The sequence below is a fragment of the Sandaracinobacteroides saxicola genome (genome assembly GCF_014117445.1).
Taxonomy (GTDB): domain Bacteria; phylum Pseudomonadota; class Alphaproteobacteria; order Sphingomonadales; family Sphingomonadaceae; genus Sandaracinobacteroides_A; species Sandaracinobacteroides_A saxicola.
The window spans coordinates 1,168,760-1,223,835 of record NZ_CP059851.1; the positions used below are offsets into that span (position 1 = coordinate 1,168,760).

The following is a 55,076-nucleotide window of genomic DNA, read 5'->3' on the forward strand; positions in this document are numbered from 1 at the left end:
TGCTGCCGGATTTTTCGGCGCTGGAGAATGTGGTGCTGCCGCAGCTGGTGGCGGGGGCGCGGACCGACGCGGCGCGGGCGCGGGCGGCGGACCTGCTGGAGGCGCTGGGGCTGGGGCACCGGTTGACGCACCGGCCGAGCCAGCTTTCGGGCGGCGAGCAGCAGCGGGTGGCGGTGGCGCGCGCGCTGGCGACGCGGCCGGTGCTGGTGCTGGCGGACGAACCGACCGGCAACCTGGACGAGGGGACCGCCTCGCTGGTGCTGGACGCCTTTCTGGCGCAGGTGCGGGGCGAAGGCGCGGCGGCGCTGGTGGCGACGCACAATGAGGCGCTCGCCAGCCGCATGGACCGGGTGGTTCGGCTGCATGAGGGGCGGCTGGCCTGATCGGGCTGCCCCGCGTTGGGCCGGTTATCCACAAGGGAGTGAGCCGGCGGATGCACGCCGCTTGAGGCGAGGGCACCGCTGCGGTTAGACGGGGCGATGGCTGCCTTTGTCCCGCTGCGCGCGCAGAGTTGTTATTCGATGCTCGATTCGACGATCGAGCCGAAGGCGCTGGCGAAGGCGTGCGCGAAAATGGGCATGCCGGCGGTGGCGCTGTGCGACCGTGCCAATCTGTTCGCGGCGATGGAGTTTTCCGACGCCTGTTTGAAGGAGGGGGTACAGCCGATCATCGGGGTGGCGCTGCCGCTGTTGCGGGGTGGCGAGGCGCGGCCGGGGGCGCGGGCGGTCATCGACTGGCTGCCGCTGCTGGCGCAGGACGAGGCGGGCTATGCCAACCTGCTGGCGCTGGTGAGCGCCGCGCATCTGGCGGGCGAGGGCGAGGTGGCGCTGCCGCTGGGGGCGCTGGAGGGGCGGACGGCGGGGTTGATCGCGCTGACCGGGGGTGCCGACGGGGCGCTGGCGCGGTTGCTGGCGGAGGGGCAGGACGCGGCGGCGGCTGATTATGCCGATGCACTGGAGCGGCTTTTTCCGGGGCGGCTGTATGTGGAGATCAGCCGCAGCGGGGAGGCGTTGGAGTCCGCGAGCGAGGCGGGGTTGCTCGACCTGGCCTATGCCCGCGACCTGCCGCTGGTGGCCAGCAATGTGGCGCGGTTCCTGGAGCCGGCGGGGCATGAGGCGCATGATGTGATGCTGTGCATCGCCGACGGCGCCTATGTGGAGAGCGACGAGCGGCGGCGGTCCAACCCCGAGCATTGGTTGAAGCCGGCGGATGTGATGGCCCGGCTGTTCGCCGACCTGCCCGAGGCGCTGGCGAACACGCTGGTGGTGGCGCGGCGCTGCGCGGTGGCGGCGCCGGAGCGGAAACCGATCCTGCCGCGGCTGGTGCCGGATCGCGCCGCCGAGGATGCGCGGCTGGCGGAGGAGGCGCGCGCCGGGCTGGCGGCGCGGCTGGCGGTGGTGCGGCCGGCGGATGCGGCACCCTATGAGGAGCGGCTGGCGTTCGAGCTGGGCGTGATCGCGGGGATGGGCTTTTCCGGCTATTTCCTGATCGTGGCGGACTTCATCGGCTGGGCGAAAGCCAGGGGGATTCCGGTGGGGCCGGGGCGGGGTTCGGGCGCGGGCAGCGTGGTCGCCTGGGCGCTGCTGATCACCGACCTGGACCCGCTGGAACATGGCCTGATCTTCGAGCGGTTCCTGAATCCGGAGCGCGTGTCGATGCCGGATTTCGACATCGATTTCTGCGAAACGCGCCGCGGTGAGGTGATCGATTATGTCCAGGCGCGCTATGGCCGGGATCATGTGGCGCAGATCATCACCTTCGGGAAGCTGAAGGCGCGCGCGGTGCTGAAGGATGTGGGGCGGGTGATGCAGCTGCCCTATGGCCAGGTGGACCGGCTGGCGAAGCTGGTGCCGAACGTGCCGGCGGACCCGTGGAGTCTGGACCGGACGCTGGCGGGCGTGCCGGAGCTGCGCGCCGAGATGCGCGCCGATGCCAAGGTGGCGCGGCTGGTGGAGCTGGCGCGGTCTTTGGAAGGGTTGCCGCGACACAGCAGCACGCATGCGGCGGGCGTGGTGATCGGCGACCGGCCGCTCGACCAGCTGGTGCCGCTGTATCGCGACCCGCGGTCCGACATGCCGGTGAGCCAGTTCGACCTGAAATGGGTGGAGAAGGCGGGGCTGGTGAAGTTCGACTTCCTGGGCCTGAAGACGCTGTCGGTGCTGGCGCGGGCGAAGCTGTTGCTGGGGGCGGCGGCGCCCGATCTCGACCGGCTGCCCTGGGCGGATGACGGGGTGTTCGCGCTGATGACGCGGGGCGACACGGTGGGGGTGTTCCAGTTCGAAAGCGAGGGGATGCGGCGCGCGCTCAACCAGGTGCGGCCGACCTGTTTCGAGGACATCATCGCGCTGGGCGCGCTCTATCGGCCGGGGCCGATGGACAATATCCCGAGCTTCGCCGCGCGCAAATGGGGGCGGGAGGAGCCGGATTGCCTGCACCCGATGCTGGAGCCGATCCTGAAGCCGACCTATGGCGTCATCATCTACCAGGAACAGGTGATGCAGATCGCGCAGGTGCTGGCGGGATACTCGCTGGGCGAGGCGGACCTGTTGCGCCGGGCGATGGGGAAGAAGATCCAGGCGGAAATGGACGCGCAGCGGGCGCGGTTCGTGGACGGGGCGGTGAAGAATGGCGTGGCGGCGGACCGTGCGACCTTCATCTTCAACCTGGTGGACAAGTTCGCCGGCTATGGTTTCAACAAGAGCCATGCGGCGGCCTATGCGCTGGTGGCGTGGCAGACGGCGTGGCTGAAGGTCTATCATCCGGCGGCCTTCTTCGCGGCCTCGATGGCCTATGACATCAGCGTGACCGACAAGCTCGCCGTGCTGATGGACGATGCGCGGCGGATGAAGGTGCGGGTGCTGCCGCCGTGCCTCAACCGTTCCGGCAGTGATTTCACCGTGGAGGGGGACGCGGTTCGCTATGCGCTGGGGGCGTTGAAGGGTGTCGGCGAGGCGGCGATGGCGGCGCTGGTCGCGGAGCGGGAGGCGAACGGGCCGTTCCGCGACATCGCCGATTTCGTGGCGCGGATCGATGCGCGGGCGCTGAACCGGCGGCAACTGGAGGCGCTGGCGGGGGGCGGGGCGTTCGATGCGCTGGAGCCCGACCGGGCGCGCGTGTTCGCGGCGGCGGAAGCGATGCTGGCGGCGGCGGCGCGGGCGGCGGACGCGCGGGCAAGCGGGCAGGGCGGGTTGTTCGGCGGGCCGAGCGAGCCCGAGGCGTTCCCGCTGCCGGGCGCGGCGCCGTGGAAGGCGAGCGAGCGGCTGGCGCAGGAGCGGGCGGCGTTCGGATTCTATTTCAGCGGGCATCCGGTGGAGGCGCATGGCGCGGTGCTGGCGGCGCGCGGGGCGGAGCGCTGGGCGGAGGTGTCGCTGCGTCCGCCGCCGGTGCCGGACGAGCGCGGGCAGATGCGGACCGGGGCGACGATGGCCGGGCTGATCGAGGCGGTGCGCTGGCGGGTGCCGAACGGCAAGGGCGCGGACAAGCGCTATCTGGTGGTGGACCTGACCGATGCCGGGGGGGCATGGCAGGCGAGCTGTTTCGAGGCCGAGGTGCAGCCGGTGCTGGAAGCCGCGGCGGCGGCGGGGACGGCCCTGCTGTTCAGCGTCGAGCTGTCGTGGCGGCCGGGGGAGGAGACGCCGCGGGTGGCGATCCGGGGGGCGACGCCGCTCGACGGGTTGGCGCGGACGGTGCGGACGCGGCTGATCGTGAGCGCCACGGCGGCGCTGGCTGTGGCGGACCTGGCCGCGTGCCTGCCGAGGGGCGGACGAGGCGAGCTGATGCTTCGGCTGCCCCTGCCCTGTGGGGATGCGGTGGTGCGGCTGGGCCGCGATTTCGCCTTTGGCGAGGATATCATCGTGGCGCTGGGGGCGACGCCGGGCGTCCTTTCGGTCGAATCGGTCCCCGTCGATCCGCCGTTGCGCCTGGTGGCCTGAGCCGGGCGTGAGGGCGGCACAGCCCCGCGACTCCCGGAAGCATGGAAGTTGCGGCGCGATTGTGCCATCGACGAGCGCAGCTTGAGGGGTGTTCGGAACAATGCGGGCGTTGCTGATGCAAATCCTGTCGCTGGCGGCGTGGCTGGTGATCTTCGCGGCGGTGTTCATTCCGCTGGAGCGCCTGTTCGCGGTGCGGCCGGCGCGGGTGTTCCGGGCGCAGTGGCTGACGGATCTGGGCTGGTATTTCATCAACGCGATCGTGCCGGCGCTGGTCCTTGCAGTGCCACTGGCGACGCTTGCCTCGCTGACGCAGCGGATCGACGGGCTGGCGGGCTGGTATGCGATGGTGGCGGCGCTGCCGCTGTGGGCCAAGCTGCCGCTGGCATTTCTGGTGAACGATATCGGCAGCTATTGGGCGCATCGCTGGAGCCACCGCAACGCCTTTCTGTGGCGCTTCCATGCGGTGCATCACAGCGCGGAGACAGTGGACTGGCTGGTCAACACGCGGGCGCACCCCGTTGACATGGTCGTGACGCGCTTTTCCGGGCTGCTGCTGGTGTATCTGCTGGGGCTGGCGAGCGTTTCGGGGAGCGGTGGCGGGGTTGATCCGATGCTGTTCGCCGTGACGGTGTGGGGCACCTTCTGGAGTTTCCTGATCCATGCCAATGTCCGCTGGCGGTTCGGGCCGCTGGAGCAGCTGATTTCGACGCCGGCGTTCCATCATTGGCATCACAGCAATGATGAGAACCGTGACCGCAATTTCGCGGCGATCTTCCCCTTCATCGACCGGCTGTTCGGCACGCTGTACCTGCCGAAGGGCTTTCCGACGGTTTATGGCATCGATGGCGAGGTGGCTTCCTCCCTGCCGGCGCAGCTGGTCGATCCGCTGCTGGGGCCGGTGCGGCCGAAACCGGTGCCGACGGCGTGATCGCGGCGCTGCGCGCCAGCCGGCTGCCGGGCGTGCTGGCGATGGCGGTGGTGGCGGGGCTGTCCTATCCGCTGAGCTTTGGTGGCGATTGGGCGCCGGCGCAGGCGATCGTCTGGAAGGGGCTGGGGGTGGGGTTGCTGGCGCTGTGGGCCGGGTTCAACGCGCGCGACCGGGACGGCTGGCTGCTGACGGCGGTGCTGGCGCTGTGGGCGACGGCGGACATGGTGCTGGAGGTGGCGTTCATGGCCGGCGCCGCGCTGTTCGCGGCGGGGCATGGCGTGGCGATCCTGCTGTTCCGGCGGCAGCGGGCGGAGCTGCCGGATGTCGCGCAGCTGGGGATGACCCTGTTCACGGTGGTGGCGGTGGCGGCGCTGGCGATGCTGCTGTCGGCGCCGGCGCTGAAGGGGCCGGCAAGCCTTTATGCCCTGGTGCTGGGGTGGATGCTGGCGAGTGCGCGGCAATCGCGGTTCCGCTGGGCGGGGTGGGGGGCGCTGCTGTTCACGGTGTCGGACCTGATGATTTTCGCCCGCACGGCGATGCCGGAACCGGCGCCGTGGCTGGGGTATGCGATCTGGTGGCTGTATTTCGGCGGCGTGTTGATGATCGCGTTCGGGCTGTGGCGGGGGCTTGCAAAATAGGCGTAGCCGCATAGATTACGCCCATGTTGAGCAGTACCCTGTCAAATTCTGTCGCCAATTCGTCGCAAGTTGTATTGTCCGCCGCGCGGCTTGCCGACATGCTCAAGATCGGCATGGTTGAGCTTGCCTCGCTCGCCGGGGTCTCGCGGGCCACGCTGTCGCGCAAGCCGACGACTCCATCCGCCGACCGCGCGCTGTCGCCCATTGCGCGGGTGCTGGCGATGGCCGCCGACATGAGCGGCTCGCCCGAGCGGGCCGCGCTGTGGTTCAAGCATCAGCCGCTGCCGGGCTGGGCCGGCAAGACCGCGCGCGACCTGATCGCCGAAGGTCGTGCACAGGACGTCATGGACTATCTGGAAGCGGTGCGCGCCGGGGTTCACGCCTGAGCGGGCGGAGCGACCTGATCCTGTGGCGTGTGTGGGTGCCGGCGTGGAGCTGGGCGCCCTTGTCGGGCGAGGGCGCGGCGCGGTTCGGCGGGCGGTGGAATGCGCGCGGGCAGGCGGCGATCTATGGCGCGCTGGAGCTGGCGACGGCCTGGTCGGAATATAATCAGGGGTTGTCGCAGCATCCGGGCCTGGTGGCGCGGCTGCATGTCAGGGGGGCGCGGCTGGCCGATGTTCGCGACGCGGATCTGCGGGTGGCGCATGGCGTGCCCGATGATCTGGGGGGCGACAGCTGGCGCGCGGCGATGACGGCGGCAGGCGTGGCACCCACGCAGGCGGCCGCGCTGCGGATGATGGCGGCGGGTTATGACGGGCTGCTGGCGCCGAGCTTCATGGCGCCAGGCGGAAAGACGGCGGTGTTGTGGCGCTGGAACCGGGATGGTGCGCCCGGGGTGATGGTGGAAGACCCGGAAGGGAGGCTGCCGCGGGATGGGGCGAGCTGGTCGGGTTGACGGCGCGGCGTTGAGCGACTAGGGCGCACCGCATTCCACATGCGGGGGGAAACCTTCCGGTGCGCTGACGCATCAGCGCTCACCCCCGCAGAGGTATAACCGGTTAGGAGAAACGCATGAGCACGCCCGTCGTGACCATGGCGCAGCTGCTTGAGGCAGGCGCCCATTTCGGTCACCAGACCCATCGCTGGAACCCGCGCATGAAGCCGTACATCTTCGGCGAGCGCAACGGCATCCATATTCTTGACCTGTCGCAATCGGTGCCGCTGTTCGCGCGCGCGCTGGATTTCGTGCGGCAGACCGCGGCGCACGGCGGCAAGGTGCTGTTCGTGGGCACCAAGCGCCAGGCGCAGGACCCCGTTGCCGAGGCGGCGCGGCGCAGCGGCCAGCATTATGTCAACCATCGCTGGCTGGGCGGCATGCTGACCAACTGGAAGACGATCAGCGCCAGCATCCGCAAGTTCAAGACGCTGGAAGAGCAGCTTTCCGGCGACACGCACGGCCTGACCAAGAAGGAAGTGCTGAAGATGACGCGCGAGCGCGACAAGTTCGAGGCCTCGCTGGGCGGTATCCGCGACATGGGCGGGCTGCCCGACGTGATGTTCGTGATCGACGTGAACAAGGAGGACCTGGCGATCAAGGAAGCCAATGTGCTGGGCATTCCGGTGATCGCGATCCTGGATTCGAACACCGATCCGTCCAACATCGCCTTCCCGGTGCCGGGCAATGACGATGCGGCGCGGGCGCTGCAACTCTATTGCAACGCCATCGCCGACGCGGTGCTGGCCGGCAAGACCGGGCGTGCGCGCGACGAAGGCGTCGATCTGGGCGCGATGGCGGAGCCGGAGGCCGAGCCCGCACTGGCCTGAGCGAAGGGCCGTAAATCGCCCATGCCGGGGCTGCAAATGTCGATTTGCTGTGCTCCGATGCTCACGCACCTTGAGTGCGCTGCGCTTCGGTGCTCCCAAATCACCATTTTCGCCGACGGCCTGAACGATTTCCGCCCCATCGCTGAAGCTTTCATGGAGTTGACATATGGCGGGTGCAGTCCAGCGCACCCGCCTCTAGACGAGGAGCCGTGAGATGGCCGAGATTTCTGCGAGCATTGTCAAGGAACTGCGCGAGCGCACCGGCGCCGGCATGATGGATTGCAAGAAGGCGCTGGTGGAGACCGGCGGCGATTATGAGAAGGCGACCGACTGGTTGCGCGCCAAAGGGCTTGCCGCCGCGGCGAAGAAGGCGAGCCGCACGGCGGCCGAGGGGCTGGTCGGCGTGGCCGGGTCGGGCACGCGCGCCGCTGTGGTGGAAATCAACAGCGAGACGGACTTTGTTGCCAAGAATGAGCAGTTCCAGGCCTTTGTAGCCGGCGTGAGCCAGGTGGCGCTGAACGTCGGCGATGACCGCGACACGATCCTGTCGGCCGCCTTCCCGGGCGGTGGCGGCAGCGTGCAGGATGTGCTGACGCACAATATCGCCACCATCGGCGAGCAGCAGGCCTATCGCCGGGCGGCGATCGTGGAGGTGAGCGAGGGCGCGGTCGCCAGCTATATCCACAATGCGGCGGCGCCCGACATGGGCAAGATCGGCGTGCTGGTCGGGCTGCAATCCTCGGCCGATGCTTCGGCGCTGGTCGAGCTGGGGCGCGGCATCGCCATGCATATCGCGGCGATGAATCCGCTGTCGCTGACGGCCGACGATGCCGATCCGGCGCAGCTGGAGCGCGAGCGGGCGATTGCCGAGGAAAAGGCCAAGGCGCAGGGCAAGCCGGCCGACATCACCGCCAAGATGGTGGACGGCGCGGTGCGCAAATATGCCATCGAAAACAGCCTGATGGGTCAGGTCTATGTGCGCGACGGCAAGGCCAAGGTGAGCGAGTTCGTCGCCGCCGAGGCGAAGCGGCTGGGCGCCGACATCAAGGTGACCAAGTTTGTCCGCTTCCAGCTGGGCGAGGGCATCGAGAAGGCGGAGAGCGATTTCGCCGCCGAAGTGGCCGCCGCCGCCGGCGTGTAAAGACCGGTACCGCATTTCCCGTCCGGGCAGGGTTCACAGCCTTGCGCCGGGCGGGTAAGGCTGAATGCCACAAGACAAGAAATGGGTGAGGGACATGTCGGGCCGCCGGTTCAAGCGCATCCTGCTGAAACTGTCGGGCGAGGCGGCGATGGGCGACCAGTCTTTTGGCATCGATCCCGCGACGGTGGCGCGCGTCGCCGGTGAGGTGAAGGCGGCAAAGGACGCCGGATTCGAGCTGTGCCTGGTGATCGGCGGCGGCAACATCTTCCGCGGCATGGCCGGCGCGGCGAAGGGCATGGACCGGACGGCGGCCGACTATATGGGCATGCTGGCGACCGTCATGAACGCGCTCGCCATGCAGGACGCGCTGGAGCAGCTGGGCGTGGAGACGCGGGTGCAGTCCGCGCTGGTGATGAACCAGGTGTGCGAGCCGGTGATCCTGCGGCGGGCGAAGCGGCATCTGGAAAAGGGTCGGGTGGTGATTTTCGCCGCCGGGGTTGGCGCGCCCTATTTCACGACCGACAGCGGCGCGGCGCTGCGGGCGGCGGAGATGAAATGCGATGCGCTGTTCAAGGGCACCAGCGTGGACGGTGTTTATAACGCCGATCCGAAGAAGGATGCGAACGCGGTGCGATACGACCAGGTCGGTTTCGACCGGGTGCTTGCCGACAATCTGAAGGTGATGGACGCGGCCGCGGTCGCCGTCTGCCGCGAAAACAACATTCCGATCGTGGTGTTCAACATCCGCGAGGAGGGCAATCTGGCGCGCGTTCTGGCGGGCGAGGGCGTCTCCACCATGGTGGGCGGATAGGATATAGGGAACAGCATATGGCCGATTTTGATCCAGCCGCGTTCAAGGCGGACATCGAGCGCCGGATGAAGGGCGCGGTGGACACGCTGAAGCATGACCTTGGCGGCCTGCGCACCGGGCGGGCGAACACCAGCCTGCTCGATCCGATCCAGGTGGAGGTCTATGGCGCGAACATGCCGCTGTCGCAGGTGGCGACGGTGACGGCGCCGGAGCCGCGCATGCTGAGCGTGCAGGTGTGGGACCGCAGCAATGTGCAGCCGGTGGAGAAGGCCATCCGCGCATCGGGGCTGGGGCTGAACCCGATTTCGGAGGGGCAGACGCTGCGGCTGCCGATCCCCGACCTGACCGAGGACCGGCGCAAGGAGCTGGCGAAGCTGGCGACGCAATATGCCGAAAAGGCACGGATCGCGGTGCGCAACGTGCGGCGCGACGGGATGGAGACGCTGAAGGCGGCGGAGAAGAAGGGCAAGCTGAGCCAGGATGAGCAGAAGCGGCACGAGGGCGAGGTGCAGAAGCTGACCGACCGCCATATCGCCGACTGCGATACAAGCGTTGCCGCCAAGGAGAAAGAGATTCTCAGCCGGTGAAGTGGGGGCGGCGCGTGGACCCCTTGCCCGACACCCTGACCCCGGTGCCGGGGGGGCCGCGCCATGTGGCGATCATCATGGACGGCAACGGCCGCTGGGCGAAGGCGCGGCACCTGCCGCGGCTGGCGGGGCACAAGGCCGGCGTGGAGGCGGTGCGGCGCGTGGTGCGGGCGGCGCCGCCGCTGGGGATCGAGACGCTGACACTCTACGCCTTCTCCACCGAGAACAGCCGCCGGCCGGTGGAGGAGGTCAATGACCTGATGGGTCTTTTGCGCCACCATCTGCTGGCGGAGATCGACGAGCTGGACAGCAATGGCGCGCGGCTGCGGCTGATCGGGGACTGGCGGGCGTTCAAGCCCGACGTGGTGGAGCGGCTGGAAGGCGCGATGGCGCGGACGGCGCACAACAGCCGGATGCAGCTGGTGGTGGCGCTGAACTATGGCGGGCAGGATGAACTGCTGCGCGCGGTGCGGCGGCTGGGGCTGGATGTGGCCTCGGGCGCGGTCGACCCGGCGACGCTGACGCTGGCGGCGGTGGAGGCGCGGCTGGACACGGCGGAGCTGCCGCCGGTGGACCTGATCGTGCGCACCTCGGGCGAGAAGCGGCTGTCGAACTTCCTGCTGTGGCAGGCGGCCTATGCCGAGCTGCATTTCACCGACATGCTGTGGCCGGATTTCGACGCCGCGGCGCTGCGGGCGGCGTGCCTGGATTTCGCCGGGCGACAGCGGCGGTTCGGCGGGCTGTGATGGCCGAGCTGCTGACGCCGCCGTCGCTGCGCACCCGGCTGGGGTCGCGGCTGGTGGTGGGCGTGTTCCTGGGCGTCGTGGCGCTGGCGGACATCATCGCCGGCGGGCCCGCTTTTGCCGTCATGGTGGGGCTGGGGGTGATGCTGATCTTCTGGGAATGGGCGGCGATGCACCGCACGCCGCGGCGCTGGCGCTTTGCCGCGCTGGGCGTGCTGGCGACGGTGACGCTGCTGACCTTCTTTGGCGAGGCGCCGATGGCGCTGCTGCTGCTGGGGACGGCGATCCTGGTGCTGCTGGCGCTGTCGATCATGGTGCGCACGGCGGGCAAGCGCTGGATTTCCACGGGCCTCGCCTATGCCGGGCTGCCGTGCGTGGCGCTGATCTGGATGCGCGGGCAGCCGGACGGGTTTCATCTGGTGATGTGGACGATGGCGCTGGTGTGGGCGACCGACATCTTCGCCTTTTTCGCCGGGCGAAGCATCGGCGGGCCGAAGCTGTGGCCGGCGGTCAGCCCGAACAAGACCTGGGCGGGGCTGCTGGGGGGGATGAGCGCGGCGGCGCTGTTCAGCGCGCTTTATGGCCATTATGCGGACTGGGGGCCGGGATGGCTGGTGATGCTGCTGCTGGGGGCGGGGCTGGCGCTGGTGTCGCAGGCGGGGGATTTCTTTGAAAGCTGGCTGAAGCGGCGGGCGGGCGTGAAGGATTCGGGCAGGATCCTGGGCCGGCACGGCGGCATCATGGACCGGGTGGACGGGCTGGTGCCGGTAGCGTGCCTGGTGGCGGTTTGGGCGGCGGCATGAAGCGGCTGAGCATCCTGGGTGCGACCGGGTCGGTGGGGCGTTCGACGCTGGACCTGGTGGCGCGCAATCCGGAGCGCTTCCGGGTGCACGCGCTGACGGCGAATACCGATGCAGCCGCTTTGGCGGAGGCGGCCAAGGCGTGCGGCGCGGCGCTGGCGGTGGTGGCGGACGAGGGCGCCTGGCCGGCGTTGAAAGCGGCCCTGGCGGGGACGGGCATCGAGGCGGCGGCGGGCAGGGCGGCGGTGTGCGCGGCGGCGGCGGCGGAGGTGGACATCGTGCTGGCGGCGATCGTCGGCGCCGCCGGGCTGGAGCCGACGCTGGCGGCGGTGCGGCGCGGCACGGCGGTGGCGCTCGCCAACAAGGAGGCGCTGGTGTGCGCCGGCACGCTGATGACCGCGGCGGCGGCGGCGAGCGGCGCGGCCCTGCTGCCGGTGGACAGCGAGCACAACGCCATCTTCCAGGTGCTGGAGGCGAAGGAGCGAATCGCGCGCATCACACTGACGGCGAGCGGCGGGCCGTTCCGGGAAGCGTGCCTGGAAACGATGCGCGGCGCCACGCCGGCGGCGGCGGTGAAGCATCCGACCTGGTCGATGGGGGCGAAGATTTCGGTCGATTCGGCGACGCTGATGAACAAGGGGCTGGAGCTGATCGAGGCGTTCCACCTGTTCGGCGTGCGACCGGACCAGCTGGATGTGCTGATTCACCCGCAGTCGGTGGTGCATGGCCTGATCGAGTTCATCGACGGTTCGGTGCTGGCGCAGCTGGGCCCGGCGGACATGCGGGTGCCGATCGCCCATGCGCTGGCCTGGCCGGAGCGGATCGAAACGCCGGTTACGCGCCTGGACCTGGCGGCGCTGGGGCGGCTGGATTTTGCCGAAGCCGACCGCACGCGCTTTCCGGCGCTGGCACTGGCGGAGGCGGCGCTGGCGGAGGGCGCGTGCCGGCCCTGTGTGCTGAACGCCGCGAACGAGGTGGCGGTGGCGGCGTTCCTGGCCGGGCGCATCGGCTTCCTGGACATCGCTGGCGTCGTGGCGGACACGCTGGCGGCGATGCCGGCGGTGCCGCTGGGCAGCCTGGATGATGTGGATGCGGCGGATGCGGCGGCGCGTGCCCGCGCGGCTTCATTTGTCGTTCAGCGCGCGGCGGCGTAGGGGGAGACATGGACAACCCCGGGCTGCTGTTCTCGCTTGCCGCCTTCGCCGTGGTCATCGGCGTGTTGGTGTTCGTGCATGAGTTCGGCCATTATGGCGTGGCGCGGCTGTTCGGCATCAAGGTGGATACCTTCGCGGTGGGGTTCGGGCGGGAGGTGCTCGGCTGGACCGACAGGGCCGGCACGCGCTGGAAGCTGGGGTGGCTGCCGCTGGGTGGTTATGCCAAGTTCGCCGGCGACATGAATGCGGCGAGCCAGCCCGACCCGGCGCTGGCGGCGCTGCCCGAAGATGAGCGCGCGGCGTTGTTCCAGTTCCGGCCGCTGTGGCAGCGGGCGGCGGTGGTGGCGGCCGGGCCGGCCATCAATTTCCTGTTCGCGATCCTGCTGTTCACGGTCTTCTTCATGACCTGGGGGCATGAATATACGCCACCGGTGGTGGGCGGCGTGGCGGCGGAATCGCCGGCGGCGAAGGCGGGTCTGCGCGCCGGTGACCGGATCGTGGCGGTGGATGGCGATGATGTCGAGCGGTTCGAGGATCTGGTGCGCGTGGTGCGGATGAACACCGGCACGCCGCTGAGCCTGACCGTTGAGCGCGGCACGGACAGGCTGACGCTGCGGGCGACGCCGCGCATCATCAGCGGCAAGGACCGGTTCGGCAGCCATTACTCGGTGGGCATGCTGGGGATGGCATCGGGCAGGCCGGTGGTGGTGCGGCGCTGGCCGGTGGACGCGACGGTGCATGCCGTGAAGGAAGTGCGGAACATCACCGTGGCGATGGCGGAGGGGCTGCACCAGGTGGTGACCGGGCGGCGCGACCTGACGGAATTGGGCGGGCCGATCAAGATCGCGCAGTTCAGCGGGCAGAGTGCCGCGCTGGGGTTGCAGGCGTTCGTCACCTTCATCGCGCTGATCTCGATTAACCTCGGATTCATGAACCTGCTGCCAATCCCGATGCTGGACGGGGGCCATTTGTTGCTCTACGCGGTGGAGGGAGTTAGACGGCGTCCGCTCAATCCCAAAATCCAGGAATGGGCGTTCATGTCGGGGTTTGCACTGCTGCTGACCCTGATGCTGGTTCTCACATGGAATGATCTGGCGTCTGCCGGGGTGTGGAAACATCTGGCCGGGCTGGCAGGCTGAATTGAAGGGTGTGCGGTTGAACGACGGACGAACCCGGGCAGGCGGTATCGCCCTGTTGCTGGCAGGGGTGGCGCTGCCGATGGCGCCATTGCAGGCGCAGGTGGTCGCGCCGCCGGCGGGGGCAGGGTCCGCCGCCGCGCCTGCGGCGCCCGCCGCCGCCCCCGCGCCGCCGCGCATCGTGCGTTCGATCACGGTCACCGGCAACGAGCGGCTGGAGCCGGACACCGTCCGCAGCTACATCGACGTCAAGCCGGGCGAGCGTTACGACCGGGAGCGGCTGGACCGGGCGCTGAAGGACCTGTTCGCCAGCGAGCTGTTCGCCGACGTGCAGATCCGCGACGACGGCGAGGGTGGGCTGACCATCCAGGTGAAGGAAAATCCGGTGATCAACCGGATCATCATCGAGGGTGCGAAGCGGATCAAGGACGAGAAGATCCGCGAGGAGATCAAGATCGCGCCGCGGCAGATCTTCACCCGCTCGAAGGCGCGGACGGACGTGGGGCGCATCCTGGAGCTGTATCGCCGTTCCGGGCGTTTTGCCGCCAGCGTCGAGCCGAAGATCGTGCAGCTCGACCAGAACCGCGTGGACGTGGTGTTCGAGATTTTCGAGGGCGCCAAGTCCAATGTGCGGCAGATCAACATCCTGGGCAACACCAAGTTCAGCGACGGCGACCTGCGTGCCGCGATGGCGACGCGGCAGGCGCGCTGGTACCGGCTGTTCAGTTCCAACGACACCTATGACCCCGACCGGCTGGCGTTCGACCAGCAGAAGATGCGGCAATTCTATCTGACCAACGGCTATGCCGATTTCCGCGTGGTCAGCGCGGTTGCCGAGCTGACGCCCGACCGGCGCGACTTCATCGTCACCTATGTGGTGGAGGAAGGCGAGCGCTATAAATTCGGCGACATCGAGGTGACCAGCCAGATCCGCGACATGAAGGGCGAGGAGTTCAGGAAGCTGATCCGCATCAACAAGGGCGACTGGTATGATGCGAAGAAGGTGGAGGACACCATCGATGGCCTGACCGAGACGGTCGGCCTGCTGGGCTATGCCTTTGGCGATGTGCGGCCGAATTTCAGCCGCGACAAGGACAAGCGCGAGATGAACCTGACCTTCGTGGTCAACGAGGTTCCGCGCACCTATGTCGAGGCGGTCAACATCAACGGCAACACGGTGACGCGGGACAAGGTGATCCGGCGCGAATTCCGGCTGGCGGAGGGCGATGCCTTCAACAGCTTCAAGGTGAAGCGCTCGCGCGACCGCATCCAGAGCCTGGGCTTCTTCCAGGAGAAACTGGAGGTGAAGCAGAACCCCGGCAGCGGCCCGGACAAGGTGACGCTGGGCGTGGACGTGGAAGAGAAGCCGACCGGCAGCCTGCAGATCAGCGCCGGCTTCAGCAGCCTGGAACGCTTCATCCTGTCCTTCAGCATCGAGCAGCGCAACTTCCGCGGCATGGCGCAGCAGCTGCGGCTGAGCGCGAACGTTTCGAGCTATTCGAAGTCGGTCGAGGTGGGTTTCACCGACCCTTATCTGTTCGACCGCAACGTGGCGCTGGGGTTCGACGTGTTCCGGCGCGATTTCAACAGCTTCCGCTTTGGGCTGAACAACGACCGGCAGACCACCTACAAGCAGATCACCACCGGTTTCCAGGTGCGGGCCGGCTTCCCGATCACCGAATATTGGTCGATGAGCACGCGCTATGGCCTGTCTCTGGATGATGTGACGCTGGACCGGAACCTGTTCTTCACCAACGGCGTCTGCGATCCGCTGAAGGCTGGGCGCTACCTGTGCGAGGCGCTGGGCAAGCGGACGACCTCGTCCGTGGGTTACAGCGTGATCTATGACAATCTGGACAACCGGGTGCGGCCGTCGCGCGGGCAGCGCTTCATCTTCAATCAGGACATTGCCGGCCTGGGCGGCAGCGTGAAATATGTGCGCAGCCGGGTGAATTTCGACCAGTATTGGAACCTGGGCAGCGGCTTCATCCTGAACGCCGGGATCGAGGCGGGCAACATCTTCGGCTTCGGTGGCGAGGACATCCGCCTGACCGACCGCTTCTTCCTGGGCGAGCCGCGGATGCGCGGGTTCGGGATCCGGGGCCTTGGCCCGCGGGTGATCCGCAAGCCGCGGCTGGGCGGTGCGCAGGACCTGGTCTCGGAAGATCGCAACAGCTGGGTGGATGACGCGCTGGGCGGGAAGAACATGTACAACGGCCGGCTGGAAATGTTCATTCCGCTGGGATCGGGGACGGCGGAGCTGGGCCTGCGGCCGTCGGTATTTGTCGATGTCGGTTCGGTCTGGAGCATCCGGCGCCCGGTGTTGATCGATCAGCCGACCACGAGCACCGTCATCACCAACCCCGACGGGACCACGAGCACCGTGACGACCCCCGGCTTCAAGGAGTTCTTCTTCGGCGACACGCCCACGCCGCGGATTTCCATCGGTGCCGGCGTGTCGTGGAATTCGCCGTTCGGGCCGTTCCGCTTCGACCTTTCCAAAGCGATCAAAAAAGTGGAAGGCGACACCACGCAGATCTTTCAATTCAACGTAGGGACCCAATTCTGATGAAGAGCATGCTGAAAATGACCGCCGCCGCGCTGCTGCTGGCGGGTGCGCCGGTGGTGGCGCAGACGCTGGCGCCGCCGGTGATCGTGATCGTCGACCTCGATGAGATCGTGAACACCAGCGCCGCCGGCAAGACCGCCGCCACCGAATTGCAGGGCCGCATCCAGGCGCTGCAGAACCGCGCCAATACCTTGCAGACGCAGCTTCAGACCGAAGCGCAGGCGATCCAGGCGGGGCAGGCGAACAAGACGCTGGCCGGCGCCGCGCTGGAAACGCGGGCGCGGGCGTTCGGCGAGCGGCAGCAGGCGGCGCAGCAGGAGCTGGGCCGCGGTGACCAGGAAATCCAGCGCGCGCGCCAGTTCATCATCAAGCAGATCAATGACGCGGCGCAGCCGATCATCACGCAGGTGATGCGGGAACGCGGCGCCTCGATCGCGCTGGCGCAGGGCGCGACCCTGCAGAACAGCGGCAGCCTGGACGTGACGAGCGACATCATCGCCCGGCTGAACACCAGCCTGCCGCGGGTGAGCACCACGCCGCCGCCGGCCACCCCGCCGGCACCGCCGACCACGGCGCCGCGCCAGTAATGAGCGAAGGGGGCTCGGTCGACTTCGCGGGCGTGATGGCGATGCTGCCGCATCGCTATCCGATGCTGCTGGTCGACCGGGTCGAAGCGCTGGTGCCGGGTGTCAGCGCGCGCGGCATCAAGGCGGTGACGATCAACGAGCCGTTTTTCCAGGGGCATTTCCCCGGCCGGCCGATCATGCCTGGCGTGCTGATCGTGGAGGCGCTGGCGCAGACCGCCGGCGTGCTCTCCATCCAGTCCATGGACCTGGTGGGCAGCGGCAAGCTGGTTTATTTCATGGCGATCGAGGAGGCGAAGTTCCGCGCGCCGGTGGAGCCCGGGTGCCTGCTGCATCTGGATGTGGAATTCGTGCAGCGGCGGGCGACGGTGTGCAAATTCGCCGGGCGGGCAAGCGTCAATGGCAAATTGGCGGCGGAAGCCCGGTTCACGGCGATGATCGCCGATCCGCCCAAGGCCTGATCCCTATTCGATCACCCCTATTCGATCACACGGCGTCCGCTGCGCTTTCCCCTGCCTTTGGAAAAGCCGAAACTGCAAATCACGAAACCGAGCAGCGCGACCGCTGCCAGCGCGGCGTCCGCCGCGGAAAGGTCGAATCCGATCATCGTCTATGGCCCCGTCTCTTGTGTCCGTTACCCATTTCCTATGCCCGCGGAATGTGACGACGGTATTGGACAAAATCGACAGAATCAATGCGGATGTGTGACCTGGTCATAATCGTTAATGTTACGACCGATGGCAGCGGCCACCGGTCGGGCGCCGCAGACGGCCGCCCAGCGTCGCATGGCGCGCTGATCCCGGGAAAGCTGTTGTTCCGCAAGCGACGCGAGGCTTGAGGGCCAGAGGCCAACGAGCCAGTGATTCGCGATCACCGCAGGGCCGGGGCGCAACAGCGCGGCGAGTGTCGGCGGCAGGTCCGGCTGGTCGCAGCCGGCGCTGAGCACGGCGTCAAAACCGTGGGCCGCGGCGAAGCGCAGGGCACCGCACAGCGCGCCGAGCGGGCCGAGGCCGGGTTCCGGCCAATCCTCGATCCGCGTGCAATCCGGCCAGCCCCGGCCGACGACCCCCACCACCGCCACCTGCGGCGCCAGCGCATCGACGACATGTTGCAGCAGCGGCTTGCCGTCGAGCAGTGCCACCGCCTTGTCGCTGCCGAAGCGGGACGATTGCCCACCGGCGAAGATCGCACCCAGGATGCGCATCAGGCGGTTTCGGCGAACAGCTCCCGGCCGATCAGGAAGCGGCGGATTTCGGACGTGCCGGCGCCGATCTCGTAGAGCTTGGCGTCGCGCAGCAGGCGCCCGGTGGGGTAATCATTGATATAGCCATTGCCGCCGAGCGCCTGGATCGATTCGAGGGCCATCCAGGTGGCGCGCTCCGCGCTGTACAGGATGGCGCCGGCGGCGTCCTTGCGGGCGGTCTCCCCCCGGTCGCAGGCCTGGGCCACGGCATAGACATAGGCGCGGGCGGTGGAGTGGGCGACATACATGTCGGCGAGCTTGCCCTGCATCAGCTGGAACTCGCCGATCGGCTGGCCGAACTGCTTGCGGTCATGGACATAGGGGACGACGACATCGAGGCAGGCGGCCATGATGCCCAGCGGGCCGCCGCAGAGCACAACGCGTTCATAGTCGAGCCCGGACATCAGTACCTGGACGCCGCGGCCTTCCTCGCCCAGCACATTGCCGAACGGCACCTCGACATCCTCGAAGATCAGCTCGCAAGTGTCGCTGCCGCGCATGCCCAGCTTGTCGAGCTTCTGCGCGGTGCTGAACCCGGCCATGCCCTTTTCGATCAGGAAGGCGGTGATGCCGCGTGAGCCGGCGTCGGGGTCGGTCTTGCCATAGACGACGAGCGTGTCGGCGTGCGGGCCGTTGGTGATCCAGAACTTGTTGCCGTTGAGGATGTAGCGATCGTTGCGCTTTTCGGCGCGCAGCCGCATCGAGACGACGTCCGAGCCGCTGCCGGGTTCGGACATGGCGAGGCTGCCGACATGCTCGCCGCTGATGAGTTTAGGGAGGGTGCGGGCTTTCTGCTCCGCGGTGCCCCAGCGGGCGATCTGGTTGATGCACAGGTTGGAATGGGCGCCATAGGACAGCGCAACCGACGCGGAGGCGCGGCTGATTTCCTCGACGGCGATGACATGGGCGAGATAACCGAGGCCGGCGCCGCCGTCGGCCTCGGCGACGGTGATGCCATGGAGGCCGAGCGCGCCGAGTTTCGGCCACAGGTCGCGCGGGAAGCTGTTGGTGGCGTCGATCTCCGCGGCGCGCGGGGCGATCTCGGCGGCGGCGAAGGCGCGGACGCTGTCGCGCAGCATGGTCAGCTCTTCGCCATGGTCGAACTGGAGCGTTTGCATCAGGCGGCTTTCTCGATGGTGATGAGCAGCGTGCCCTCGCTGACCTGGGCATTCACGCTGGCGGTAAGGGCGGCGACGGTGCCGTCGAAGGGAGCGGTCAGCCGGTGTTCCATCTTCATGGCTTCGAGGACCAGAAGCCGGTCGCCGGCCTGGACCCGGTCTCCGGCGGCGACGTGGAGGCTGAGCACGCGGCCCGGCATGGGGGCGAGGATGCAGCCGTCGGCGGGGCCGGCGGCGGCCTTTCGCGGTGCGGTGCGGTTGAAGCGATGGGTGACGCCGGCGAGGCGGATTTCGATGTGGCCGGGGTGGAGCAGGACGATGGCGCCAAGCGGCTGCCCATCGACGAGCGCGTCGACGCGGTTGCCGGCGCGGGCGCGGATGATGACATGGTGGGCGGTGGTCTGGCCATGGATGGTCCAGCCCTCGCCGGTCGTCTCGGCGATGGTGTGGATGCGGCCACCGTCCACCGTGAACAGGTCGGCGAAGGCCCGGCGGGGCAGGTTGAGGCGGAAGCCGGCGTGGCGGGCGAAGGGGCCGGCGCCGGGGCTGGTTTCGGCGGCGAGCAGCGCGGCGGCGATGGCGACGAGGCGCTCGTCGGGTTCGGGTCGGGCAAGCAGGCCGTCGAGGTGCCGGCCGATGAAGCCGGTGTCGATGTCGCCGGCGCGGAAGTCCGCATGGTCGGCAAGGCGCGCGAGGAAGCCGCGGTTGGTGGTGACGCCTTCGACGATGGTGGCGTCGAGCGCGGCGACCAGATTGTCGATCGCGGCTGCGCGGGTGGGGCCGTGGCCGATGACCTTGGCGATCATCGGATCATAGAAGGGCGTGACCTCGCCGCCTTCTTCGACGCCGGCATCGATGCGGATGCCGGGGCCGGTCGGAAAGCGCAGCGTTTGCAGCTTGCCGATGGCGGGCAGGAAGCCCGTGTCGGGGTTTTCGGCGTAGAGGCGGGCTTCGACGGCGTGGTCGCTGGCTTCGAGGCCTGTCTGCGACAGCGGCAGCATTTCGCCACGCGCGATGCGCAACTGCCATTCGACCAGGTCCTGCCCGGTGATCAGCTCGGTGACGGGATGTTCGACCTGGAGGCGGGTGTTCATTTCCATGAAGTAGAATTTCGGGTCGCCGGCTTCGTCCAGGTCGTCGCAATCGAGGATGAATTCGATGGTGCCCGCGCCTTCATAGGCGATCGCCATGCCGGCGGTGACGGCGGCGATGCCCAATGTTTCGCGCAGCCGGTCGGAAAGGCCGGGGGCGGGGGCTTCCTCCAGCACCTTCTGGTGGCGGCGTTGCAGACTGCAATCGCGCTCGAACAGGTGGACGACATTGCCGTGGCGGTCGCCGAAAATCTGCACCTCGACATGGCGGGGGCGGGTGATGAGCTTTTCCAGCAGCACATGGTCGTTGCCGAAGGAGGCCTGCGCCTCGCGCTTGGCGGACAGCAGTGCCTCGGTGAACTCGGCCTTGCCCTGGACGGCGCGCATCCCCTTGCCGCCGCCGCCGGCGACCGCCTTGATAAGGAGCGGATAGCCGACCATCGCGGCGGCGCGCTCGAGGCGGGGCAGCGACTGGTCGGCGCCCTGATAGCCGGGGGTGATCGGCACGCCGGCGCCTTTCATCTTCGCCTTGGCGGTGTCCTTCAGGCCCATGACGCGGATCGCCTCGCCCGAGGGGCCGACGAAGATCAGGCCGGCACCGCGCACGGCGTCGGCGAAATCGGCGTTTTCGGAGAGGAAGCCATAGCCGGGGTGGATGGCATCGGCACCGGTTGCGCGGGCGGCGGCGATGATCTTTTCGGCGACGAGGTAGCTGTCGCGCGCCGGCGCGGGGCCGATGGCGATCGCCTCGTCGGCGAGCCGGACGTGGGGCGCGGTGCCATCGGCGTCGCTGTGGACGGCGACCGTGGCAATGCCCATGGCGCGAGCGGTGCGGATGATGCGGCAGGCAATTTCGCCGCGGTTGGCGATCAGGAGCTTATGCATGGGGGCGGGGTAGCGGCTGGCGGCGGGATGCGCTATGTGTAGGGAAATGGTGGAGCATACACATGCGGACGAATATCGAGATCGATGACACGCTCATGAAAGCGGCAATGGTGGCGAGCGGGGCCAAAACCAAGCGCGCGGCGGTTGAGGCCGGCCTTAAGCGGCTGATCGACGACCAGGATCGCGCCGAGACGCTCCGCCTGTTCGATTCGCTGAAAGGGATCGGCTGGGATGGCGATCTGGATGAGATGCGGACGTCCAAGTATCTGGACTGGGATGCGCGTTGATCGTTGCGGACGCGAGCGTCTGGATTGACTATCTGCGGGGTGTCGACACGGCCGAGGTCGGACGACTCCGTCCCCTGATGCATCGGGATGGCCTGGCGATCTGTGATCTGACCTTGACCGAGGTCTTGCAGGGCATCCGGTCGCTTGGTGGACGCCAACGCTATCTTGCCACTGTGCGGCGGTTTCCGCTGATTTCGACCGTTGGCAGACTCGTCGCTGTGCAGTCTGCCGAACATTACAACCAACTTCGCGCGCGCGGCATTACTGTCCGCAAGACCATCGATTGCCTGATCGCGACGCGCTGCATATTGGACGGGCATGCGTTGTTGTTCAGCGACCGGGATTTCCAGCCCTTTGTCGAGCATCTGGGATTGCGCAGTGCGATGAGCTGACATCAACGTGCCCAGTCGGGCTTGCGCTTGTGGAGGAAGGCGGAAAGTCCTTCCCTGCCTTCGGCGCTGACGCGGCGGGCGGCGATGCGGGCGGCGCTGTCGGCGCGCAGCTCGTCGGTGATGGGCTGGTGCGCGAAGTCGCGGATCAGTGCCTTGGCGTCGGCGACCGCACCGGGGGCGCATTGCAGCAAGGTGGCGATCCAGCCTTCGATGGTGGCGCGCGCCTCGCCATCGCCCTCGGCGACGGCGTTGACCAGGCCCATGGCGAGCGCATCGGCGGCGCCGAACCGCTCGCCGGTGAGGAACCAGCGGCGCGCCGCCCGCGGCCCGATGGCGCGCAGCACGAAGGGACTGATGGTGGCGGGCGTCAGGCCGAGCCGCACCTCGCTCAGCGCGAATTTGGCGGTGCCGACGGCGACCGCCATATCGGCGCACGCCACCAGACCCACGCCGCCGCCGAAGACATTGCCGTGCGCCACGGCGATCACCGGTTTCGGGCAGGCATCGATGGTGGCAAACAGGGTGGAGAGCAGCAGGGCATCGCTGCGGTTGTGCGCCTCGCTCCAGTCCGCGGCGCGCTTCATCCAGGCTACGTCAGCGCCGGCGCACAGGCTGGGGCCGTTCCCCTGGAGCACGACCGCGCGGACATGGGCATGGCTGCCGGCGTCCCGGAAGGCATCGGTCAGTTCCTCGATCAGGACCTCGTCGAAAGCGTTGTGCACGTCGGGCCGGTCGAGGGTGACATGCGCGATGCCGCGGGCGTCGTGCTGGTAGAGGAGGGTCATCGCATCACATCCTGAACGTGCCGAAGCGGGTTTCCGGGATGGGCGCTTGCAAGCTGGCGGCCAGGCTGAGGGCGACGACGGCGCGGGTATCCTCGGGCGCGATGATGCCGTCATCCCACAGGCGGGCGCTGGCATAATAGGGGTTGCCTTGCGCCTCATATTGGGCGCGGATGGGGGCCTTGAAGGCTTCTTCCTCGGCCTTGCCGGCGAAGCCGCCGCTTTTCACCGTGGCCAGCACGCTCGCGGCCTGTTCGCCGCCCATCACGCTGATGCGGGCATTGGGCCACATCCACAGGAAGCGCGGGGAGTAGGCGCGGCCGCACATGCCATAGTTGCCGGCGCCGAAGCTGCCGCCGATCACCACGGTGATCTTGGGCACGGCGGCGCAGGCGACGGCAGTGACCAACTTCGCGCCATGCTTGGCGATGCCTTCGTTTTCGTAAGCGCGGCCGACCATGAAGCCGCTGATATTCTGCAGGAACAGCAGCGGGATGCCGCGCGCGCAGGCGAGCTGGATGAAATGCGCGCCCTTCTGCGCACTCTCCGAAAACAGGATGCCGTTGTTGGCGAGGATGGCGACCGGCATCCCCTCGATATGGGCGAAGCCGCAGACGAGGGTGGCACCATAGAGCGGCTTGAACGCCTCGAAGGCGCTGTCGTCCACGATGCGGGCGATGATCTCGTGCACATCCACCGGATGGCGGGTGTCGACCGGCACCAAGGCGTGCAGATCGAGCGGGTCAAAGCGGGGCGGGCGCGGGCCTTCGACGGGCTCTGGTTGAGCGGGCTTGGGAAGGGTGGCGATGGCGGCGCGGGCGAGGCGCAGCGCGTCGGCATCGTCCTCCGCCAGATGGTCGACCACGCCGGACAGCCGGGCATGGACATCGCCGCCGCCAAGGTCTTCTGCGCTGACCTCCTCGCCGGTCGCGGCCTTCACCAGCGGCGGACCGCCCAGGAAGATGGTGCCCTGGTTGCGCACGATGATCGATTGATCGGCCATCGCGGGCACATAGGCCCCGCCGGCGGTGCAACTGCCCATCACCGCGGCGATCTGCGCGATGCCGCGCGCGGATAGGGTCGCCTGGTTGAAGAAGATGCGGCCGAAATGGTCGCGATCCGGAAACACCTCGTCCTGTCGCGGCAGGTTGGCGCCGCCGCTGTCCACCAGATAGATGCAGGGCAGCGCGTTCTGCGCGGCGATTTCCTGCGCGCGCAGATGCTTCTTCACGGTGAGCGGGTAATAGCTGCCGCCCTTCACCGTCGCGTCGTTGGCGACGATCATGCACAGCCGCCCTTCGACCTGGCCGACACCGGCGATCAGCCCGGCGGCGGGGACCTCCTCGTCATAGACTTGCGTAGCGGCGAACTGGCCGATCTCCAGGAAGGCGCTGCCGGGATCGAGCAGCCGCTCGACGCGCTCGCGGGGCAGCAGCTTGCCGCGCGCCTCGTGGCGGTTGCGGGCATTTTCAGGGCCTCCAAGGGCGATTTGTGCCGCTTTCGCGCGCAGATCGCCCACCAGGGCGGCCATGGCGCTGCGATTTGCCGCCGATTCACTGTCGTTGCTCAGCGGGTTGCCGATCTGGGTCATCCCCTTGCTCTAACCCTGTTCGGGCGTGGGGGGAAGCGGGCTAGCCGGCCAGCGCAGGGCTGCAATCCAGCACGCCATTGGCCAACAGGGTGTTGGACTGAACGACACCGTCGAGCCGAAAGCTGGACCCCGCGCCCTGCGGTCCGCCGAGGTCGGCGACGGCGATGGCCGGTGGTGATGGCAGCAGCGGCACGGGGCACGGGCCATGGCCCTGCTGCAGCCAGGTCCAGTTCCCCGCTGGGTCGGCGCCGACGATGCCGAACCAGGGTTCCTGCGCGCTGCTGACGCCGAGCTGCGTCTGCATCCGCGCCAGGCCGGTGATGACGAGTTGGCCCGCCGCGGTCCAGCCGGCGGTGCTGAGGCTCGATTCATTGTCGTCGAAGAAGGTGGCGGCGGCGATGGTGCGTTCGGCGGCGGGGTTGCTCTGCTGCTCGAACGCCCAATTCTCGTCCCACCATGCCTGTTCGGCGAGCAGCCATGCCGGCGCGCCGGGGTCGGTGGACAGCAGGGAGGTGGTCGGAAAGCTGACGTCGGTGCGGGAGAACAGCGCGGCACCGTCGCTGACCCGATAGAGGGTGACCCGCTCGTCGAAGCCGCCGGCGAAATATTCGACGCTGTCGTGACGGATCAGCGAGCGGTCCGGGGAGAAACCCAGGCCACGACCGACATGGGCATTCCCATCGAGGCCGGTCTGGGCAATGACCGCGCCCCCGGCGAGCCGACGGTCGGGGAGCGTCGGCACCGCGGCGACGATGAAGCGCCACAGCTTCCCGTCCGCCGTGACAATGGCGACAGTGCCCGCGGGGCGCAGCAGCAGGGGAGGGCGCCGGCGACGCAGCCAGGCGGCAAGGCCGATGGCGGCCAGCGCGGCCGCCAGCGCGGCGGCGGGCGAACGCAGGACGGACAAAGGTGGGGGCAGGGCCATGGGCAAGAGGATGCCGCATGCCGTGCTGCTTGCCAAGCGGAAGCTCCGCCGCTATGGGGCGCGACTTTCCCGGCTGGTCGGAAACCAGCCAAACAAAGGAATCGCGATCATGAAGGCAGGCATCCACCCCGATTATCACACCATCAAGGTGCAGATGACCGATGGCACGGTTTACGAAACCCGCAGCACCTGGGGCAAGGAAGGCGACCTGATGCTGCTGGACATCGATCCTCTGGCGCACCCCGCCTGGACCGGCAGCGGCGGGCGCATGCTCGACACCGCCGGCAAGGTGGCGAAGTTCAACAAGAAGTTCGCCGGCCTGGGCGGTCTCGGCAAGAAGTAAGCCGGCGCGGGCCATGCGCCCGCGTCAATCCGACATTTGACGGCTACGCCCTATTGAGTCACTCTTGCGCCAACCGCAGGAGTGGTCAGCCGTGGAATGGGACGCGCTCATCCTCGCCCGCATCCAGTTTGCCTGGACGGTGGCGTTTCACATCATCTTCCCCAGCTTCACCATCGGGCTTGCCAGCTATCTCGCCGTGCTGGAAGGCAGCTGGCTGGTCACCAAGAACCCGGCGTTCCGCAACCTCTATCTCTTCTGGCTGAAGATCTTCGCCATCGCGTTCGGCATGGGCGTCGTCTCCGGCGTGGTCATGTCCTATCAGTTCGGCACCAACTGGAGCGGCTTTGCCGACAAGGGGGGCAGCGTGATCGGGCCGCTGCTCGGCTATGAAGTGCTGACCGCCTTCTTCCTGGAGGCGTCCTTCCTGGGCATCATGCTGTTCGGCTGGAAACGCGTGGGGCCGACGCTGCATTTCGTCGCCACCTGCGCGGTCGCCGTCGGCACGCTGTTCTCGGCCTTCTGGATCATCGCGGCGAACAGCTGGATGCAGACGCCCGTGGGCTTCGCCTGGGACGGACCGCGGATGGTGGCGACCAATTATTGGGCGGTGATCTTCAACCCATCGATGCCGGTGCGGCTCGCCCATATGGTGCTGGCGGCCTATCTCACGACCGGGCTGTTCGTGCTGGCGACGGCGGCCTGGCTGAAGCTGCGCGGCAGGATCAATGCCGAAACGCGCATCATGCAGCGCATGGCGATCGCGCTGGTGGCCGTGCTGGCGCCGTTGCAGCTGATCGCCGGGCATGAGTCGGGGAAGGTGGCGCACGCGCATCAGCCCGCGAAAGTGATGGCGATGGAGGGCTGGTACGAGACCGCACGCCAGCCAGCGATCCTGCTCGGCTGGCCGGACCCGGTGCGGCAGACCACCGATGTCTGGCTGGCGCTGCCCGACGGCATCGGCAGCTGGGTGGTGACAGGGGACGCCGACGCCGTGCTGCCCGGCTTGAAGACGGTGGCGCCGGCGGATCGCCCGCCCGTGGGCATCGTGTTCTGGTCTTTCCGGGTGATGGTGGGGCTGGGCATCGCGATGATCGGGCTGGGCCTGCTGGGCGCGCTTTTGTGGGCGACCGGCCGGCTGGACAATGCCCGGGCCTTCCACTGGCTGGCGGTGCCGATGGGGGCCTCGGGATTCGTCGCGGTCGTGGCCGGCTGGTTCGCGGCGGAGGTCGGCCGGCAGCCCTGGGTGGTTTACGGCGTGGTGCGCACGGCCGATGCTGTGTCGCCGGTCTCGGTCGGCGCGGTCGCGTCCTCGCTGATCGCTTTCCTGATCGTCTATGCCATCGTGTTCGCCGCTGGCGTCTGGTATATTTTCCGGTTGGCGGACAAGGGGCCGGAAGTCGGCGAAACGGCGCCGACGCCGCCGAACGAGGCGCCGGGGAGCGCGCTTGCCATGGTGACCGAAACCGCGCCCGAGACGGCGGGAGCGACGGCATGAGCGGCCTTGACCTGCCGCTGATCTGGGCCGTCATCATCGGCACCGCGGTGGTGCTTTATGTGCTGTTGGACGGCTTCGACCTGGGCGTCGGCATCCTGTTTCCCTTCGCCCGCACCCGTGCGGAACAGGATGTGATGACCGCCAGCATCGCGCCGGTGTGGGACGGCAACGAGACCTGGCTGGTGCTTGGCGGCGGCGGGCTGTTCGCGGCCTTTCCGCTGGCCTATGCGCTGGTGATGCCGGCGATGTATCTGCCGGTCATCCTGATGCTGCTGGCGCTGATCTTCCGCGGGGTGGCGTTCGAGTTCCGCGCCAAGGCCCAGGGCCGCGACCATCGGGTGTGGAGCGCGGCCTTTTCCGGCGGGTCGATGCTGGCGGCGGCATCACAGGGGCTGGTGCTGGGCGGGTTCCTGAAGGGCATCGCGGTGGAGGGCCGGGCCTTTGCCGGCGGCACCTGGGACTGGCTCTCCCCGTTCAGCCTGCTGGTCGCCGCCAGCCTGGTCGCGGGCTATGCGCTGCTGGGGGCCTGCTGGCTGATCATCAAGGCGGAAGGGGAATTGCTGGCCCATGCCCGGCGCTGGGCGCAGGCGCTGGCGCCGACCGTCGCGATGGCAATGGGCGCGGTCAGCCTGGCGACCCTGTCGCTCAGCCCGGACATCGTCGCGCGCTGGGGCGTGACCATGCGCGCCGTCGACTGGCCGATGTTCCTGCCGGTGGCGCCGGCACCGCTCATTGCGCTGCTGGCGCTGCTCTATGTCTGGCGCCGCTCGGGGGAGGAGGGCAGCCTTTACGGCCCCTATCTTGCCGCCTGCGTCGCCTTCCTGGCGGCGTTCGCCGGCCTTGCCATCAGCATCTTTCCCTATGCGGTGCCGTTCAGCGTGACGATCTGGCAGGCGGCCGCCGCCGACAATGCGCTGGCGCTGATGCTGGTGGGGGTGGCAGTGATGCTGCCGGTGATCCTGGGCTATACCGGCTATGTCTATTGGGTGTTCCGCGGCAAGGTGCGGGTGGGCGATGCCTATCATTGAGCCTCCGCCGGAGGGCGACGCGCCGCCGGCGCCGCTGCGGGAGCGGCTCGCCTGGTTCGCGCTGCTGTGGCCGCTGGGCGCCGCCGTGGTGGGCGCCATCGCCTGGGCGATGCGGGCGCTGCTGTTTTAGGCGGCAAGCGCCCTTGCAGCCGCATAGTCGGCCTTGCCGTTCGGCGCGCGCGGCACCTTCGCCACGACATGCACCCGCTTCGGCGCCTTGTAGGCAGCAAGCGCGGTCTTGACATGCGCGATCAGCGCGGCTTCCTCCGCCGGCGCCGTCAGCTCGACGACGGCGGTCACGGCCTGGCCCCATTTCTCGTCGGCGACCCCGAACACCAGCGCATCCTCCACGGCGGCATGGGTCTTCAGCGCTTCCTCCACTTCCTCGGGAAAGATCTTCTCGCCGCCCGAATTGATGCACTGGCTGCCGCGCCCCAGCAGGATGATGGCGCCGTCGGGGTCCACCGTCGCCCAGTCGCCGGGAATGGTGAAGCGGCGGCCGTCGATCTCCACGAAGGTGGCGGCGCTCTTCGCCGGATCCTTATAGTATCCGAGCGGGATCAGGCCGGTGCGCGCGACGCGGCCCGACCTGCCGCTGCCGGGTTCGATGGGCCGGTTGTCTTCGTCCAGCACCAGCGTGTTCGGGTCGTGCATGAAGCGGGTGGGCGCATCCGGCGCCGCCGCGGTCGAGATGCTGGCGCCATAGCCCAGCCCTTCGGACGAGCCGAAGGCGTCGAGGCACATCAGGCCGGGATTGTGGCGGATCAGCCCGGCCTTGACCTCCGGCGACCACATGGTGCCGGACGAGATCATCATCATCATCGCCCCCAGCGACCCTTCGCCCGCGTCCAGCGCGCGCAGGATCGGCCGGGCAAAGGCGTCGCCCACGATGACTGCGGTATCGGGGTTGTGCCGTGCCGCCAGCGCCAGCGCGTCCGCCGCCTCGAAACTCTTCGCCGGCGAGGTGATGACCGCGCCGCCGCAGGCCAGCACATAGATCGACAGCAGGAAGGCGGACCCGTGCATCAGCGGCGGCATGGCGAGCAGCTTGCGCCGCTGCGGCAGGGCGAGGGTGGTGGCGACATGCGCGTCCAGGCTCTCGGCCGGCGGCATGCCCGGCAGCGGCGCACCGCCGCCCAGCAGCGTCCACAGTGCGCCGTGTTCCCACATCACACCCTTGGGATAGCCGGTGGTGCCGCCGGTGTAGATGAACAGCTGGTCGCCGAAGCGATGCGCCTGCGGCGGCAGGGTGGCGCCGCTGTCCGCCACCGCGTCATAAGATTGCGCCCAGCCGGTGGGCGTGCCGCCGACCTGCAACCACAGCTTCACCAGCGGCAGCCGGGCGCGAATGCTGTCCATCGCGTCGGCGAACTCGGCATCGAACACCACCACCGCGGCGTCGCTGTTGTCCAGGATGTAGCACAGCTCTTCGGCGGTGTAGCGGTAGTTGACGTTGACATGCACCATCCGCGCCCGGAACGCCGCGCCGGTGGTTTCCAGATAGGCGGGCGAGTTGCGCATCAGATGCGCCACCTTGTCTCCGGGCCCCGCGCCCGCCGCCACGAAGGCCGCGGCCAGCGCCGCGGTGCGGCGGGCATAATCGGCCCAGCTGACGACCATGTCCCCGTGGATCAGCGCCGGAGCCTCGCCCAGGCTTCCCCCCAACCGTTCAAGGATGGCACCGAAACTCAGCATGGTCGCTCGCTCCTCTGTTGCACCGCTGCAATCTGTCACCGCGGCATTGACAGCGCCGCCTGACCGCAGCAACCGCGCCAAAAGGAGAGTGGGATGCAGGCCTGGCGGGTGTCCGAACTGCGCGGGATCGAGGCGCTGACCCTTGTGCCCGACGCGCCCGAGCCGCCACCACCGGGGGAAGGCGAGATTTCGGTCGCGCTGACGGCCGCCGCGCTCAACTATCCCGACCTGCTGATGCTGTCCGGGGGCTATCAGTACAAACCGCCGCTGCCGTTCACGCCGGGCATGGAGGCCTGCGGCCGCGTGATCGCGGTGGGGGAGGGGGTTTCGGCCGACCTGCTGGGGCAGCGCATGGTCGTGGGCAGCCGCGCGGGCACGCTATGCGAGCGGCTGACCCTGCCGTTGCGTGGCGTGCGGCCCGCGCCGGAGGCCCTGAACGATGCTGAGGCCGCGGCGTTCGGCGTCGGCGCGCTGACGGCGTGGGTGGCGTTCGAGCGCGGGCGGCTGGCGGCGGGCGAGCGGGTGCTGGTGACGGGGGCCGGGGGCGGCATGGGGCTGTCGGCGGTGGCGGTGGCCAAGGCGCTGGGAGCAGAGGTGATCGCGGCGGCGGGCAGCGCGGCGAAACTGGCGGCGGCGCGGGCGGCGGGCGCGGATGCGACGCTGCTGATTGATCGTGCCGCACCGGATTTCGCGGATGCAGGCGCGCTGGACCTGGTGTTCGATCCCGTCGGCGGCGCGCTGGTGCCGCCGGCGCTGAAAGCGCTGCGCTGGGGCGGGCGCTATCTGGTGATCGGCTTTGTCGGCGGCCAGGCGGAACCGGTGCCGCTGAACCGCTTCCTGCTGAAGGGTATCGAGGCGATCGGCGTGCGGGCAGGCGAGGCGGGGCGGCAGGACCCGGCGGCTGGCCGGCGCCACATCCATGCCATCGACGCGCTGGCCAACGCCGGGAAACTGCACCCGCACATCGGCCTGTCGGTGCCGCTGGCGGAGGCGCCACGCGCGTTCGCGGCGATGGCGGCGGGTGACCTGATCGGAAAAGCGGTGGTCAGCATCGGCTGACGCGGGAACCCGCGGGCGTGGCGGGGGTTGGACCGGCAATATTCCTGAAAGGAACCACCATGCGCCCCACCCTCGCCCTCACTGTCTTCCTCGCCACGCTGACGCTTGCCGCCTGCAACACCACCGAAGGCGTCGGCAAGGACATCAAGTCCGCCGGTGGCGCGATCGAAAAGACCGCACAGGATGCGAAGAAATAGTCAAACCGGGCGAATGGCACGGCAGCCTGATGTCTTGCCTTGCATGAACGGTTGCGACCGGATGTTCGACCTGAACAGTTCCGTCCTGCCTCAGGATTGCAGGATGGCGCGACTGGTCATGTGCCACCAGGGCGTGTCCCACAACGCATAAGTGATCGCATAAAAGGGCACGCCGATGCCGAGCCAGATCAGATAAGCCCGATGAACATAGCCGTTGCGGTATATATCCCACATGACCATCGGCGCGATTGCCAACAACATGTAAAGGTCCGTCGCAACCGGCGAGGTCGGGAAACTCGTCGGCAATCCGGGAATGCGGACGATCGCCGGCCCGAGAACCACGGCCGTCGCAAGGATCATCATGCGCTTGTGCAGCCCGGCATCTTGGCGGCGGGCCTTCAAACCAATAGCAATGAACAACGGACACAGGATGCCCATCCGCATCTGGTTCAACAGGATGTTTTCCTTGCGCGCGACCACCGCCTCCAGCTGGGGGCGGGCTTCAGGCGGGGCGGCCTGCGCGGCTTGCACGGTTTCATGATAGATGGCCGGGGCGAGCATGAATCCCACGATCACCAGCGCAGGCACGATCACCACCGTTGAGATGCCCAGCCTCTTGTGCCAGCCGACCCTGTCGGTCGCCGCAAGATAGGTTTGCGCCAATAGCAGCAGGAGAAAGCTTCCCATCAGAACGGCGTGCGCGTGCATGACCATTGGAAAAGGTGGCCGCTTTCCCGCCGCGACCGCCGCCATTTTGTTAAGAGAATCGGGGACGAATCCGGCAAGTGTAATGACAACAAAGGTCGCCGCGGTAAAAACAAAGATCCAGCGGTCAAACGCATGGGTCCGAGGTGATCCGGCAAGCCGATCGATCACCGCTGTGGATATTGCAGTCCGAGCCACGCTTGCCATTACAAGTCCCCCGGCGGCGCACGCCATATCTTCAGCTATTCTTAGCACCGATTTTGGCGAAAGGAAACCAACGAGACATCGCCTGCTTTCTTTGCTATGCCGTGCGCCATGGCAGCTGGCATTGCAGTCGTCTTGAGCGGCGGTGGCGCGAAGGGCGCGTTCCAGGTGGGCGTGCTCGATGAGCTGATCAGCGCGCGGAAAGTCGCGATCGACATTTTCGCCGGCGTCTCCACCGGCGCCATCCAGGCACTGGGGGGTGCGCAGGACGACATGCCGGGCCTGCTCGACGCATGGCTGGGGCTGCGCGGCAACGAGGATGTCTATCGGCCGAAGCCGCTCGGCATCATCGGCGGGCTGCTGGGGGCCAGCTCGCTCTATGATCCGGCGCCGATCCGTGCCCGCATCCGGCGCTTCGCCGATCCGGCGAAACTGGCGGCCACGGGCAAGAAACTGCTGCTGGGCGTCGTCAACCTGCAAAGCGGCGCCTTTCGCAGCATCCACGAAAACACCCCCAACATCGCCGACTGGGTCTATGCCAGTTCGGCGCAGCCGCCCTTTTTTCCGCCGCTGACCACCCGTGACGCCGCCGGCGCGCAGGAACAATGGGTCGATGGTGGCGTGCGCAACGTCACGCCGCTGTCGGCGGCGCTGGACTGGAACCCGCGCGCGGTGATCGTGGTGATGGCCTCCCCGCTGGCGGCCGCCGCGCCCGTCACACGGCAATATGACAGCCTGGTGTCGATCGCTTTGCGCTCGGTCGGCATCCTGACGTCGGAAGTGGTGGCGAACGACATCGGCCAGGCGGCGCTGATCAACGCGCTGATCGCGGCACGCGGGAAACAGGCCGCTGCACTGGCGAAATCCGGAATCACCGGTACAGCGGCGGCGGCGATCCTGGCCCCCCTCGATGCGCAACTGTCGACCTATCGCTTCGCGCCCATCCACATCATCGCGCCGGCGGCGGAGATTTCCGACACGCTGGAGTTCGATCCGGCGAAAATCCGCGCCGGCATCGCCGCCGGGCGCAAGGCGGTGGCGGACGACTGGCCGGCGCTTTCGGCGCTGATCGGTTGACCGAATCGCCATAACCCGTCATGCGAGCGGCGTCGGCGGGGGCAACCCCGGCGGCGCTGCGGGAGAGTGCACCGGATCCAGGTCCGGGGCCGCCGAAGGAGCAACCGCCCCCGGAATCTCTCAGGCAACGGGACCGCAGCGCTCGCACCACCGACACTCTGGAAAGCGCCGGCGAAGGCTGGCCACCGAAGGGGTAAATGCAGCGACTTCGCAAGGCGTTGCACCAAAGCTCTCAGGTTCCGTGACAGAGGGGGCGCCATGGCCGCAATCGGGCGGGCATGCTGTTGCGGGTGAACCATGGCCGACGCCGATCTTTTGACCCTGCCGCTCGATGGCCTGCACCGTGCGCTGGGCGGCCGCATGGTGCCGTTCGCCGGTTACGCCATGCCGGTGCAGTTTGCCGAAGGCGTGATGGCCGAACATCTGTGGACCCGCGAACATGCCGGGCTGTTCGACGTCAGCCACATGGGCCAGCTGACCGTCGCGGGCGAAGGGGCGGCGGCCTGGCTGGAAAGCCTGATGCCGGGTGATTTCCTGGGTCTTGCGGAAAATGCGCTGCGCTATTCACTGCTGCTGACCGACGCCGGCGGCATCATCGACGACCTGATGGTGACGCGGCGGGCCGACGATTTTTACCTGGTGGTGAACGGCGCCACGAAGGCCGGCGATATCGCGCACATGCAGGCGCGGCTGCCGGCCGGTGTGACGCTGACGCCGCGCCCGGACCTGGCGCTTCTCGCCTTGCAGGGGCCGGCGGCGGCAGCCGTGCTGGAGGCGATGCTGCCGGGGGTGGCGGCGCTGAAGTTCATGCGTTCGGGCGGGTTCGACTGGCGCGGCGTGCCGCTGTGGGTCAGCCGGTCGGGCTATACCGGCGAGGACGGGTTTGAAATCAGCGTGCCGGCCGGTAGCGTCGAGGCGCTGGCGCAGGCGCTGCTGGCCCATTCCGAGGTGAAGCCGATTGGTCTGGGGGCACGCGATTCGCTGCGGCTGGAGGCGGGGCTGCCGCTTTATGGCCATGACCTGTCGCCGGAGACGACGCCGGTCGAGGCCGGGCTGTCTTTCGCGATCTCCAAGCGGCGCAAGGCGGAAGGCGGTTTTCCCGGTGCCGCCCCTGTGCTCGACCAGCTGTTCAACGGCGCGCCGCGCAAGCGGATCGGCCTGCGGTTCGAGGGCAAGCAGCCGGTGCGCGAGGGTGCAGCCATTTTCGCGGGCGACGCCCCGGTCGGCGTGGTGACCAGCGGCGGTTTCGCGCCCAGCGTCGGCGCGCCGGTGGCCATGGGTTATGTGGAGTCGGCCCACGCCGCCGACGGCACGGCGCTGGCGGTGGAGGTGCGTGGCCGGCGGCTGCCGGCGACAGCCGCGCCCATGCCGTTCTGGCAAAAGAACTATGTTCGATAAGCGGAGGAAAAGATGCGCTATTTCACCAAGGAACATGAATGGATCGAGGTTGACGGCGACACCGCGACCGTGGGCATCACCGATTATGCGCAGGGTCAGCTGGGCGATGTGGTGTTCGTGGACCTGCCCGAACCCGGTCGTGAGCTGACCGCCGGCGGCGAGGCGGCGGTGGTGGAATCGGTGAAGGCAGCGTCCGATGTCTATGCGCCGATCGATGGCCGCGTGACCGAAGGCAACCCCGCGCTGGAAAGCGAGCCGGGCCTGGTGAACAGCGCGCCGGAGGCGGAGGGCTGGTTTTTCCGCATGACGCTGGGCAATCCCGCGCAGCTGGAGGGGCTGATGGACGCGGCCGCCTACCAGGCTTTCGTGGCGACGCTCTGATGGCCTGGAACGCCGCGGACTATGGCACGCATGCCGCCTTCGTGCCGGCGCTGGGGGCGCCGGTGCTGGCGCTGCTGGCGCCGCGGCCCGGCGAGCGCATCCTGGATCTGGGCTGCGGTGATGGGGTGCTGACGGCGCAGCTGGTGGAGGCGGGGGCCGAGGTGCTGGGCCTCGATCCCGATCCCTCGATGCTGGCGGCGGCGCGGGCGCTGGGGCTGACCGTGCATCAGGGTGATGGCCAGGCGCTGGCGTTCGAAGCCGAGTTCGATGCGGTGTTCAGCAACGCCGCGCTGCACTGGATGCCCGATCATGACGCCGTGCTGGCCGGTGTGTTCGCCGCGCTGAAGCCTGGCGGGCGCTTCGTGGGCGAATGCGGCGGGCACGGCAACATCGCCGCGATCCGCACCGCCATCCGCGCCGTCAGCATGGCGCGGGGCGAGGCGGCCGATGAGGAGCAGAACTATCCCACCGCCAGCGCCCATGCGGCGCGGCTGGCGGCCGCCGGCTTCACCGACATCCAGGCCGAGATCATCCCGCGCCCGACCCCGCTGCCGACCGGCATGGTCGCCTGGCTGAACACCTTCCGCGCCGGGTTCGTGCGGCATGCCGCGGATCGCGACGCCGCCGTGGCCGATGTCGAGGCGCTGCTGAAGCCGGCGCTGTGCGACGCGGACGGCAAATGGACCGCCGATTATGTTCGCCTGCGCTGGCAGGCCCGAAAGCCAAAGGACTGAAAATGCGTTATCTTCCGCTGACACCTGATGACCGGCGCGACATGCTGCGCGTGATCGGCGCGAGCGATATCGACGCGCTGTTCCGCGATGTGCCGGAGGCCGCGCGCCTGCCCGGCCCCATTGCCGGCCTGCCGCACCACATGCCGGAAATGCTGGTGGAGCGCGAGCTCGGCGCGCTCGCCGCGAAGAATGTGCCGGCGGGCGCGGGGCCCTTCTTCGTCGGCTGCGGCGCGTACAAGCATCATGTGCCGGCCTCGGTGGATCACCTGATCCAGCGCGGGGAGTTCCTGACCAGCTACACCCCCTATCAGCCGGAAATCGCCCAGGGCACGCTGCAATATCTGTTCGAGTTCCAGACGCAGGTGGCGCGCCTGTTGGCGATGGAGGTGGCGAACGCCAGCATGTATGACGGTTCGACCGCGATGACCGAGGCCCTGTTCATGGGCCGGCGGGTGACTCGGCGGAAGAAGTATCTGCTGAGCGGCGGCACCCACCCGCATTATGTCTCGGTCGCCGAGACGCTGACGCGCTTTACCGACGACGAGGTGGTCAGCTTCGAGCCCGCGCTGACCCCCGGTGCGCCCGGCGACGACCTGGCGGCGCTGATCGAGGCGATCGATGGCGAGACGGCGGCGGTGGTGGTGCAGAACCCCAATCTGTTCGGCCATGTCGCCGACCTGTCGGAACTGGCGGCCGCGGCGCATGCCAAGGGCGCGCTGCTGATCGCGGTGGTGACCGAGGTGGTCAGCCTGGGCGCGATCCGCGCGCCGGGCGAGATGGGCGCGGATATCGTGGTGGGTGAGGGTCAGAGCATCGGCAACGGCCTGAACTTTGGCGGGCCTTACCTGGGCCTGTTCGCCACGCGCGAGAAATATATGCGGCAGATGCCCGGCCGGCTGTGCGGCGAGACGGTGGACGCCAATGGCAAGCGCGGTTTCGTGCTGACGCTTTCCACTCGCGAACAGCATATCCGGCGCGAAAAGGCGACCAGCAACATCTGTACCAATTCAGGTCTTTGCGCGCTGGCCTTCACCATTCACATGAGCCTTCTGGGGGAGAAGGGCCTGCGCCATCTCGCCGAGCTGAACCATGCCCGCGCGGTGCAGGTGGCGGAGCGGTTGGCGGCCATTCCCGGCGTTTCACTGATGAACGATCATTTCTTCAATGAATTTACGGTCATGCTGCCGATCAGCGGCCGGCCGGCGTTGCGCGCGATGGCGGAAATGGGCGTGCTGGGCGGCGTGTCGCTCGGCCGGCTCTACCCCGCCCGCGCCGATCTGGACCATGGCATGGTGATCGCGGTCACCGAGACCGTTTCGGACGATGACATTGACAAGCTGGACAAGGCCTTGCGGGAGCTGGTGAAATGATGAACGCACAGGGACGCCCGACGGCGCCGGTGGCAGCCAATGCCGACGCCCCCGCCGGCATCACCGGCAACCGCGCGCTGATGCTGGAAGAGCCGCTGCTGTTCGAGAAGGGCTCGCCGGATCGCTGCGGGGTGGACCTGCCGCCGGTTCCCGCGGTCGCGTCGCGGCTTGGCGGGCTGGACCGGCATCGCCCGATCGGGCTGGCCGGTCTGGCGGAAGGGGAGGTGGTGCGCCATTTCACCCGCCTCAGCCGGCAGAATTATGCCATCGACATGGGCATCTTCCCGCTGGGCAGCTGCACCATGAAGCACAATCCGCGCCTCAACGAGAAGATGGCGCGGCTGCCGGGCTTCGGCGACATCCATCCGTTGCAACCGCAGGACACAGTGCAGGGCGCGCTGGAGCTGATCCACCGGCTGGCGGACTGGCTGTGCAAGCTGACCAACATGCCGGCGGTGAGCATGTCGCCCAAGGCCGGCGCGCATGGCGAGCTGTGCGGCATGCTGGCGATCCGCGCCGCGCAGGAGGCGAAGGGCGACGCGCGCTCGGTGGTGCTGGTGCCGGAAAGCGCGCACGGGACCAATCCCGCAACCGCGGCCTTCTGCGGTTATCGCGTGGAGGATATTCCCGCCAACGCCGCCGGGCGGGTCGATCTGGCGGCTCTGAAGGCGCGGCTGGGGCCTGACGTCGCCGCGGTGATGATCACCAACCCCAACACCTGCGGCCTGTTCGAGCCCGACATGATCGACATCTGCGCCGCGGTGCACGCCGCCGGCGCCTTCGTCTATTGCGACGGGGCCAATTTCAACGCCATCGTCGGGAAGGTGCGCCCCGGCGACCTGGGCATCGATGCCATGCACATCAACCTGCACAAGACCTTCAGCACGCCGCATGGCGGCGGCGGGCCTGGCAGCGGCCCGGTGGTGTTCAGCGCGGCGCTCGCGCCCTTCGCACCGCTGCCCTTCGTGGAGCACCAGCATGGCCGCTTCGAGCTGATCGAGGAGGAGCAGGCGCATGCCAGCGCCGCGCATGACCACAGCTTCGGGCGGATGGTGGCCTTTCATGGCCAGATGGGCATGTATGTCCGCGCGCTCGCCTATATCATGAGCCATGGCGCCGACGGGCTGCGGCAGGTGGCGGAGGATGCGGTGCTGAACGCCAATTACATCCTGGCCCGCTGCAAGGATGTGATGTCGGCGCCGTTCGGCGACAGCGGCCCCTGCATGCACGAGGCGCTGTTCAGCGACGACTTCCTGGAAGGCACGGGGGTGAGCACGCTGGATTTCGCCAAGGCGATGATCGACGAGGGCTTCCACCCGATGACCATGTATTTCCCGCTGGTGGTGCATGGCGCGATGCTGATCGAGCCGACCGAGACCGAGAGCCGGGCTAATCTGGACCAGCTGATCGAGGTGCTGCGCGGGCTCGCCCTGGCGGCGAAGGCAGGGGACAGCGCGCGGTTTGCCGCCGCGCCCTATCACGCGCCGCGCGCCCGGCTGGACGAGACGCTGGCGGCACGCAAGCCGGTGCTCAGCTGGCGGGAACCGGCGCCGGCGGCCGCCGCGGAATAGCGCCCGGGCGGTCATGGACGCCCATGCCCGCGAGGCGTGGGCGCATCAGCCTGCTTGACGTCTGGCCTCTCGTCTTGCAAACGCAAACCATTCGCAATTAAGCGACTGGAGACGCCCGATGCCCGCCCGCGCCCTGATGGTTCTTGCCGCCATGACCGGCGTGGTTCCCGAGGTAGCCGCCGGCGAAGCCGATCCGGCGGAGTCGGCACCGACGCCCGACATCGTGGTGGTCGGCGAACGCGCGGCGCTGCTGCGCCTGCCGGGAAGTGCGGCGGTTATCAGCGACGAGGACATGCGCCGCGCCCGGATCTTCAATGTGAACGAGGCGCTGCGCACGGTTCCCGGCCTGTTCCCGCGGGACGAGGAGGGGCTGGGGTTGCGGCCCAATATCGGCATTCGCGGCCTCAATCCCGTCCGCTCCACCAAGGTGCTGCTGCTGGAGGACGGCATCCCGCTCGCCTTCGCGCCCTATGGCGACAATGCCAGCTACTATCATCCGCCGGTGGAACGCTTCAGCCGCATCGAGGTGCTGAAAGGCGCGGCGCAGGTGCGGTTCGGGCCGCAGACCATCGGCGGCGTGGTGAATTACATCACGCCCGCCGCGCCCGCCGAATGGATGGCGCGGGGAACGGTGACGGGCGGCAACCGGGGCAATGTCTCGGGCGATGCCATGATCGGCGGCCCGGCGCTGGGCGGCCGGCTGCTGCTGCACGGCACGGTGCGCGAATCCGATGGCTTCCGCGCCAACCACCGGCTGCGCTTTTCCGACCTCTATCTGAAGGGCGAATGGGACCTTGGGGAGACCCAGACGCTGACGCTGCGCGCGTCGCGTTTCGCGGAGCGCAGCCAGGTCAGCTATTCCGGCCTGACCCGGGCCGAGTTCGCCGCCGACCCGCGTGGCAATCCCTTTCCCAATGACCGCTTCGATACCGAGCGGCTGAGCGCCAGCCTGGCGCATGGCATCACGCTGGGCGCCGCCGCACGGCTGAAAACCACGGCTTACTACCATTATTTCGACCGGGACTGGTGGCGGCAGAGTTCGAACAGCGGCCAGCGCCCGAACGATGCCAGCGATCCCGCCTGCGGCGGCATGGCCAATCTTCTGACGGCCTGCGGCAATGAAGGGCGTTTGCGCCGCTACCACACTGCCGGCGTGGAAACACGGCTGACGCTGGATCATGATGCGCTGGGCCTGGGGCAGGGCGACAGCGAGGTGGGCGTGCGCTATCATCGCGAGCTTCAGCGCCGGTTGCAGTGGAATGGCGACACGCCCACGGCGCGCACGCCCGGCACCGGGGTCAACGGCGGCGTGCGGGAAGACAATGTCCGCAAGGTGGAAGCCTTCGCAGCCTTTGCGCAGTCCACTGTCGATCTGGGTGCGGTGACGCTGCAACCCGGCGTTCGCGCGGAGCTCGTCCGCTATGACCGCCGGTCCAATCCGATCGACGTGCTGGCGGGTGGCCGGCCGACGGGGGCGAAAACCGGCGTCACCAGCGGCAGGGCCTTTGTCGAGGCGATCGTGCCGGGCCTGGGGGCGGTGTGGCGGATCACCGACGATGTCCAGCTGTTCGCCGGCGTGCATCGCGGTTTTGCCCCGCCGCGCGTGGAGGACATCATCACCGCCGGCGGCGGTTCGGTCGACCTGGAGGCCGAGAAAAGCTGGAATTACGAGGCGGGCGCGCGATTTTCACGCCGCGGCATCAGCGGTGAACTGACGCTGTTCGCCATGGATTTCGAGAATCAGATCATCGCCGCCTCGGTTGCCGGCGGCGTGGGCACCACACTGACGTCGGCGGGGCGCACGCAGCATCGCGGGGCCGAACTGGCGCTGAAACTGTCCAGCCGCGACGCCGGCTGGACGGCCGACACCGACATCTTCGCCCGCGGCCAGCTGACCTGGGTGGAACGCGCCCGCTTCAGCTCGACGCGGATCGCAAGCGTGCCCTGCTTCGATGGCGCCAGCCCCGGCACGGCGGTCGAGACCGGTCGCGGGACGGTGGCGTGCGGTGTAGCAACCGATGTCCGCGGCAATCGCCTGCCGTACAGCCCGGAATGGCTGGGCAGCCTGGCGGTCGGGGTGACGCACGGGCCGGTCACCGTGCAGGTGGAGGCGCAGGGCCAGTCCCGCCTGTTTGCCGACGATATCAACCTTGTGCCGGTCACACCCGACGGGCAGCGCGGGGTGGTTCCCGGCTGGGTGCTGTTCAACGCCGCGGTCAACTGGGTGTTGCCCGGCGAGCGGGTGACGCTGTTCGCCACCGTCAAGAACATCGGCAACCGCCTGACCATCGTCGACCGGGCGCGCGGTATCCTGCCGGGCACACCGCGCCTGTTCCAGGGCGGGGCGCAGTTCGCCTTTTAGGGTGCGTTGCGGAAAAGTGGGAACCGATTTTCCGAAAAAATGCTCTATAACAGGAGATTAGTCCCCGATCCTGATACCATCAGGAGTGACAGGACGAGGCGACGTGAAACGAGCAAAGAAAAAGGGCCGGGGGTTCGCACCCCCGGCCCTGATGTCTGTCCGCTGCCTCAGGCGGCGACGGCGGCGCGGCGGCGCAGCGCGCTGCCCACCATGCCGAAGCCGATGATCATCATCGCCCAGGTGGCCGGCTCGGGCACGGCCTGGAAGGCGGCGATATAGTCGCGGTGCAGATAGGTCGGCACATAGCCGCTGAACTCACCGCAGCTGCTGTTCAGGCCGGCGCGGCAATCGCCCCAGGCGGTGCCGAAGCTGAGGCCATAGCTGGTGACCGACGAGATCGCGCCACCGATGAACTGCGGACCACCCGAGTCGCCGCCGGCAACGCCGACTTCGCGTGCGCCGACGCCGGTGTTGCAGAACACCACGCCGGCCGCGCCCGCCAGGTTGGACGCCTGCGCGATGCGGCACGCCATGTCGTTGGCGGCACGGCCATTGTCGAAGTCGGACAGCCAGCTGTGCGCGATGTTCGGGTTGCTCGGGAACACCGTCTGCCAGCCATTGCCCGGGATCGCGCTGAACAGCGGGTCGCCCATGCGGTAATCATAGGTGTTGTCGCCCTCGCGCAGCCAGCCGGTCTGCGCATTGCTGCCAAACGCACCACCGATGGTGGAACGCCCGCCATAGCCGGCGACGTTGAAGCCGAGACCGGTCAGGTCGTTGCCGGCATAGAGGTTGTAGGCGTCGATCGCGCGCTTCGTGCCATCGGCGTCGATCACATTATACACGCCTTGGGACAGGCGCAGCATCGCGATGTCGTTATGGTCGATCACCTGGCCGGTGTAGCCGGCGTTGATCGACTGCTGCTGCGCCACCACCGCGCGGGCGTTGACGCTGAACGGCGTACGCTCGTTCGGGTTGTTGGTGAAGAAATAGGCGGTCGTCGTCGGCGTGATGCCGGCGCGCGGGTTGACGCAGTGCGCCGCGGTCAGAACGGTCACGCGATCGCTCAGCAGGCTGCCGGTGCAGATGAAGCGGCCTTGCGCGCCATAGTCCATGATCAGCGCCGCGACGCCGCTTTTGTTGGAGCTCGGGAAGAACAGCGGATCGCCGCCGCCGGTGCCCGGCTGCGGGTTGCTGGCCGTCGGCGTCATGCCCACGATCATGTTGCGCGCCTCATAGGCCATGCCATTGAAGATGCCCGTTTGCGTGTTCGCGCTGGCCGGGGCGGCAAGCGCCGCAGCCAGGCCCATCGCGGCGCCGGTTGCTGTCAGAAATGCTTTCATCTTGATCCCCTATTGCAGTCTTGCGTGCCGGAAGTGGCGGGACCCCAGCGGCTGTATCAGGGCATCAGGAACAGCTGGCTGGTTGCGGTGCAGGATACGACCCCCCCTGTGCGCGACTTGCCACCCCCCGAAACCCCACCATCCGATGGGATTGCGTCATGGAAACCATAAATGCAAAACAGTGTCAAATGCCTCGAGTGGAACTCGCGCGAAATTCGGCATCGCTATCGCCATAAGCGGCTGGAATGCGACAGTTCTGCAACACACCGTCGCCCGGCACGGCTCAGCTCAACAGATCGCCGAAGCCCAGCTGCCCGTCATACAGCGCCCGCACCACCAGCTCGGTGCGGGAGGAGACGCCATAGCGCGCCTTCGCGCTCTCGATATATTTGTGCACCGTGTCGGGCGCCAGCCCCAGGATCTGCGCCGCCACCCAGTCGCTCTTGCCGCGCGCCGCCAGCACCACGCATTCCAGCTGCCGCTTGGTCAGCTTCGGCCCCTCGGGCCCGCCCTTGCCGGCCAGCTTCCGCGCCGCCTCGAACGCGAAGCAGGCCAGATACTGCGCCGCCGGCAGGCTTTCCCGCGGCAGCGCGCGATCCTGCGTCAGCACGAAGGAACAGAGCGCCGTCGCCTCGCCCGGGATGTGGATCGGCACGGTATAGCCCTTCGCCAGCCCGCGATTGGCGGCGGCGCGCATATAGCCCTGCTGCTTGCTGTTCATCGGGATGATGTCCGGCAGGTCGTCCCAGTTGAAGGGCGCCACGCTGCGCTGGCAGGCGGCCAGCACGGGATCATTCACCCAATAATCATTCTTGGCCAGCATGCCGATCCACTCCGGTGGATAGTCGGTCATCTGCACCGGGGCCTCGTCGATCCGCAGGCCATAACGTTGGGTCAGCGCATAATGGTCAAAGGAAAAGGCGCGCGTCGCGCAGGACAACTGCTCGGCGATTTCACCAAGGCTGTCTGCCTGCTTCACATCCTCCACAAAAGCCTGAACGGTGGCGAAAGCCGTCACCCTTTGCATCTCCTTTTCCCGGATGGTTGGCCCATCCGATTGTCGCAACCCTAACACCGGTCCCGGACAGGCGATGCTCCTGTCCGCCTACTCAGCACCGGCGTTCCTCCAGGACTCCCACCGCTGCATTGCGATGCTATATCACAGTCTCCCCCCCGCACCATGCCGAATATCGGCATGAATGTGACAATTTTCGTAAAGGATTTCGCATGACCGAAACCGCCATCTTCGCCAACGGCTGCTTCTGGTGCACCGAGGCGATCTTCGACCGGGTGCGCGGCGTCCATTCGGTGGAGAGCGGCTATACCGGCGGCCATGTCGAGAACCCCCGTTACAAGGCGGTGTGCGGCGGCGACACCGGCCATGCCGAAGCGGTGCGCGTTACCTTCGACCCCGACGTCATCAGCTATGCCCAACTGCTCGACATCTTCTTCGCCACGCACGATCCGACCACGCTGAACCGCCAGGGCAATGATGTCGGCCCCCAGTATCGCAGCGCCATCTTCCCGCAATCCCCGGCGCAGGAAGCCGAAGCAAGGGCTGCGATCGCCCGCGCCCAGGCCGACTGGCCGGCACCGATCGTCACCCGCATCGAACCCGCGGCGCCCTGGTATCCGGCCGAGGTCGAGCACCACGACTATTACGCCCGCGTCGGCGACGCCAACCCCTATTGCGCCTATGTCGTCGGACCGAAAGTGCGCAAGTTCCTGAAAACGCATGGCGAGCATGTAAAGCCCAGCCTTGGCTGAGCGCCGCACGCGCTTCGCGGGCGTCCGCGACCGGCTGGAGGGGCTGCGCTTCGCCTCGCCGCTTCATGCCGGTCTGTTCGAATTCCTGCTGTTCGGCTTCAAGCAGGCCTGGGCCTGCCTGTTCGGCGGGCTGATCCTGGCGCTGCTGCTGCTGACGCATTTTTTCTATCCGGCCGATGCCGCGCTGGCGCGCTATGATTTCCTGACGCTGGTGGTGCTCGCCATCCAGGTTGCGCTGCTGGCGCTGCGCCTGGAAACGCTGGCGGAGGCGCGCGTCATCCTGGCCTTCCACCTGGTCGGCACGGCGATGGAGCTGTTCAAGACCAGCATGGGCAGTTGGGTCTATCCCGAACCCGGCCTGCTGCGCATCGGCGACGTGCCCCTGTTCTCGGGCTTCATGTACGCCGCGGTCGGCAGCTACATCGCCCGCATCTGGCGCATCTTCGGCTTCCGCTTCACGGGATATCCGCCGGCCTGGCAACCGACGGTGCTGGCGGTCGCCATCTATGTCAATTTCTTCACCCACCATTTCGTGGCAGACGCGCGCTGGCTGCTGTTCGCCGCCTGCGGCTGGATCTTCCGCCGCACGATGGTGCGCTTCACCGTGTTCCGCACTGAGCGCGCCATGCCGCTGCTCGTCGGCTTCCTGCTGGTGGCGCTCTTCATCTGGTTCGCGGAAAATCTCGCCACCTTCGCCAATGCCTGGCGCTATCCGCTCCAGTCCGCCGCCTGGACGATGGTGCCGCTGGCGAAGCTCGGCGCCTGGTACCTTCTGATGATCATCTCCTTCGTGCTGGTGTCACGCCTCCACGCTATTTCACCCGCCACTTCTCGAACCAGTCGATGACCGCCAGGTTGCTTTGCAGCCACTGGCTGGGCCGCCCCATGCCGTGTGGCGCCTCCGGCAGCCGCACCATCCGCGCCGGCACGCCGCGCAGCTTCAGTGCGCCATAGACCTGCTCGGTCTGCGCGATCGGCGTGCGGAAATCGCTCTCCCCGGTGACCAGCAGCGTCGGCGTCTTCCACTTCGCCGCCAGGCTGACGGGCGAGCGGTTGTAATAATGCACCGGATCATCCCATGGCGCCTTGCCGTCGAGCCAGTATTTCCAGGTCACCGCGCCGATGTCGCTGATATAGGTCTGCAACGCCCAGTCGGTGACCGGCCGCAGCGCCGCGGCGGCGCGGAACTTGTCGGGTTCCTTGCCGATGCCCCACAGGGTCAGCACGCCGCCGCCGCTGCCGCCGGTGATGAACAGGTTGCGCCCGTCCACGAACGGTCGCTTCGCCACCTCGTCCACCGCGCTCATCAGGTCGTCATGATCCTGCCCCGGATAGGCGCCGGTGATGGCGTTGGCAAAGGCCTCGCCATAGCCGATCGAGCCGCGCGGGTTGGTGAACAGCACCACAAACCCACGCGCCGCATAGAGCGCGTGCGTCACGCTGAAGAAGGGGCCATAATCGGTGTTCGGCCCGCCATGGATGTCCAGGATCAGCGGATATTTCTTGGCCGGATCGAAATCCGGCGGATAGAGCAGCCAGCCCTGCACCCGCCTGCCGTCGGCGCGGCTTTTGACATTGATTTCTTCAAGCCGACCGGCGCGCTTGCCCGCCGCCCAGCCGGCGTTGACATCGATGGCCGCGGTCTGCCGCCCGCCGCGTGCCACGCCCAGCCCGGCCGGACGGTCGGTGAAGGCGCTGGTGTAGGCGAAGGTGCCACGGGCATAGCCGAAGCCGCCGCCCGACGACGGCAGGTAGAGCCGCGTGCCGCCGATGCGCGGCACCTCCACCCGCTGCACCCTGCCATCCAGCCCGATGCGCGCGACGCGCGTGACGCCCTCGTCATTGTAGAAGGCAAGGACGCTGCGCCCGTCCTCCGCCCACTCCGCGGCCAGGATGGGCCGGTCGAGCGCGGCGGACAGTTTCACCGCGCCGGCGCCGGGCTTTGCATCCATCAGCCACAGTTCCGGCATGGCGTAGAATTTCGGTGCGTCCGGCCCGCCGATATAGGCGATGCGCCGGCCATCGGGGGAGAGCGCGGCCGACGCCTCGATGCCCGGCGCGGAGGTCAGCTGGGTCGCCGCGCCACCCGCCGCCGGCACCAGCCACAGGTCGGCGTCATTGGCGCGCAGGTCGGCGTCGGCACCGCGATAGGCGCTGAACAGCAGGCTGCGGCCGTCGCGCGTCCATTCGATGCGGTCGCCGGCGTTGATCTGGTCCGTGTCGCCGCTGGTCAGCTGCGTGGTCTTGGCCGTTGCCACCTCGATGACAAACAGCTGCGCGGCGCCCGGCGTCACCCAGCCGGCGCCGTCGCGGCGATAGACCAGCTCCTCGGTGATGCGCGGCGCCGGCGCCCAGGTGGCGCCTTCAGGTTTCGCCGGCATGCCGCCGATCTCCAGCGGCTTGGCATCGACCTGCGCGCCAAAGGCGATGCGGCTGCCGTCCGGCGACCAGGCTAGGCTCTGCGGCGCGGTTTTCTGCGTGCCGAGCGGCCGCGCAATACCGTCCGCCAGCGCCAGAATGAACAGCTGCGGCTTGCCCGCGACCGCGCCGACAAAGGCGATGCGGCTGCCATCAGGGCTGAACACCGCGCCGCCGGCGGACGTCGCCGCCGGCACCAGCAGGCGCTGGTCGAGCAGCCGGCCTTCGGCGTCGAGTGTCGCCAGCCACAGCTCGTTCTGCCGCCGGTCGCTGCTGATGTCGAAACTGGCGCGGGTGTACAGCACCCGCCGGCCATCGGGCGCCACCACGGGGTCGGTCACCATGGCAAGTCGGTACAGGTCGGCCGGCTCATAGGCGCTCGCCGCCTGCACGCCCCCCGCCGCCAGCAACAGCGCCACACCCGTCAGAAACCGCATGCCTGCCCCCTTTTTTCCCGCGTGATCGCCGTCACGCCGCGATTGTTCACAAGGCCTTAGTCATGCCGCGTCGTCCGCGCCGTGGCAATGGCGACCTGTTGGCAAGCGCAGGCGACTTTTTCTGTGATCCCCACTAGCCTCCCCCGCATCATCCCGGGGGAGGCCTTTTTCTTGCAGACCGCATTCGACCGCTGGCGCGCCCGTTCGCCCTTCTACGACGAGAGCCACGAGGCCGTCGCCCAGTCCGTCCGCCGTTTCGTGGAGCGGGAAATCGCACCGCACATCGACCGTTGGGAAGCCGACGGCGAGCTGCCGCGCGAGTTGCATGTGAAGGCCGCCGCCGCCGGCATCCTCGGCCTCGGCTACCCGGAGGAATGGGGCGGCCATGCCCAGGGCTTCGACATCTTCCACAATTTCACCCAGTCGGAGGAACTGGCGCGCCCGGGTGCCGGCGGGCTGACAGCCAGCCTGATGACCCACGGCATCGGCCTGCCGCCCATCCTCGCCATGGGCAGCGACGAGCTGAAACGCCGCGTCGCCCCCGCCGTGCTGGCGGGCGAAAAGATCATCAGCCTGTGCATCACCGAACCGAGCGGCGGCAGCGACGTCGCCGCGCTGAAGACCCGGGCCGAAAAACGCGGCAACCACTGGGTGGTGAACGGTTCGAAAATGTTCATCACCAGCGGCATGCGCGCGGACTGGCTGACTGTGGCGGTGCGCACCGGCGGCCCCGGGATGGGCGGCATCAGCCTGTTCCTGATCGAGGCCGACCGGCCGGGCGTCAGCCGCACCCGCCTCGACAAGATGGGCTGGCGCTGCTCCGACACCGCCGCCATTCATTTCGACGATGTCGAACTGCCGCCGGAAAACATGATCGGGCCGGAAAATGCCGGCTTCCTGGGCATCATGCGAAACTTCAACAGCGAGCGGCTGGGCATGGCGATGGGCTGCTGCGCCATGGCGCGGGTGTGCCTGGAGGAGGCCGTTTTGTGGGCACAGCAGCGCGAGACCTTCGGCAAGCCGCTTGTGAAGCACCAGTCGATCCGCATCAAGCTCGCCGACATGGCGCGGCAGATCGATGCCACCCAGGCCTGGACCGACCAGCTCGCCTGGCAGCACCGCGAGGGCAGGGGCCAGCCCGCCGACTATGCCATGCTGAAGGTGCAGGCGACCCGCATGCTGGAGGCGGTGGCGCGCGATGCCGCCCAGGTGCTGGGCGGCGCCAGCTACATCACCGGCAGCAAGGTGGAGCGCATCTACCGCGAGGTGCGGGTGAACGCCATCGGCGGCGGCAGCGAGGAAATCATGCTCGACCTGGCCGGTCGCCAATTGTTCGGAGGCTGAAATGATCGACTACAGCGGGCAGGTTGCGCTGGTGACCGGCGGTGCGTCGGGCATCGGCCTGGCGCTCGGGCGGGCACTTTGCGCAAGGGGTGCGCGCGTGGTGCTGGCGGATATCGCCCCTGAACTGGATGCGGTCGCGGCTGGCATGCGCGCCGTCCACGCCGACCTCGCCGATCCCGCCACTGCCGAACGGCTCGTCGCCGACATCTACGCAACCGAGGGCCGGCTGGACCTCATCGCCTCGAACGCCGGCGTTGGCTATCGCAAGCGGCTGTTGAAGGCGGATTTCAGCGACCCCGCCATCGCCCGCCTGTTCGAGATCAACAGCTTCGCTGCCTTCCGCTTCGCCCAGGCCTGGCTGCCGCGCCTCGAATCCGCCGGGCAGCACGGCCGCCTGCTGATCACCGGCAGCGAGAACAGCCTGTCGGTGCCCGACGCCGTCCGCCGCTTCTGGCTCGGTCTCTACGCCGCGTCGAAACACAGCGTCCTCATCCTCGCCGAATGGCTGCGCGAGGAGCTGGAGGCCAACGGCGCGCCGCTGACGCTGCACATGCTGCTGCCCGGCGGGGTCTATACCGGCATGACCAGAGACGGCCTGCCCGCCGACCCCGCACAATGGCCGCCGCACATGGGCATCATCACGCCGGAACGCTGCGCCGACATCGCGCTGGCGGGAATCGATGCCGATCGTTTCCACATTCCCACCCACCCGCATCTCGCCGACGACATGCGCGCCCGCGCGGAATCGGTCGCGCAAACGCTCGATCTGCTCGCTTTGCGCTGACAAATGCCCTCCGCGTCCCTATGTGGGCGCGCAATGACCCAGAGCACGCACCGCCCGTTCGCCCCGGCCAAGGCCGAGGCGCCCATCGCCGCCAACCCCACCCCCACCGCGCAGACCGAACATCCGGCCTATCGCCTGGCCTTCCAGGACCATGATTTCCTGCTGCGGGATGACCTGCGCCCGGTACGCTTCCAGCTCGAGCTGATGAAGCCCGAGCTGCTGCTGCAGGAGGCGCGGATCAATTCCACCTTCGTCTTCTACGGCTCCGCCCGCATTCCGTCTCCCGAGGAAGCCGACGCTCTGCTCGCCGCCGCGACGCCCGAAACCCGCGCCATCGCCGAAAGCCTGGTCGCCAAGTCGCGCTACTATGGCATCGCCCGCGAACTCGCCCATCTTGCCAGCACGCAGCCGCCGCGCGCCGACGGCACGCGCGACTTCGTCGTCTGCTCCGGCGGCGGCCCCAGCATCATGGAGGCGGCGAACCGCGGCGCCTGGGAGGCGCAGGCGCCCTCCATCGGCCTCAACATCGTGCTGCCGTTCGAGCAGCTGCCGAACCCCTATGTCACGCCCGGCCTCAGCGTGCAGTTCCACTATTTCGCGCTCAGGAAGATGCACTTTCTGATGCGCGCCCGCGCCGTCGCCGTTTTCCCCGGCGGTTTCGGCACCTTCGACGAACTGTTCGAGCTGCTGACGCTGGTGCAGACCGGCAAGATGAAGGCGGTGCCGATCCTGCTCTATGGCCGCGACTTCTGGAACCGGGTGGTGAATTTCCGGGCCCTGGCGGAGGAGGGGGTGATCTCCCCCGCCGACCTCGAGCTGTTCCGCATCGTCGAAACCGCGGAGGAAGGCTGGGAGATCGTGCGCTCCGCCTCGGCGCCCGCGATCGTGCCACCCGCCGATGATCCGGCGCCGGTGGCGGACGGCAGCTGACCGCCAGCCGCCGCGAAGACTATTTCGCGGCTGCTTCCGCGGGGGCTGCTTCCGCCGCGGGCGCCGCGTCCGCTGCCGCCGCTTCGGCGGGTGCCGCCTCTGCCGGGGCCGCGGCCTCGGCCGGCACCGGGGGCAGCGGCTGCGGGTTGTCGCTCATCTTGTTCATGTACACCAGGATGTCGGCGCGATCCTGCGGCTTGGAAAGCCCGGCGAAGCTCATCTTGTTGCCCGGGATATAGGCCTTGGGCGCCTTGATCCACTGGTTCATGCTGTCCCAGTCCCAGATCTTGCCCTTGGTGGCCAGCATCGCGTCGGAGTAGCCGAAGCCCGCCATGTGCGCGTGCGACAGGCCCTTCACCCCCCACAGGTTGGGGCCGATGCCGTTCTTGCCGCCCTTTTCGATGGTGTGGCAGGCGGCGCACTTCTTGAACTGCGCCTCGCCCCGCGCCGCGTCCGCGGTCGCCAGATAGAAGGCGATCGGCTTTTCCGCTTCCGCCGCCGGCGCCTCGGCGCTCGCCTCGACCTCCACGCCCTCCACCACATAGGCGGGCTTCGCCAGCGGTTTCGGGTTGAACACATAGCCCGTCAGGATCGACAGCCCCAGGATCGCAACCGCCGCAGCCAGCACCCAACCGGCGATCTTGTTCCACTCGTAACTGTCCACTGATGGCCTCCGGAAAATCTGCCCTGTTCGAAACGCGAGCCGCTTTAGGAAAGGCCGCCCGCCTTGGCAAGGCAAGCGGTGTCTGCAAAAGGTCGCAGCCACGCTTGCCGTCCGCGTCAAGCCGCGCCACAAGCGCCGCGATGAGCAGCTATCCCGCCCCCGCCCGCGCGCTTGTGGACGCCATGACCGCCGCCGCCGCCGCCGAACCGGCGCGCGCCGTCGCCTTCCAGGGCGCGCCCGGCGCCTATTCGCACCAGGCCGTGCGCGAGGCCCTGCCGGACGCACTGCCGCTGCCCTGCTTCAGCTTCGAGGAAGCGGTCGACGCCGTCATCGAGGGCCGCGCCGCCCGTGCCATGCTGCCGGTTGAGAACAACCTTCACGGCCGCGTCGCCGACGTGCATGTGCTGCTGCCCGAATCCGGCCTCGCCGTCGTCGGCGAGCACAGCGTCAAGGTCGAACATTGCCTGCTCGGCCTGCCCGGCACCACGATCGCCGGCATCCGCACCGCCATGAGCCACCCACAGGCGCTCGGCCAGACCCGCAAGACCTGCAAGCGCCTGGGCCTGCGCCAGCAGAGCGCCGCCGACACCGCCGCCAGCGCCGCCGCCATCGTGGAGGCGGGCGATCCCACCGTTGCCGCCATCGCCAGCCGCCTCGCCGCCGAGCTTTACGGCTGCACCATCCTCCTCGAGAACATCCAGGACCAGGACAGCAACACCACCCGCTTCCTGCTGCTGCAACCCACTGCCGTCGAACCCGCGGCGGACGCCCCCGTCAAGACCATGCTGGTGTTCGAGGTGAAGCATATCCCCGCCGCGCTGTTCAAGGCGCTGGGCGGCTTCGCCACCAACGGCGTCAACATCAGCCGGCTGGAAAGCCACCTGGTCGGCAATTTCAGCGGCGCCGCGTTCCTGCTCGATATAGAGGGTCACCCGCGCGACCCCGCCGTCGCCCGCGCGCTGGAGGAACTCGCCTTCCATTCCAAATGGGTGCGGCTGCTCGGCAGCTGGGCGCTAAAGGGTTAATCGACCCGGCCGTTTCTTCCTGTCGGAAGGAACCGCATGTCAGCCCTGTTCAAACCCCCCGTCGCCACCGAACAGAATGTGCACTGGCGCGAAATGTTTGGTCTTGCCAACGACAACCCAGCCTTCTGGGACCGCGTCCGCGCGCAGCAGGTGAACTTCCTCACCCGCTACTTCCCCATGAATCTTGTCATCATGCTGGCCAACGGTGCGATGGTACTGCTGCTGCTCGGGCCGCTCGGCGATCCGCGGTTCGTGACGGGGTGGACCATATCGGTCGGACTGCTGGCGCTTTGGTGGCTACGCGGCCTTTGGAAAATGCAGCAATCCGGCCTGCCAACCGATGTCCCACGCCGGGAGCTCGCCAAAATCTCCATCGAACTGTTGTTGATGGGGGTGCTCTGGGGCAGCCTTGCACTGCACTTCATGCCGTTCGTCGAAGGCGCGCACAAGGCCATGCTCATCGCACTCATGTTCTGCGCACTGGGCGTCTGCGCCTTCACCACCGCCATCATGCCACTCGGCGCGCTGGCGCTGGGGCTACCGATCTTCGGCATGACCTTCATTGCGCTGGTAGGCCGCAACGACAATGTCCAGTTCGGCCTGGAAATCATCCTCGCCAGCTTTGCCGCGGTCATCACACGTGGTGTCCTTCTCACCAGCTTTGCCTTTATCGCCAGGCTGAAGACAGCCAATGACCTGGCCGAGCGTGAAGAGGTGATCCGCCTCCTGCTTAACGAGTATGAGACCAACGGCAGCGACTGGCTGTTCGAACTGGATCGCAACGGCGCGCTTACATTCGTCTCCACGCGTCTTGCGCAGGCCGCTGGTCAGGATGAAGCAGCGCTGCTCGGCCGTACGCTCCCCGATCTCCTCGCCGAACAAGGGGCCGCGAAGGCTCTCGCTGCTCACTTGGCCGCGGGCCAATCTTTCCGCGATGTACAGGTCCCCGTGCGAATCGGCGACGAAACCCATTGGTGGTCGCTCTCTGCTACCCCCAAGCGCGATCGCAACGGTGGCTATCGCGGTGTCGGCCGAGACGTCACACAACAATATCGCAGCGCGGAACGCATCAACCAACTGGCTACGTTCGATCCGCTGACCGGCCTCGTCAACCGCCGCCTGGTCCATGCCCGGCTCGGTGATTCGCTCGCTCGCGCCGCCCATGTCGCCTTGCTTTTCGTCGATCTCGATCGTTTCAAGGCCGTCAACGACAGCCTGGGCCATGGCGCCGGCGACGCACTGCTGGTGGAGGTCGCGACGAGGCTGCGCGTCGCGGCGGGGCCGAAGGCGACCGTCGGCCGTCTCGGTGGCGATGAGTTCGCCGTCGTTCTGACCGGCATCGATGCGCTGCCGGCCGTGCGCATCGCCGAAACCATCATCGCCAGCCTTTCGCAGCCCTACCAACTGGGCGATGTTACCCCCGCCATTATCGGTGCCAGCGTCGGGCTTGCAGTCGGCCCGCATGATGGCGCCACGGTCGAGGACCTGCTCCGCGCCGCCGACCTCGCCCTCTACGAAGCGAAGGCCCATGGCCGCGGCCAGGTCCGCAGCTATGATCGCGCCATGCACCAAGCCGCCGAGGAGCGCCGATCGCTCGAACTTGACCTACGCCAGGCGCTCGACCGTGGCGAACTGTGGCTGGCTTTTCAACCGATCGTGGACGCGCATGACGAGCATCTCACAGGCTTCGAAGCGCTATTGCGCTGGACCCACCCCCAGCGTGGCAACATCCCCCCTGGCGTGTTCGTGCCGCTGGCTGAGGAAACCGGCCTCATCGACCGCATCGGCCAATGGGTGCTGCATGAGGCCTGTGTCACAGCCGCGGGTTGGGCCACGCCGCTGACGCTCTCCGTCAACCTGTCACCCCGCCAGTTTGACAATCCGCAGCTGCCGACGATCGTCCGCAATGCGCTCGATGTCTCCGGCCTGACGCCGTCGCGGCTCGAACTGGAGGTGACCGAAGGCCTTTTCCTCGCGGACCGCGCCCCCACGCTCGCCATGCTGGCGGAGCTTCAGGCGCTTGGCGTCGGCTTCGCGCTCGACGATTTCGGCACCGGCTACTCCTCGCTCGGCTACCTCCAGACGCTCGCCTTCAACCGCATCAAGATCGACCGCAGCTTCGTCGCCGGCTGCGCACATGACCGTGGCGAGAGCGTCGCCATCGTCCAGGCCATCGTCGCGCTCGCCAACCGGCTCGGCATGGACACCACCGCCGAGGGCACCGAGACCCGCGACGAATATGAGGCGATGCGGGCGCTCGGCTGCGGCCACATGCAGGGCTATCTGTTCGGCCGGCCGATGTCCGCCACGGATGCCGCCGCGCTTGCCGGGGGCACGCTGCCGCTCAGTCGTTCGCGGCCCGCGTGGGCAGCCCTTCCGCCACCCACGCCGCCAGCAGGTGATGGGCAATCGCCATCGGCGGCGGTGCCATCCAGCTTCCCGTTCCCGCCAAGGCAGCGGCAACTTCAGCCCGGCTGACCCAGCGCGCCTCCTCGATCTCCTCGCCGTCGATCGCCAGCTCGAAACCGTCGGCATCGGCGAAGGCGCCGATCATCAGGCTCGACGGAAAAGGCCAGGGCTGGCTGCCGACATAGCGCACGTTGGAGGTGCGGATGCCCGCCTCCTCGTGCAGCTCGCGCATCACCGCCTCCTCCAGCGATTCGCCCGGCTCCACAAACCCCGCCAGCGCCGAGAAAAAGCCCTTGGGGAAGCGCGGCTGCCGGCCCACCAGCGCCAGGTCCTCGCGCAGCGCCAGCATGATGGCGACCGGATCGGTGCGCGGAAAATGCTCGGCGCCGCAGCCGCCGCATTCCCGCGAATAGCCGGCCTTCGCCGGCTTCGTCTCCGCGCCGCAATTGGCGCAAAAGCGGTGCCGCGCATGCCAGTCGAGCAGCGAGCGCGCCTGCGCCACGATCGCCGCCCGCCCGTCCGCCAGCCGCATGGCCACCGCCCGCGCATCCACCAGCTCGGCGTCGAAATCCTCGATGATCTCCTTCGCCGGGCCGGAAACCGCGAAACGCGGCGCGCCGTCCGCGTCCAGCCCCAGGAACACGCCCGGCCCGTCCGGAATCTCGCTGCGCCGCGCCCAGAACAGGTCGAACCCGGCGCGGCTCACGTCGATCACCGGCCGCAGCTCGTCGAGCACCAGCCAGCGCGCCGCCGGGTGCATGCGCGCCACGGCGACCGCCTCGGCATCGCGGCGGATATGGTCGGCGCGGTCGAGCGGCGACCCGGTGAACCCCATCATCACTGTCATGGCTCCAGCCCCAAGCATGGCGCCCGCCGCGCCGCAAGCACCGCGTCCGCCGCCCTCGCAAAAAGCGTCGGCAGGCCAGCGTCGGCCAGCCGCGCCACCGGCCACCATTCGCCCGCCAGTGCCGGCCGCACCGGCAGCGTCGCCGCCAGCACCCGCAGCCGCAGTTCGAAATGGGTGAAGCCATGCGTCACCCGCGCCGCCTCCCGCCACGGGGCAGGGCAGGGCGGCTCCCCCGGTTCGCCGCGCCAGCCGTCGGAGGGCAGCGCCGGCATGCCCCCCAGCAGGCCCTTCGCCGGGCGCCGCACCAGCAGCACCGCCCCGTCCACCTCCAGCCACCAGGCGAGGCCGTCGCGCACCGGCCGTTCGCGCTTCGCCGCCTTCACCGGAA

At 68.2% G+C, this 55,076-nt stretch carries 52 protein-coding genes, 3 pseudogenes and 2 riboswitches (2 of these 57 running past the window's edge); of the genes and pseudogenes, 39 read left to right on the forward strand and 16 right to left on the reverse strand.

The window, feature by feature from the left end; all coding sequences use genetic code 11:
- From H3309_RS05885 to fabZ, 17 genes are all read left to right on the forward strand, one after another.
- Positions 1–383: the 3' portion of an ABC transporter ATP-binding protein gene (locus tag H3309_RS05885; RefSeq protein ID WP_182297818.1), read on the forward strand. Its footprint begins 352 nt before the window's first position; 383 of the gene's 735 nt are visible here — the last part of the coding sequence; its start codon lies beyond the left edge, outside the window; the stop codon is at positions 381–383.
- 96 nt (positions 384–479) lie between these two features.
- Positions 480–3,932: a DNA polymerase III subunit alpha gene (dnaE, locus tag H3309_RS05890; protein WP_182297819.1), complete on the forward strand. Its 3,453-nt coding sequence runs from the start codon at positions 480–482 to the stop codon at positions 3,930–3,932.
- A gap of 115 nt (positions 3,933–4,047) precedes the next feature.
- The gene (locus H3309_RS05895) at positions 4,048–4,860 is read left to right on the forward strand and encodes a sterol desaturase family protein (RefSeq protein WP_207791562.1); all 813 of its coding nucleotides are present in this window, start codon (positions 4,048–4,050) and stop codon (positions 4,858–4,860) included.
- Positions 4,857–5,498 carry a lysoplasmalogenase family protein gene (locus H3309_RS05900; protein ID WP_182297821.1) on the forward strand — a complete coding sequence of 214 codons (642 nt, stop codon included), beginning with the start codon at positions 4,857–4,859 and terminating at the stop codon, positions 5,496–5,498. Before H3309_RS05895 ends, H3309_RS05900 begins: the two co-directional genes overlap by 4 nt.
- A gap of 74 nt (positions 5,499–5,572) precedes the next feature.
- Complete coding sequence (locus H3309_RS17200; RefSeq protein ID WP_243453858.1) at positions 5,573–5,884, forward strand: MbcA/ParS/Xre antitoxin family protein; 312 nt, start codon at positions 5,573–5,575, stop codon at positions 5,882–5,884.
- A gap of 35 nt (positions 5,885–5,919) precedes the next feature.
- Positions 5,920–6,393, forward strand: coding sequence for an RES family NAD+ phosphorylase (locus H3309_RS05910; protein ID WP_207791563.1), 474 nt, complete (start codon positions 5,920–5,922; stop codon positions 6,391–6,393).
- A gap of 116 nt (positions 6,394–6,509) precedes the next feature.
- Positions 6,510–7,262 carry a 30S ribosomal protein S2 gene (rpsB, locus tag H3309_RS05915; protein WP_182297823.1) on the forward strand — a complete coding sequence of 251 codons (753 nt, stop codon included), beginning with the start codon at positions 6,510–6,512 and terminating at the stop codon, positions 7,260–7,262.
- A gap of 214 nt (positions 7,263–7,476) precedes the next feature.
- Entirely contained in the window at positions 7,477–8,403 is a 927-nt protein-coding gene (gene tsf, locus H3309_RS05920) for a translation elongation factor Ts (RefSeq protein ID WP_182297824.1), read from the forward strand.
- A 94-nt stretch (positions 8,404–8,497) separates the two neighbouring features.
- Positions 8,498–9,214, forward strand: coding sequence for a UMP kinase (pyrH, locus tag H3309_RS05925; protein ID WP_182297825.1), 717 nt, complete (start codon positions 8,498–8,500; stop codon positions 9,212–9,214).
- A gap of 17 nt (positions 9,215–9,231) precedes the next feature.
- On the forward strand, positions 9,232–9,801 hold the full coding sequence (frr, locus tag H3309_RS05930) for a ribosome recycling factor (protein ID WP_182297826.1): 570 nt from the start codon (positions 9,232–9,234) through the stop codon (positions 9,799–9,801).
- Positions 9,802–9,878: 77 nt separating this feature from the next.
- Complete coding sequence (uppS, locus tag H3309_RS05935) at positions 9,879–10,547, forward strand: polyprenyl diphosphate synthase (RefSeq protein WP_182298527.1); 669 nt, start codon at positions 9,879–9,881, stop codon at positions 10,545–10,547.
- Positions 10,547–11,347 carry a phosphatidate cytidylyltransferase gene (locus H3309_RS05940; RefSeq protein ID WP_182297827.1) on the forward strand — a complete coding sequence of 267 codons (801 nt, stop codon included), beginning with the start codon at positions 10,547–10,549 and terminating at the stop codon, positions 11,345–11,347. The genes uppS and H3309_RS05940 overlap by 1 nt, the downstream gene beginning before the upstream one ends.
- Positions 11,344–12,498 (forward strand): 1-deoxy-D-xylulose-5-phosphate reductoisomerase, encoded by a 1,155-nt coding sequence (gene dxr / locus H3309_RS05945; RefSeq protein ID WP_182297828.1) that lies wholly within the window; start codon positions 11,344–11,346, stop codon positions 12,496–12,498. Before H3309_RS05940 ends, dxr begins: the two co-directional genes overlap by 4 nt.
- An 8-nt stretch (positions 12,499–12,506) precedes the next feature.
- The gene (gene rseP, locus H3309_RS05950; RefSeq protein WP_182297829.1) at positions 12,507–13,637 is read left to right on the forward strand and encodes an RIP metalloprotease RseP; all 1,131 of its coding nucleotides are present in this window, start codon (positions 12,507–12,509) and stop codon (positions 13,635–13,637) included.
- Positions 13,638–13,716: 79 nt separating this feature from the next.
- Complete coding sequence (gene bamA, locus H3309_RS05955) at positions 13,717–16,203, forward strand: outer membrane protein assembly factor BamA (protein ID WP_182298529.1); 2,487 nt, start codon at positions 13,717–13,719, stop codon at positions 16,201–16,203.
- Positions 16,203–16,790 carry an OmpH family outer membrane protein gene (locus tag H3309_RS05960; protein ID WP_182297830.1) on the forward strand — a complete coding sequence of 196 codons (588 nt, stop codon included), beginning with the start codon at positions 16,203–16,205 and terminating at the stop codon, positions 16,788–16,790. Before bamA ends, H3309_RS05960 begins: the two co-directional genes overlap by 1 nt.
- Positions 16,790–17,248: a 3-hydroxyacyl-ACP dehydratase FabZ gene (gene fabZ, locus H3309_RS05965; RefSeq protein ID WP_182297831.1), complete on the forward strand. Its 459-nt coding sequence runs from the start codon at positions 16,790–16,792 to the stop codon at positions 17,246–17,248. The genes H3309_RS05960 and fabZ overlap by 1 nt, the downstream gene beginning before the upstream one ends.
- Before the next feature lie 17 nt (positions 17,249–17,265).
- Here fabZ and H3309_RS17550 read toward each other — a convergent pair whose 3' ends face one another.
- The 4 genes from H3309_RS17550 to H3309_RS05980 form a co-directional block, all read right to left on the reverse strand.
- Entirely contained in the window at positions 17,266–17,394 is a 129-nt protein-coding gene (locus tag H3309_RS17550) for a hypothetical protein (protein WP_256402010.1), read from the reverse strand.
- An 84-nt stretch (positions 17,395–17,478) separates the two neighbouring features.
- Positions 17,479–17,991, reverse strand: coding sequence for a molybdenum cofactor guanylyltransferase (locus H3309_RS05970; protein ID WP_182297832.1), 513 nt, complete (start codon positions 17,989–17,991; stop codon positions 17,479–17,481).
- Complete coding sequence (locus H3309_RS05975; RefSeq protein ID WP_182297833.1) at positions 17,991–19,148, reverse strand: isovaleryl-CoA dehydrogenase; 1,158 nt, start codon at positions 19,146–19,148, stop codon at positions 17,991–17,993. The genes H3309_RS05970 and H3309_RS05975 overlap by 1 nt, the downstream gene beginning before the upstream one ends.
- Positions 19,148–21,124 (reverse strand): acetyl/propionyl/methylcrotonyl-CoA carboxylase subunit alpha, encoded by a 1,977-nt coding sequence (locus H3309_RS05980; protein ID WP_182297834.1) that lies wholly within the window; start codon positions 21,122–21,124, stop codon positions 19,148–19,150. Before H3309_RS05980 ends, H3309_RS05975 begins: the two co-directional genes overlap by 1 nt.
- A gap of 62 nt (positions 21,125–21,186) precedes the next feature.
- Between H3309_RS05980 and H3309_RS05985 the strand changes: the two genes are divergently transcribed.
- Both H3309_RS05985 and vapC read left to right on the forward strand, forming a co-directional pair.
- Positions 21,187–21,411 (forward strand): type II toxin-antitoxin system VapB family antitoxin, encoded by a 225-nt coding sequence (locus H3309_RS05985; RefSeq protein WP_182297835.1) that lies wholly within the window; start codon positions 21,187–21,189, stop codon positions 21,409–21,411.
- Positions 21,408–21,803, forward strand: a complete 396-nt coding sequence (vapC, locus tag H3309_RS05990) for a type II toxin-antitoxin system VapC family toxin (protein WP_182297836.1) — start codon at positions 21,408–21,410, stop codon at positions 21,801–21,803. The genes H3309_RS05985 and vapC overlap by 4 nt, the downstream gene beginning before the upstream one ends.
- 2 nt (positions 21,804–21,805) lie before the next feature.
- Here vapC and H3309_RS05995 read toward each other — a convergent pair whose 3' ends face one another.
- From H3309_RS05995 to H3309_RS06005, 3 genes are all read right to left on the reverse strand, one after another.
- Positions 21,806–22,588: an enoyl-CoA hydratase-related protein gene (locus H3309_RS05995; RefSeq protein WP_182297837.1), complete on the reverse strand. Its 783-nt coding sequence runs from the start codon at positions 22,586–22,588 to the stop codon at positions 21,806–21,808.
- Between the two features lie 4 nt (positions 22,589–22,592).
- Positions 22,593–24,116 carry a carboxyl transferase domain-containing protein gene (locus H3309_RS06000; RefSeq protein ID WP_243453911.1) on the reverse strand — a complete coding sequence of 508 codons (1,524 nt, stop codon included), beginning with the start codon at positions 24,114–24,116 and terminating at the stop codon, positions 22,593–22,595.
- A 100-nt stretch (positions 24,117–24,216) separates the two neighbouring features.
- A complete protein-coding gene (locus H3309_RS06005; protein WP_182297839.1) occupies positions 24,217–25,101 on the reverse strand; it encodes a hypothetical protein in 885 nt (294 codons plus the stop codon).
- A gap of 109 nt (positions 25,102–25,210) precedes the next feature.
- Here H3309_RS06005 and rpmE point away from each other — a divergent pair, with 109 nt between their 5' ends.
- The 4 genes from rpmE to H3309_RS06025 all read left to right on the forward strand — a co-directional run bounded on the left by rpmE (position 25,211) and on the right by H3309_RS06025 (position 28,097).
- A complete protein-coding gene (gene rpmE / locus H3309_RS06010; protein WP_182297840.1) occupies positions 25,211–25,444 on the forward strand; it encodes a 50S ribosomal protein L31 in 234 nt (77 codons plus the stop codon).
- Between the two features lie 91 nt (positions 25,445–25,535).
- Positions 25,536–26,939, forward strand: coding sequence for a cytochrome ubiquinol oxidase subunit I (locus tag H3309_RS06015; protein WP_182297841.1), 1,404 nt, complete (start codon positions 25,536–25,538; stop codon positions 26,937–26,939).
- Complete coding sequence (gene cydB, locus H3309_RS06020) at positions 26,936–27,967, forward strand: cytochrome d ubiquinol oxidase subunit II (RefSeq protein WP_182297842.1); 1,032 nt, start codon at positions 26,936–26,938, stop codon at positions 27,965–27,967. Before H3309_RS06015 ends, cydB begins: the two co-directional genes overlap by 4 nt.
- Complete coding sequence (locus tag H3309_RS06025) at positions 27,954–28,097, forward strand: DUF2474 domain-containing protein (protein ID WP_182297843.1); 144 nt, start codon at positions 27,954–27,956, stop codon at positions 28,095–28,097. The genes cydB and H3309_RS06025 overlap by 14 nt, the downstream gene beginning before the upstream one ends.
- Here H3309_RS06025 and H3309_RS06030 read toward each other — a convergent pair.
- Positions 28,094–29,662 carry an AMP-binding protein gene (locus tag H3309_RS06030; RefSeq protein WP_182297844.1) on the reverse strand — a complete coding sequence of 523 codons (1,569 nt, stop codon included), beginning with the start codon at positions 29,660–29,662 and terminating at the stop codon, positions 28,094–28,096. The genes H3309_RS06025 and H3309_RS06030 overlap by 4 nt on opposite strands.
- A 93-nt stretch (positions 29,663–29,755) precedes the next feature.
- Between H3309_RS06030 and H3309_RS06035 the strand changes: the two genes are divergently transcribed.
- Both H3309_RS06035 and H3309_RS06040 read left to right on the forward strand, forming a co-directional pair.
- A complete protein-coding gene (locus tag H3309_RS06035) occupies positions 29,756–30,721 on the forward strand; it encodes a zinc-binding dehydrogenase (RefSeq protein WP_182297845.1) in 966 nt (321 codons plus the stop codon).
- 59 nt (positions 30,722–30,780) lie between these two features.
- Positions 30,781–30,918 (forward strand): entericidin A/B family lipoprotein, encoded by a 138-nt coding sequence (locus tag H3309_RS06040; protein WP_182297846.1) that lies wholly within the window; start codon positions 30,781–30,783, stop codon positions 30,916–30,918.
- A gap of 90 nt (positions 30,919–31,008) precedes the next feature.
- Here H3309_RS06040 and H3309_RS06045 read toward each other — a convergent pair whose 3' ends face one another.
- Positions 31,009–31,794, reverse strand: a complete 786-nt coding sequence (locus tag H3309_RS06045; protein ID WP_207791564.1) for a hypothetical protein — start codon at positions 31,792–31,794, stop codon at positions 31,009–31,011.
- 144 nt (positions 31,795–31,938) lie between these two features.
- Here H3309_RS06045 and H3309_RS06050 point away from each other — a divergent pair, with 144 nt between their 5' ends.
- The 7 genes from H3309_RS06050 to H3309_RS06080 all read left to right on the forward strand — a co-directional run bounded on the left by H3309_RS06050 (position 31,939) and on the right by H3309_RS06080 (position 40,720).
- A complete protein-coding gene (locus H3309_RS06050; protein ID WP_182297847.1) occupies positions 31,939–32,904 on the forward strand; it encodes a patatin-like phospholipase family protein in 966 nt (321 codons plus the stop codon).
- 49 nt (positions 32,905–32,953) lie between these two features.
- Positions 32,954–33,050, forward strand: a riboswitch (glycine riboswitch).
- A gap of 2 nt (positions 33,051–33,052) precedes the next feature.
- Positions 33,053–33,162, forward strand: a riboswitch (glycine riboswitch).
- Between the two features lie 39 nt (positions 33,163–33,201).
- Entirely contained in the window at positions 33,202–34,302 is a 1,101-nt protein-coding gene (gcvT, locus tag H3309_RS06055) for a glycine cleavage system aminomethyltransferase GcvT (RefSeq protein WP_182297848.1), read from the forward strand.
- 12 nt (positions 34,303–34,314) lie between these two features.
- Positions 34,315–34,683, forward strand: a complete 369-nt coding sequence (gene gcvH, locus H3309_RS06060) for a glycine cleavage system protein GcvH (RefSeq protein ID WP_182297849.1) — start codon at positions 34,315–34,317, stop codon at positions 34,681–34,683.
- Positions 34,683–35,417: a class I SAM-dependent methyltransferase gene (locus H3309_RS06065; RefSeq protein ID WP_182297850.1), complete on the forward strand. Its 735-nt coding sequence runs from the start codon at positions 34,683–34,685 to the stop codon at positions 35,415–35,417. Before gcvH ends, H3309_RS06065 begins: the two co-directional genes overlap by 1 nt.
- Before the next feature lie 2 nt (positions 35,418–35,419).
- Entirely contained in the window at positions 35,420–36,787 is a 1,368-nt protein-coding gene (gcvPA, locus tag H3309_RS06070) for an aminomethyl-transferring glycine dehydrogenase subunit GcvPA (RefSeq protein WP_182297851.1), read from the forward strand.
- Positions 36,784–38,358, forward strand: coding sequence for an aminomethyl-transferring glycine dehydrogenase subunit GcvPB (gene gcvPB / locus H3309_RS06075; RefSeq protein ID WP_182297852.1), 1,575 nt, complete (start codon positions 36,784–36,786; stop codon positions 38,356–38,358). Before gcvPA ends, gcvPB begins: the two co-directional genes overlap by 4 nt.
- Positions 38,359–38,476: 118 nt before the next feature.
- Positions 38,477–40,720, forward strand: a complete 2,244-nt coding sequence (locus H3309_RS06080; protein ID WP_182297853.1) for a TonB-dependent receptor family protein — start codon at positions 38,477–38,479, stop codon at positions 40,718–40,720.
- Between the two features lie 167 nt (positions 40,721–40,887).
- Here H3309_RS06080 and H3309_RS17780 read toward each other — a convergent pair.
- The 3 genes and pseudogenes from H3309_RS17780 to H3309_RS06090 all read right to left on the reverse strand — a co-directional run.
- Positions 40,888–40,989, reverse strand: a pseudogene (locus tag H3309_RS17780) (PEPxxWA-CTERM sorting domain-containing protein); the annotation flags it as partial.
- A gap of 636 nt (positions 40,990–41,625) precedes the next feature.
- A pseudogene (locus H3309_RS17785) lies at positions 41,626–42,063 on the reverse strand (trypsin-like serine protease); the annotation flags it as partial.
- A gap of 283 nt (positions 42,064–42,346) precedes the next feature.
- On the reverse strand, positions 42,347–43,081 hold the full coding sequence (locus H3309_RS06090; protein ID WP_182297855.1) for a helix-turn-helix transcriptional regulator: 735 nt from the start codon (positions 43,079–43,081) through the stop codon (positions 42,347–42,349).
- A gap of 209 nt (positions 43,082–43,290) precedes the next feature.
- Here H3309_RS06090 and msrA point away from each other — a divergent pair, with 209 nt between their 5' ends.
- Both msrA and H3309_RS06100 read left to right on the forward strand, forming a co-directional pair.
- Positions 43,291–43,830, forward strand: coding sequence for a peptide-methionine (S)-S-oxide reductase MsrA (gene msrA / locus H3309_RS06095; protein WP_182297856.1), 540 nt, complete (start codon positions 43,291–43,293; stop codon positions 43,828–43,830).
- The gene (locus tag H3309_RS06100; RefSeq protein ID WP_182297857.1) at positions 43,823–44,677 is read left to right on the forward strand and encodes a DUF817 domain-containing protein; all 855 of its coding nucleotides are present in this window, start codon (positions 43,823–43,825) and stop codon (positions 44,675–44,677) included. The genes msrA and H3309_RS06100 overlap by 8 nt, the downstream gene beginning before the upstream one ends.
- Here the strand turns inward: H3309_RS06100 and H3309_RS06105 are convergent.
- Positions 44,643–46,685 carry a S9 family peptidase gene (locus H3309_RS06105; RefSeq protein ID WP_182297858.1) on the reverse strand — a complete coding sequence of 681 codons (2,043 nt, stop codon included), beginning with the start codon at positions 46,683–46,685 and terminating at the stop codon, positions 44,643–44,645. The genes H3309_RS06100 and H3309_RS06105 overlap by 35 nt on opposite strands.
- 123 nt (positions 46,686–46,808) lie before the next feature.
- Between H3309_RS06105 and H3309_RS06110 the strand changes: the two genes are divergently transcribed.
- Genes H3309_RS06110 through H3309_RS06120 form a run of 3 tightly spaced genes read left to right on the forward strand, consistent with a single transcriptional unit; the run spans position 46,809 to position 49,743 of the window.
- A complete protein-coding gene (locus H3309_RS06110; protein WP_243453859.1) occupies positions 46,809–48,029 on the forward strand; it encodes an acyl-CoA dehydrogenase family protein in 1,221 nt (406 codons plus the stop codon).
- Between the two features lies 1 nt (position 48,030).
- Positions 48,031–48,813, forward strand: coding sequence for an SDR family NAD(P)-dependent oxidoreductase (locus H3309_RS06115; protein ID WP_182297859.1), 783 nt, complete (start codon positions 48,031–48,033; stop codon positions 48,811–48,813).
- Between the two features lie 33 nt (positions 48,814–48,846).
- Positions 48,847–49,743 (forward strand): LOG family protein, encoded by an 897-nt coding sequence (locus tag H3309_RS06120; protein WP_182297860.1) that lies wholly within the window; start codon positions 48,847–48,849, stop codon positions 49,741–49,743.
- A gap of 19 nt (positions 49,744–49,762) precedes the next feature.
- Here the strand turns inward: H3309_RS06120 and H3309_RS06125 are convergent, their stop codons facing one another.
- Positions 49,763–50,407: a c-type cytochrome gene (locus H3309_RS06125; protein WP_182297861.1), complete on the reverse strand. Its 645-nt coding sequence runs from the start codon at positions 50,405–50,407 to the stop codon at positions 49,763–49,765.
- A 140-nt stretch (positions 50,408–50,547) separates the two neighbouring features.
- Between H3309_RS06125 and H3309_RS06130 the strand changes: the two genes are divergently transcribed.
- Both H3309_RS06130 and H3309_RS06135 read left to right on the forward strand, forming a co-directional pair.
- Entirely contained in the window at positions 50,548–51,432 is an 885-nt protein-coding gene (locus tag H3309_RS06130; RefSeq protein ID WP_182297862.1) for a prephenate dehydratase domain-containing protein, read from the forward strand.
- A 552-nt stretch (positions 51,433–51,984) separates the two neighbouring features.
- Positions 51,985–53,670 (forward strand): annotated as a pseudogene (locus tag H3309_RS06135) (putative bifunctional diguanylate cyclase/phosphodiesterase); the annotation flags it as partial.
- A gap of 106 nt (positions 53,671–53,776) precedes the next feature.
- On the opposite strand, the gene nudC reads toward H3309_RS06135, so the two are convergent.
- Both nudC and H3309_RS06140 read right to left on the reverse strand, forming a co-directional pair.
- Positions 53,777–54,688, reverse strand: coding sequence for an NAD(+) diphosphatase (nudC, locus tag H3309_RS17205; protein WP_243453860.1), 912 nt, complete (start codon positions 54,686–54,688; stop codon positions 53,777–53,779).
- Positions 54,685–55,076, reverse strand: partial view of an A/G-specific adenine glycosylase gene (locus tag H3309_RS06140; RefSeq protein ID WP_243453861.1) — the final stretch only. The gene runs 649 nt beyond the window's last position; only the last 392 of its 1,041 coding nucleotides appear in the window; its start codon lies off the right edge, out of view; its stop codon occupies positions 54,685–54,687. The genes nudC and H3309_RS06140 overlap by 4 nt, the downstream gene beginning before the upstream one ends.

Excerpts from the sequence above, each read along its gene's own strand:
- dnaE (WP_182297819.1), top strand. The coding sequence starts at position 480 with ATGGCTGCCTTTGTCCCGCTGCGCGCGCAGAGTTGTTATTCGATGCTC.
- H3309_RS05895 (WP_207791562.1), top strand. The coding sequence starts at position 4,048 with ATGCAAATCCTGTCGCTGGCGGCGTGGCTGGTGATCTTCGCGGCGGTG.
- rpsB (WP_182297823.1), top strand. The coding sequence starts at position 6,510 with ATGAGCACGCCCGTCGTGACCATGGCGCAGCTGCTTGAGGCAGGCGCC.
- tsf (WP_182297824.1), top strand. The coding sequence starts at position 7,477 with ATGGCCGAGATTTCTGCGAGCATTGTCAAGGAACTGCGCGAGCGCACC.
- pyrH (WP_182297825.1), top strand. The coding sequence starts at position 8,498 with ATGTCGGGCCGCCGGTTCAAGCGCATCCTGCTGAAACTGTCGGGCGAG.
- frr (WP_182297826.1), top strand. The coding sequence starts at position 9,232 with ATGGCCGATTTTGATCCAGCCGCGTTCAAGGCGGACATCGAGCGCCGG.
- uppS (WP_182298527.1), top strand. The coding sequence starts at position 9,879 with ATGGACGGCAACGGCCGCTGGGCGAAGGCGCGGCACCTGCCGCGGCTG.
- H3309_RS05940 (WP_182297827.1), top strand. The coding sequence starts at position 10,547 with ATGGCCGAGCTGCTGACGCCGCCGTCGCTGCGCACCCGGCTGGGGTCG.
- dxr (WP_182297828.1), top strand. The coding sequence starts at position 11,344 with ATGAAGCGGCTGAGCATCCTGGGTGCGACCGGGTCGGTGGGGCGTTCG.
- rseP (WP_182297829.1), top strand. The coding sequence starts at position 12,507 with ATGGACAACCCCGGGCTGCTGTTCTCGCTTGCCGCCTTCGCCGTGGTC.
- bamA (WP_182298529.1), top strand. The coding sequence starts at position 13,717 with ATGGCGCCATTGCAGGCGCAGGTGGTCGCGCCGCCGGCGGGGGCAGGG.
- H3309_RS05960 (WP_182297830.1), top strand. The coding sequence starts at position 16,203 with ATGAAGAGCATGCTGAAAATGACCGCCGCCGCGCTGCTGCTGGCGGGT.
- fabZ (WP_182297831.1), top strand. The coding sequence starts at position 16,790 with ATGAGCGAAGGGGGCTCGGTCGACTTCGCGGGCGTGATGGCGATGCTG.
- H3309_RS17550 (WP_256402010.1), bottom strand. The coding sequence starts at position 17,394 with ATGATCGGATTCGACCTTTCCGCGGCGGACGCCGCGCTGGCAGCGGTC.
- H3309_RS05970 (WP_182297832.1), bottom strand. The coding sequence starts at position 17,991 with ATGCGCATCCTGGGTGCGATCTTCGCCGGTGGGCAATCGTCCCGCTTC.
- H3309_RS05975 (WP_182297833.1), bottom strand. The coding sequence starts at position 19,148 with ATGCAAACGCTCCAGTTCGACCATGGCGAAGAGCTGACCATGCTGCGC.
- H3309_RS05980 (WP_182297834.1), bottom strand. The coding sequence starts at position 21,124 with ATGCATAAGCTCCTGATCGCCAACCGCGGCGAAATTGCCTGCCGCATC.
- H3309_RS05985 (WP_182297835.1), top strand. The coding sequence starts at position 21,187 with ATGCGGACGAATATCGAGATCGATGACACGCTCATGAAAGCGGCAATG.
- H3309_RS05995 (WP_182297837.1), bottom strand. The coding sequence starts at position 22,588 with ATGACCCTCCTCTACCAGCACGACGCCCGCGGCATCGCGCATGTCACC.
- H3309_RS06000 (WP_243453911.1), bottom strand. The coding sequence starts at position 24,116 with ATGGCCGCCCTGGTGGGCGATCTGCGCGCGAAAGCGGCACAAATCGCC.
- H3309_RS06005 (WP_182297839.1), bottom strand. The coding sequence starts at position 25,101 with ATGGCCCTGCCCCCACCTTTGTCCGTCCTGCGTTCGCCCGCCGCCGCG.
- rpmE (WP_182297840.1), top strand. The coding sequence starts at position 25,211 with ATGAAGGCAGGCATCCACCCCGATTATCACACCATCAAGGTGCAGATG.
- cydB (WP_182297842.1), top strand. The coding sequence starts at position 26,936 with ATGAGCGGCCTTGACCTGCCGCTGATCTGGGCCGTCATCATCGGCACC.
- H3309_RS06025 (WP_182297843.1), top strand. The coding sequence starts at position 27,954 with ATGCCTATCATTGAGCCTCCGCCGGAGGGCGACGCGCCGCCGGCGCCG.
- H3309_RS06030 (WP_182297844.1), bottom strand. The coding sequence starts at position 29,662 with ATGCTGAGTTTCGGTGCCATCCTTGAACGGTTGGGGGGAAGCCTGGGC.
- H3309_RS06035 (WP_182297845.1), top strand. The coding sequence starts at position 29,756 with ATGCAGGCCTGGCGGGTGTCCGAACTGCGCGGGATCGAGGCGCTGACC.
- H3309_RS06040 (WP_182297846.1), top strand. The coding sequence starts at position 30,781 with ATGCGCCCCACCCTCGCCCTCACTGTCTTCCTCGCCACGCTGACGCTT.
- H3309_RS06050 (WP_182297847.1), top strand. The coding sequence starts at position 31,939 with ATGGCAGCTGGCATTGCAGTCGTCTTGAGCGGCGGTGGCGCGAAGGGC.
- gcvT (WP_182297848.1), top strand. The coding sequence starts at position 33,202 with ATGGCCGACGCCGATCTTTTGACCCTGCCGCTCGATGGCCTGCACCGT.
- gcvH (WP_182297849.1), top strand. The coding sequence starts at position 34,315 with ATGCGCTATTTCACCAAGGAACATGAATGGATCGAGGTTGACGGCGAC.
- H3309_RS06065 (WP_182297850.1), top strand. The coding sequence starts at position 34,683 with ATGGCCTGGAACGCCGCGGACTATGGCACGCATGCCGCCTTCGTGCCG.
- gcvPA (WP_182297851.1), top strand. The coding sequence starts at position 35,420 with ATGCGTTATCTTCCGCTGACACCTGATGACCGGCGCGACATGCTGCGC.
- gcvPB (WP_182297852.1), top strand. The coding sequence starts at position 36,784 with ATGATGAACGCACAGGGACGCCCGACGGCGCCGGTGGCAGCCAATGCC.
- H3309_RS06080 (WP_182297853.1), top strand. The coding sequence starts at position 38,477 with ATGCCCGCCCGCGCCCTGATGGTTCTTGCCGCCATGACCGGCGTGGTT.
- msrA (WP_182297856.1), top strand. The coding sequence starts at position 43,291 with ATGACCGAAACCGCCATCTTCGCCAACGGCTGCTTCTGGTGCACCGAG.
- H3309_RS06105 (WP_182297858.1), bottom strand. The coding sequence starts at position 46,685 with ATGCGGTTTCTGACGGGTGTGGCGCTGTTGCTGGCGGCGGGGGGCGTG.
- H3309_RS06115 (WP_182297859.1), top strand. The coding sequence starts at position 48,031 with ATGATCGACTACAGCGGGCAGGTTGCGCTGGTGACCGGCGGTGCGTCG.
- H3309_RS06120 (WP_182297860.1), top strand. The coding sequence starts at position 48,847 with ATGACCCAGAGCACGCACCGCCCGTTCGCCCCGGCCAAGGCCGAGGCG.
- H3309_RS06130 (WP_182297862.1), top strand. The coding sequence starts at position 50,548 with ATGAGCAGCTATCCCGCCCCCGCCCGCGCGCTTGTGGACGCCATGACC.
- nudC (WP_243453860.1), bottom strand. The coding sequence starts at position 54,688 with ATGACAGTGATGATGGGGTTCACCGGGTCGCCGCTCGACCGCGCCGAC.